General features: G+C 47.5%; 48 protein-coding genes (2 of these 48 cut by a window edge). 27 read left to right on the top strand and 21 right to left on the bottom strand.

What is annotated here, in order from left to right:
* The 3 genes from BLV50_RS12100 to BLV50_RS12110 all read left to right on the top strand — a co-directional run.
* Positions 1-330 carry the 3' portion of a mismatch-specific DNA-glycosylase gene (locus BLV50_RS12100; protein WP_090807917.1) on the top strand. Its footprint begins 186 nt before the window's first position, so the window shows 330 of its 516 coding nt (coding positions 187-516); its start codon lies off the left edge, out of view; the stop codon is at positions 328-330.
* Between the two features lie 199 nt (positions 331-529).
* Complete coding sequence (locus tag BLV50_RS12105) at positions 530-1,102, top strand: RNA polymerase sigma factor (protein WP_090807919.1); 573 nt, start codon at positions 530-532, stop codon at positions 1,100-1,102.
* Entirely contained in the window at positions 1,083-2,687 is a 1,605-nt protein-coding gene (locus BLV50_RS12110) for a DUF4179 domain-containing protein (RefSeq protein WP_090807921.1), read from the top strand. The genes BLV50_RS12105 and BLV50_RS12110 overlap by 20 nt, the downstream gene beginning before the upstream one ends.
* A 148-nt stretch (positions 2,688-2,835) precedes the next feature.
* Here BLV50_RS12110 and BLV50_RS12115 read toward each other — a convergent pair whose 3' ends face one another.
* Entirely contained in the window at positions 2,836-3,894 is a 1,059-nt protein-coding gene (locus tag BLV50_RS12115; RefSeq protein WP_090807923.1) for a LacI family DNA-binding transcriptional regulator, read from the bottom strand.
* Between the two features lie 247 nt (positions 3,895-4,141).
* On the opposite strand from BLV50_RS12115, the gene BLV50_RS12120 reads away from it, so the two are divergent.
* Positions 4,142-5,461: a glycoside hydrolase family 125 protein gene (locus tag BLV50_RS12120; protein WP_063567671.1), complete on the top strand. Its 1,320-nt coding sequence runs from the start codon at positions 4,142-4,144 to the stop codon at positions 5,459-5,461.
* A 299-nt stretch (positions 5,462-5,760) separates the two neighbouring features.
* Here BLV50_RS12120 and BLV50_RS12125 read toward each other — a convergent pair whose 3' ends face one another.
* Together BLV50_RS12125 and BLV50_RS12130 are read right to left on the bottom strand one after the other, a co-directional pair.
* Entirely contained in the window at positions 5,761-6,816 is a 1,056-nt protein-coding gene (locus tag BLV50_RS12125; protein ID WP_063567670.1) for a Gfo/Idh/MocA family protein, read from the bottom strand.
* Positions 6,817-6,891: 75 nt separating this feature from the next.
* A complete protein-coding gene (locus BLV50_RS12130; RefSeq protein WP_063567669.1) occupies positions 6,892-7,779 on the bottom strand; it encodes a sugar phosphate isomerase/epimerase family protein in 888 nt (295 codons plus the stop codon).
* 130 nt (positions 7,780-7,909) lie between these two features.
* Here BLV50_RS12130 and BLV50_RS12135 point away from each other — a divergent pair, with 130 nt between their 5' ends.
* Positions 7,910-8,797, top strand: coding sequence for a helix-turn-helix transcriptional regulator (locus BLV50_RS12135; RefSeq protein ID WP_063567668.1), 888 nt, complete (start codon positions 7,910-7,912; stop codon positions 8,795-8,797).
* Positions 8,798-8,923: 126 nt separating this feature from the next.
* Here the strand turns inward: BLV50_RS12135 and BLV50_RS12140 are convergent, their stop codons facing one another.
* Entirely contained in the window at positions 8,924-9,607 is a 684-nt protein-coding gene (locus BLV50_RS12140; protein WP_063567667.1) for a hypothetical protein, read from the bottom strand.
* Positions 9,608-9,871: 264 nt separating this feature from the next.
* On the opposite strand from BLV50_RS12140, the gene BLV50_RS12145 reads away from it, so the two are divergent.
* Positions 9,872-10,789 carry a PD-(D/E)XK nuclease family protein gene (locus BLV50_RS12145; RefSeq protein ID WP_063567666.1) on the top strand — a complete coding sequence of 306 codons (918 nt, stop codon included), beginning with the start codon at positions 9,872-9,874 and terminating at the stop codon, positions 10,787-10,789.
* Positions 10,790-10,940: 151 nt separating this feature from the next.
* Here the strand turns inward: BLV50_RS12145 and ald are convergent, their stop codons facing one another.
* Positions 10,941-12,074, bottom strand: coding sequence for an alanine dehydrogenase (gene ald, locus BLV50_RS12150; RefSeq protein WP_063567665.1), 1,134 nt, complete (start codon positions 12,072-12,074; stop codon positions 10,941-10,943).
* Positions 12,075-12,264: 190 nt separating this feature from the next.
* On the opposite strand from ald, the gene BLV50_RS12155 reads away from it, so the two are divergent.
* Positions 12,265-13,935 carry a PucR family transcriptional regulator gene (locus tag BLV50_RS12155; RefSeq protein WP_090807925.1) on the top strand — a complete coding sequence of 557 codons (1,671 nt, stop codon included), beginning with the start codon at positions 12,265-12,267 and terminating at the stop codon, positions 13,933-13,935.
* A gap of 54 nt (positions 13,936-13,989) precedes the next feature.
* Here BLV50_RS12155 and BLV50_RS32455 read toward each other — a convergent pair whose 3' ends face one another.
* Positions 13,990-14,274 carry a hypothetical protein gene (locus BLV50_RS32455; protein WP_139295722.1) on the bottom strand — a complete coding sequence of 95 codons (285 nt, stop codon included), beginning with the start codon at positions 14,272-14,274 and terminating at the stop codon, positions 13,990-13,992.
* Positions 14,275-14,618: 344 nt separating this feature from the next.
* Here BLV50_RS32455 and BLV50_RS12165 point away from each other — a divergent pair, with 344 nt between their 5' ends.
* Positions 14,619-16,688: an nSTAND1 domain-containing NTPase gene (locus tag BLV50_RS12165; RefSeq protein WP_090807927.1), complete on the top strand. Its 2,070-nt coding sequence runs from the start codon at positions 14,619-14,621 to the stop codon at positions 16,686-16,688.
* A 283-nt stretch (positions 16,689-16,971) separates the two neighbouring features.
* On the opposite strand, the gene BLV50_RS12170 is transcribed toward BLV50_RS12165, so the two are convergent.
* Positions 16,972-18,666, bottom strand: a complete 1,695-nt coding sequence (locus tag BLV50_RS12170; protein ID WP_090807929.1) for a sigma-54 interaction domain-containing protein — start codon at positions 18,664-18,666, stop codon at positions 16,972-16,974.
* Between the two features lie 455 nt (positions 18,667-19,121).
* Here BLV50_RS12170 and BLV50_RS32460 point away from each other — a divergent pair, with 455 nt between their 5' ends.
* A complete protein-coding gene (locus BLV50_RS32460) occupies positions 19,122-20,786 on the top strand; it encodes a collagen-like protein (RefSeq protein WP_143038115.1) in 1,665 nt (554 codons plus the stop codon).
* 58 nt (positions 20,787-20,844) lie between these two features.
* Positions 20,845-21,201: a hypothetical protein gene (locus BLV50_RS12185; RefSeq protein ID WP_090807934.1), complete on the top strand. Its 357-nt coding sequence runs from the start codon at positions 20,845-20,847 to the stop codon at positions 21,199-21,201.
* A 218-nt stretch (positions 21,202-21,419) separates the two neighbouring features.
* Here BLV50_RS12185 and BLV50_RS12190 read toward each other — a convergent pair whose 3' ends face one another.
* Positions 21,420-22,343, bottom strand: coding sequence for a proline dehydrogenase family protein (locus tag BLV50_RS12190; RefSeq protein WP_064640276.1), 924 nt, complete (start codon positions 22,341-22,343; stop codon positions 21,420-21,422).
* A 245-nt stretch (positions 22,344-22,588) separates the two neighbouring features.
* Between BLV50_RS12190 and pruA the strand changes: the two genes are divergently transcribed.
* Together pruA and rpoN are read left to right on the top strand one after the other, a co-directional pair.
* Positions 22,589-24,136 (top strand): L-glutamate gamma-semialdehyde dehydrogenase, encoded by a 1,548-nt coding sequence (pruA, locus tag BLV50_RS12195; RefSeq protein ID WP_090807935.1) that lies wholly within the window; start codon positions 22,589-22,591, stop codon positions 24,134-24,136.
* Positions 24,137-24,253: 117 nt separating this feature from the next.
* On the top strand, positions 24,254-25,558 hold the full coding sequence (gene rpoN, locus BLV50_RS12200) for an RNA polymerase factor sigma-54 (protein ID WP_090807937.1): 1,305 nt from the start codon (positions 24,254-24,256) through the stop codon (positions 25,556-25,558).
* 158 nt (positions 25,559-25,716) lie between these two features.
* On the opposite strand, the gene BLV50_RS12205 is transcribed toward rpoN, so the two are convergent.
* Positions 25,717-27,147 (bottom strand): aspartate ammonia-lyase, encoded by a 1,431-nt coding sequence (locus tag BLV50_RS12205; RefSeq protein ID WP_063564614.1) that lies wholly within the window; start codon positions 27,145-27,147, stop codon positions 25,717-25,719.
* A gap of 321 nt (positions 27,148-27,468) precedes the next feature.
* Between BLV50_RS12205 and BLV50_RS12210 the strand changes: the two genes are divergently transcribed.
* From BLV50_RS12210 to BLV50_RS12220, 3 genes are all read left to right on the top strand, one after another.
* A complete protein-coding gene (locus BLV50_RS12210) occupies positions 27,469-28,746 on the top strand; it encodes a methyl-accepting chemotaxis protein (RefSeq protein WP_090807939.1) in 1,278 nt (425 codons plus the stop codon).
* A 169-nt stretch (positions 28,747-28,915) separates the two neighbouring features.
* Entirely contained in the window at positions 28,916-29,761 is an 846-nt protein-coding gene (locus BLV50_RS12215) for a hypothetical protein (protein ID WP_090807941.1), read from the top strand.
* Positions 29,762-30,008: 247 nt separating this feature from the next.
* A complete protein-coding gene (locus BLV50_RS12220; RefSeq protein WP_090807943.1) occupies positions 30,009-30,725 on the top strand; it encodes a stalk domain-containing protein in 717 nt (238 codons plus the stop codon).
* Between the two features lie 103 nt (positions 30,726-30,828).
* Here BLV50_RS12220 and BLV50_RS12225 read toward each other — a convergent pair whose 3' ends face one another.
* Positions 30,829-31,803, bottom strand: a complete 975-nt coding sequence (locus tag BLV50_RS12225) for a ring-cleaving dioxygenase (protein ID WP_090807944.1) — start codon at positions 31,801-31,803, stop codon at positions 30,829-30,831.
* A 227-nt stretch (positions 31,804-32,030) separates the two neighbouring features.
* On the opposite strand from BLV50_RS12225, the gene BLV50_RS12230 reads away from it, so the two are divergent.
* Positions 32,031-32,792: a YwaF family protein gene (locus tag BLV50_RS12230; protein ID WP_090807946.1), complete on the top strand. Its 762-nt coding sequence runs from the start codon at positions 32,031-32,033 to the stop codon at positions 32,790-32,792.
* Positions 32,793-32,948: 156 nt separating this feature from the next.
* Here BLV50_RS12230 and BLV50_RS12235 read toward each other — a convergent pair whose 3' ends face one another.
* A complete protein-coding gene (locus tag BLV50_RS12235; protein WP_063564608.1) occupies positions 32,949-33,743 on the bottom strand; it encodes an SDR family oxidoreductase in 795 nt (264 codons plus the stop codon).
* Positions 33,744-33,900: 157 nt separating this feature from the next.
* A complete protein-coding gene (locus BLV50_RS12240) occupies positions 33,901-34,158 on the bottom strand; it encodes a YqkE family protein (protein ID WP_063564607.1) in 258 nt (85 codons plus the stop codon).
* Between the two features lie 128 nt (positions 34,159-34,286).
* On the opposite strand from BLV50_RS12240, the gene BLV50_RS12245 reads away from it, so the two are divergent.
* Positions 34,287-34,469 carry a hypothetical protein gene (locus tag BLV50_RS12245; protein ID WP_024632483.1) on the top strand — a complete coding sequence of 61 codons (183 nt, stop codon included), beginning with the start codon at positions 34,287-34,289 and terminating at the stop codon, positions 34,467-34,469.
* A gap of 187 nt (positions 34,470-34,656) precedes the next feature.
* Here BLV50_RS12245 and BLV50_RS12250 read toward each other — a convergent pair whose 3' ends face one another.
* Positions 34,657-35,304, bottom strand: a complete 648-nt coding sequence (locus BLV50_RS12250) for a peptidylprolyl isomerase (protein WP_090807948.1) — start codon at positions 35,302-35,304, stop codon at positions 34,657-34,659.
* Between the two features lie 257 nt (positions 35,305-35,561).
* Here BLV50_RS12250 and BLV50_RS12255 point away from each other — a divergent pair, with 257 nt between their 5' ends.
* On the top strand, positions 35,562-36,773 hold the full coding sequence (locus BLV50_RS12255; RefSeq protein ID WP_063564605.1) for an MFS transporter: 1,212 nt from the start codon (positions 35,562-35,564) through the stop codon (positions 36,771-36,773).
* 177 nt (positions 36,774-36,950) lie between these two features.
* Here BLV50_RS12255 and BLV50_RS12260 read toward each other — a convergent pair whose 3' ends face one another.
* From BLV50_RS12260 to BLV50_RS32745, 3 genes are all read right to left on the bottom strand, one after another.
* Positions 36,951-37,160, bottom strand: coding sequence for a hypothetical protein (locus tag BLV50_RS12260; RefSeq protein WP_079695149.1), 210 nt, complete (start codon positions 37,158-37,160; stop codon positions 36,951-36,953).
* A 38-nt stretch (positions 37,161-37,198) separates the two neighbouring features.
* A complete protein-coding gene (locus BLV50_RS12265; protein WP_064640255.1) occupies positions 37,199-37,567 on the bottom strand; it encodes a hypothetical protein in 369 nt (122 codons plus the stop codon).
* 205 nt (positions 37,568-37,772) lie between these two features.
* Positions 37,773-37,934 (bottom strand): hypothetical protein, encoded by a 162-nt coding sequence (locus BLV50_RS32745; protein ID WP_017690239.1) that lies wholly within the window; start codon positions 37,932-37,934, stop codon positions 37,773-37,775.
* A 144-nt stretch (positions 37,935-38,078) separates the two neighbouring features.
* Here BLV50_RS32745 and BLV50_RS12270 point away from each other — a divergent pair, with 144 nt between their 5' ends.
* The gene (locus BLV50_RS12270; protein WP_063564602.1) at positions 38,079-38,360 is read left to right on the top strand and encodes a hypothetical protein; all 282 of its coding nucleotides are present in this window, start codon (positions 38,079-38,081) and stop codon (positions 38,358-38,360) included.
* A gap of 163 nt (positions 38,361-38,523) precedes the next feature.
* A complete protein-coding gene (locus BLV50_RS12275; protein WP_079695150.1) occupies positions 38,524-40,425 on the top strand; it encodes a sensor histidine kinase in 1,902 nt (633 codons plus the stop codon).
* Between the two features lie 77 nt (positions 40,426-40,502).
* Here BLV50_RS12275 and BLV50_RS12280 read toward each other — a convergent pair whose 3' ends face one another.
* Positions 40,503-40,763, bottom strand: a complete 261-nt coding sequence (locus BLV50_RS12280; protein WP_256337944.1) for an NHLP leader peptide family RiPP precursor — start codon at positions 40,761-40,763, stop codon at positions 40,503-40,505.
* 36 nt (positions 40,764-40,799) lie between these two features.
* Positions 40,800-41,747, bottom strand: a complete 948-nt coding sequence (locus BLV50_RS12285) for a hypothetical protein (RefSeq protein ID WP_090807951.1) — start codon at positions 41,745-41,747, stop codon at positions 40,800-40,802.
* Positions 41,748-41,966: 219 nt separating this feature from the next.
* On the opposite strand from BLV50_RS12285, the gene BLV50_RS12290 reads away from it, so the two are divergent.
* A complete protein-coding gene (locus BLV50_RS12290; RefSeq protein WP_090807953.1) occupies positions 41,967-42,701 on the top strand; it encodes a hypothetical protein in 735 nt (244 codons plus the stop codon).
* 50 nt (positions 42,702-42,751) lie between these two features.
* On the opposite strand, the gene BLV50_RS12295 is transcribed toward BLV50_RS12290, so the two are convergent.
* Both BLV50_RS12295 and BLV50_RS12300 read right to left on the bottom strand, forming a co-directional pair.
* Entirely contained in the window at positions 42,752-44,002 is a 1,251-nt protein-coding gene (locus BLV50_RS12295) for an acyltransferase (RefSeq protein ID WP_090807955.1), read from the bottom strand.
* 162 nt (positions 44,003-44,164) lie between these two features.
* Positions 44,165-45,154 (bottom strand): LCP family protein, encoded by a 990-nt coding sequence (locus tag BLV50_RS12300; RefSeq protein ID WP_064640246.1) that lies wholly within the window; start codon positions 45,152-45,154, stop codon positions 44,165-44,167.
* A 184-nt stretch (positions 45,155-45,338) separates the two neighbouring features.
* On the opposite strand from BLV50_RS12300, the gene BLV50_RS12305 reads away from it, so the two are divergent.
* From BLV50_RS12305 to BLV50_RS12325, 5 genes are all read left to right on the top strand, one after another.
* Complete coding sequence (locus BLV50_RS12305) at positions 45,339-45,890, top strand: undecaprenyl-diphosphatase (protein ID WP_063564596.1); 552 nt, start codon at positions 45,339-45,341, stop codon at positions 45,888-45,890.
* A 200-nt stretch (positions 45,891-46,090) separates the two neighbouring features.
* A complete protein-coding gene (locus BLV50_RS12310) occupies positions 46,091-47,827 on the top strand; it encodes a methyl-accepting chemotaxis protein (RefSeq protein WP_256336519.1) in 1,737 nt (578 codons plus the stop codon).
* A gap of 329 nt (positions 47,828-48,156) precedes the next feature.
* On the top strand, positions 48,157-51,150 hold the full coding sequence (locus BLV50_RS12315; protein WP_090808778.1) for a glycoside hydrolase family 9 protein: 2,994 nt from the start codon (positions 48,157-48,159) through the stop codon (positions 51,148-51,150).
* A 77-nt stretch (positions 51,151-51,227) separates the two neighbouring features.
* Positions 51,228-54,503: a glycoside hydrolase family 48 protein gene (locus tag BLV50_RS12320; protein ID WP_090807957.1), complete on the top strand. Its 3,276-nt coding sequence runs from the start codon at positions 51,228-51,230 to the stop codon at positions 54,501-54,503.
* Positions 54,504-54,929: 426 nt separating this feature from the next.
* The gene (locus tag BLV50_RS12325; protein WP_063564594.1) at positions 54,930-55,730 is read left to right on the top strand and encodes a C40 family peptidase; all 801 of its coding nucleotides are present in this window, start codon (positions 54,930-54,932) and stop codon (positions 55,728-55,730) included.
* An 88-nt stretch (positions 55,731-55,818) separates the two neighbouring features.
* Here the strand turns inward: BLV50_RS12325 and BLV50_RS12330 are convergent, their stop codons facing one another.
* The gene (locus tag BLV50_RS12330; RefSeq protein WP_082935196.1) at positions 55,819-56,727 is read right to left on the bottom strand and encodes an ArsR/SmtB family transcription factor; all 909 of its coding nucleotides are present in this window, start codon (positions 56,725-56,727) and stop codon (positions 55,819-55,821) included.
* Between the two features lie 179 nt (positions 56,728-56,906).
* Between BLV50_RS12330 and BLV50_RS12335 the strand changes: the two genes are divergently transcribed.
* Positions 56,907-57,671, top strand: partial view of an arabinosylfuranosidase ArfA gene (locus BLV50_RS12335; RefSeq protein ID WP_090807959.1) — the 5' portion only. 741 nt of this gene lie beyond the right edge of the window; 765 of the gene's 1,506 nt are visible here — the first part of the coding sequence; it begins with the start codon at positions 56,907-56,909; the stop codon falls past the right edge of the window.

Raw genomic sequence — 57,671 nt, forward strand, 5'->3', positions numbered from 1 at the left:
GGGTACGGATTTACGAATATTGTGGCCCGACCGACAAGAGGTATGGACGACATTACAAAGGAAGAATATGCAGAGGGACGGCAGATTTTACGGCAAAAGTTGGAGGAATACCGACCAGACATCGCCTGTTTTGTTGGGAAAGGGGTATACACCCAGTACAGTCAGCGTGCCAAAGCGGAATGGGGATTTCAGGACGACCCGGTCGTCAAGGAAATTCATGAATTTGTAGCCCCGTCATCCAGTGGGTTAGTGCGTATGTCGATGGACGAGATCGTAGCGATCTATTCCCAGCTTAGTGATTTTGTCTCAGAGAAAAGCAGAGAGGACTGAAAAACGAAGCAAAAATGAAACTCTACATGGCAGCAAGTGAAGCAGTAACAATGAACCTTCAATGGTTGCAGAGTTCGGCTATCCGGTTTACACCGGGTGGCGCGAATTCTTTTTTTTGGATAAAGTGAGAGGTTTCAGGAAGTGCTTCCGTCTATATAGTACAGAACCATGCATGGAAGCTGTAGAGAAGGGGGATTACATGACTCAACAGATACCAGAGGAGGAGCTCATTCAGCGTATTATTGCGGGGGACAAACAGCTATTTGCTGTGCTCGTGGATCGATATAAAAATAAAGTCTTCGGCATTTTGCGCGGAATGGGTGCGAGTCATCAGGATGCACAGGATCTCGCTCAGGATACGTTTCTTCGGATTTACCGCTATCTTCCGACACGAAGGGAAGGAAGCAGTTTCTCGTCCTGGGTATACACCATCGCTGTGAATCGGATGCGGGATTTTATGCGGCAACAGAAACCTGTGATGACCGCTGTTCATAATGGCTTGGAACAAACCAGTGGTGAAACGCCGGAGAAACATGTACTGCATAAGGAAATGCAGCGTGAAATCTATCGCCAGATGGAGCAACTGCCGGAATCGTATCGGCTTGTGCTGCTGCTTAAATATACGAATGAGCTGAGCTATGAAGAGATTGCAGATATCACGGACATGAGTCCGGCTCAAGTGCGTAATGCACTTTATCGAGGGAAGAAAACGTTGAAGAAACAAATGGAGCGCAAAGGAGGTTTATCGACGTATGAAGCCTATTCCAAATGATGAGAATCGATTGTGGGAACAGCATTTATTCTGTGAGGAGCCGGATGCGGACTTTACGCTTGAGGTCATGCGGAAGCTGGAAGGGGTGTCCATGGAGAGTGCAGAAGACGGGGATCCATTTACGAAAAAGGCTTCCAAGTCCCATTGGATGCGCCGTACGGGAATCGCAGCGGCGGCAGTTTTGATCCTTGTGGGAGGGGCCTGGTTTGCTTTTGATCACACAGAAAAATTGACTCAACCCACGGTGAATGCCGTAAATAACCCGCCATTACCTAACATACCTGTTCCAGAGGAACTTAAGTATTCCTATTATGCCGATGATTACAAACGTTTGAAGCCACTCGGTCTAGTAGTTAATCCAAATATCAACATTGAGGATCAGGGCTACACGCTTAAGATTGAAAATGTACTTGTAGATCGTTCTCAGATTGTAATGACCTTACAGCAAAATGCACCAGATGGCAGTATGATTAATCCGGTATATCCCGATTTGGGAAGAGTTCATATTACAGATGAGAAAGGAAATTCGATTGCATCATTGTCTTCGCCTGGGGATCAGACTCTGTACAGTTCAAAATATCAAAGATTTGTATACCAATTGCAGGACGAAATTCCGGATAAAGTCGTTGTTCGAGGGGAACTTAGTCATTTAAAGATTCCCAGTTATTATAATTCCGAAAAGGAGGAATTTGTGGAATCTAGCGCAACAGTTGACTGGAGCTTTCAATTCAACATCGATATGACCAAAGCCAAATCACTGGCTGTTGAGGCTCCCATGAACAATACCTACACCACTCCTGAGGGTTTGAAATTAGATATGACACAGCTTGTACGTACGCCAAATGGGACCCGCCTTGATATGGACATCAGTCTGGATGATAAACTGCGTGCCAAAGTCGGAGAAGATTGGGCAGATGATATGGACTTGATGTACCACCTCGAAATTCCTGAAACGAGTGAGTATCGAATATTCAACGGGAGCAGACCAGATGCCCGTCAACCCAAGTTCCGGTTCCGAGATTTGAGTGGATTAATGGATGGTGGTCCATGGAAGTTATCGGAGACATGGGACCCTGCTTTTGTTACGGTGGATGCGAAGAAGATTCGCTTTGTCCTGGAAGGCTACACCATCCCAGTGTGGGGAGAGAAGTCGGTGGAAGTGGATCTGGAAAAGATGCGTAAGGATGCTGAAATTTACACCTACGTACTGCAATTTGAACAATATGGAGATGAAATTTTATTTTCTGATTTCAATTTCAAACCGGTGTGGGAATCCTATGACAAAAACTACTCACTAGTCCTGGAGGGAAGTGGTACGTTCCGAAATGCTTTTAATGGCGATCGCTGGGTGGCCGTAGATTCGGAAGGGAAAGAGTATCCTGTTCAAGTAATCGGTTTTCCAGACCAGCCTAATAATGACGGAGAATACGTTGCAGACAATCTGAAATTGGTCATCCGTGGTTTTTACAAAGAAGATGGAACCAAATTCACCTTAAAACGAACAGCAATAATTAACCGAGAGTACCATGATGTGGATTGGAAAGTAGATCTTCCGTCGTACACAAGCCTGCCTTGGCAGAAATAACAGTCATGAATTATTCTCTGCTAACAATGGACTAAACTTAGATGAATAATAAGATAGTGATAAAAGGCCCCGCATAATAAAATGCTGGGCCTTTTTGATATTCAATAAGTTAAGTTGTTCTGATGCTAAAGAAGTTGTGCACATTGAGCTACGCCGATTCCCGTGGAATAAGGGATGTGGATAACATGACTGTTTCCTTCGGTGTACCTGGACGTTCAATTCTGCGCTGCAAAGCTTCGATCGCACGCTGACCGAGTTCCTCTTTGCAGAGGTTGACTGTGGTCAGGGGAGGGGACGATGTAGCGGCGGCATGCACATTATCGATACCGATGACAAGACAATCCCCAGGTGTGGAGAAACCCATTTCCTGCAACTTATTCATCCACTGCAAGGCGATATCATCATTTACGCCAATCCAGGCATCAGGCCGTTCGTCGGCGGGCATGTTTTTGATTGTGGCAGCCAATTGGTCAATCCATTCGCCGTTCTCATAAGGAATATTCCATTCTCTGAACGTGGTCAACCGACTGCTGTCTGCGTGAAAATGGTTCAAAGCCAGTTCGATGCCGATCTTCCGCTGTGCAAAGCTGGCAGCTCGGCCATCATCCGTAATCAGACCGATGCGGCGGCACTGCATCGACATTAAATATCTAGCCACAGTTATGCCTGCTTCCAGGTTATCATGGCTGATGGTATCACAGTTCAACAGTGGCTCCTGATGATCCACGAGCACAATGGGGCGGCCTGTCTGGCTCAGTCGTTGCAGGACTGCATGGGGGAAAGCGCCCATGGCGATGACTCCTGCACAACGTTCCCAATCCAAGTGAGGAGCGATTGCCCGTTCTGGAGGCGTGTGTTCATCAGCGACTCCCAGAGAGGGAGATACAATGGCATGATGCCATCCTCTTTCATTACAGGCAGAGATCATGCCGGAGAGGACGCGCTGCCAATAGTGGGGCTCACCCCGGTTGAGCTGATTCATGCAGATGAGAGCAAATGGGGGCTCGGATTGTTCCGTATGGGTTGCAGTTGGAACAGTGCTGCTTCCGGGGGTGCTTTGGCGATATCCCAAGGCACGGGCTAATTCCAGCACACGGACGCGAGTCGCTTCGCTGACACCAGTCTTGCCACTGAGTGCACGGGAGACGGCATATTTGGATAATCCAAGCTGGTCGGCCAGCGACTGGATGGATACTTTACGTGACATTTCATTACTCCTTCATATGTAAACAATTTGCATAAATCCAACGAGCCATTTCAATCTACAAGATATGATCCAATTTATTTTTTAATATACCATCCGTTATGAATTGACGATCATCTTCCGGCACAGTACACTTACAAATAATAATGTTATTATAATTTATCATAACGAAAATAACAATGCGACACAAATCATTGAATGAAACGATGCAAACAAATATGGAAACTTTAATTCAAAGGAGACGACATCCATGGAACAGTTCAGATTACCGAAAATCCCCATGCCGCATCTGGAATTACCGCAAGCTGTGCAGAACATTCTTACCGAGGCCGAGGAACGACTGCAACATAGACCCAGATTGCTGGCACAGTTCCGTAACTGTTTTCCCAACACGTTGGAAACGACGACAAAGCTATTGGATGATGGGACAACCTTTGTTATTACAGGGGATATCCCGGCAATGTGGCTGCGTGATTCAGTGGAGCAGGTGATGCACTACGTTCCGCTGGCAAAGGAAGACGAACAGCTGCAGCGGATCATTGGCGGGCTGATCAAACGGCATACATTCTATGCGGACATCGATATCTATGCCAATGCGTTTAACGAAACGGCTAATGGATGGCATTGGGATGCAAATGATGAGACAGAGATGTCGCCTTGGGTGTGGGAACGCAAGTTTGAACTGGATTCACTTTGTTTCTCTATGCGGCTCGCCTATGCGTATTGGCGTGAGACGGAATTGACGGATATATTTGACGAGCGTTTCAAGAGGGTGATGGAGAGCATAGTAAGTCTATGGAAAACAGAGCAGCGCCATGGTGAGCAGTCCCCATATCGATTCATGCGGCGGAATTGTCCAGCCCATGATACGCTCCGTAACGAAGGATTGGGGATGCCGGTAAACTATACCGGGATGATCTGGTCCGGTTTCCGCCCCAGTGATGATGCATGTGATTTTCATTATAATATCCCGGCAAATATGTTTGCAGCGGTGACTTTGCGTCAAATGGGGGAGATTGCGAGGTGGGTTTTCAGAGATGAGAAGCTGGTCAGCGAGATGGCTCATTTAGAAGAAGAAATACGACACGGTATTTCCTTATACGGTACTTACCGTCACCCCGAGTATGGGCAGATTTATGCCTATGAGACGGATGGTTACGGCAACTTTTGCCTAATGGATGATGCAGGTACCCCGGGACTTATGTCTATTCCGTATTTGGAGTATGCTTCCACCGAGGACATCGTGTACCAGAATACACGGCGCTTTATTTTGAGCAAGGAAAATCCGTTTTATTATGAAGGACAAGCAGCCAAAGGCATCGGCAGCCCTCATACTCCTCCCGGCTACGTCTGGCATATGGCGCTGTCCATGCAAGGTCTGACCGCAGACAATGATAAGGAAATGCTGGAGATGATTAATCTGCTGGAGAACACAGATGCAGGTACCGGGTACATGCATGAAGGTTTTCATTCAGATGATCCAAACACGTTCACAAGGCCCTGGTTTGCTTGGTCGAACAGCCTGTTCTCGCAGCTTGTGTACAAGGCAATGAAAAAAGGAATTCTATAAAATGATGTAAGTTCAAAAAAATAACTGCCTGCAAAGCAGTCGTTCCGGTTACGAATCGTTCTTTCTATCGCTGTTATCCCCGGATTTTTTGATTCCCTTTTTGTAAGGGGAAATCCGGTGATAAAGGCGAGCACTTCGTTTCTCCAGAATCGATTTCGTTCCCTGCACTACTTCGCGTTTTATCAGAAACTTTTTTTGTACCTTGTATAGGAAAAGGAAGTAGATAAAAAACAATAAAGCCCAAACTGCTAAACTTTTGCAGATTGGGCTTTATTTAATTCAAGTACATAGGCGCTTCGCTATGTGGTTTTCAGCAGATCGGCGATGAGCACCTTTTGACCTGTACGTGCGCTTTCCAGGGATGCGAGAACCATGGCCATACTGAACTGGTTGTCACTGCAATCGGTCTCAGGCAGTTGTCCGGATTCCAGCGCTGCGAACATGTCTTCGAGGCAGCCGTGATGTCCGGTTTTCTCCATGACGGGCAGGTATCCCTCAATCCGCTCACACGGTTGGAAAAAGGACGGTTTGCCTTCCGCATCCAGATGTTGCGCCGAGACAACTTCAGCATAAATGTCATCATTGCCATCCCAGATGGCGGTTCCTTTTTCTCCGGTTACGCGCCAGGATGCTTCCCATGAAGTAGGTACACCTTCTGCGCACCAGGACCCGCGATAGTTAAACACGGAGCCATCGGACATTTCGAAGATACATAGTGCCATCGCATTGCCTTGATACCATGACCCCGGAGGATTGAATTCGTGGCAGTACACCGAGACCGGGTTGGCACCGAGAATATAACGTGCCTGGTCGAAGGTGTGAATCGCCATATCCAGCAGCAATGGACTATCCATCAGGTCACGGAATCCTCCAAAATGTGGACCCAGGAAGAAATCTGCCCCTGCAAAACCGACCTGACCAATCGTTCCGTCGGAAATCAACTGCCGATAGGCGCGAATACGTGGATCAAAACGGCGATTTTGCATCACAGCTTGAATATTGCCCGTACGGCGTGCAGTCTGAACAATATCTTCACAGTCAGAGAAGGATTCCGCCAGAGGTTTTTCGCCAAATACATGGCATCCTTGTTGTAACGCTGTCATTGCAATGCCGTGATGGCTCGCTGGAATGGTGACATCAAATACGATATTGGCATCAGTTGCTCGAATGGCCTCACTGATATCCGTAAACGTGGGACAGGAGAGACCGTGTCGTGCAGCGAGTGCAACGGCAGTCTGTTCATACAGATCGACAAGCCCCACAATTTCCGTGTCCGGTCTTTGCATGGCGTAATCAACCCAGGTGTTGGACATGGCCCCACAGCCTGCCACAACTACCCGATAAGGATGACTCATCCTATCATCTCCTTATGCTTTTCATTTTTTATGCTCTTGCAATGGATATCATGCAACTCAATGTTAATCCCGTTTCTATACCGGATTGGGAACAAAATCTCCACCACGACATTGTTTCAAATATTTTAAAGCGTGCACCTGTCCGGTCATTTCGAGTTCATCTTTGTAGACAGGATCATGCCAACCTTCAATATCAATCGTTCCCTGATACCCATTTTGGCGCAGAATCGTAATGATGTCGGACCAGTTGGTATCCCCGAATCCAGGCGTACGGTGCCAGACGAATTCTCGTGGGCCGTGCACGCCATATTCTTTGACGATGTCCCAGGCAATGGTGGCATCTTTGCCGTGCACATGGAACACTTTAGGCGCCCACTTGCGCAGCTGCGGAATCGGGTCGATCAGGCTGGACATTTGATGGCATGGCTCCCATTCCAATCCGATGTTTTCGTCAGGAACTGCATCGAACATCATCTCCCAGGCCGTTGGATTATGCGCAATGTTCCAATCACCCGTCTGCCATGTACCGCCCATATCACAGTTTTCAAAAGCAATGCGTACACCCCGGTCTGCAGCCCGGCGTGCCAGTTCTCCAAACACTTCCTTGAACCGTGGGATTGATTGGTCAATCGGTTGATCGGTCAGTCGTCCGGTAAACCCGGAGACGATATCCGCTCCGAAGAGGTGGGCATGGTCAATCACCCGTTCCCAACTGGCCAGTGTATCGGCATTATCCCCGACTCCGGTGAGCGGATTGCCGAACACACTTACTGCAGAGATGACAATTCCCTGTTCGTCCACGATTTCACGGACACGTTTGGCTGTCTCAGTGAGGTCCAGATCACCAGTCGTTTGCCAGAAGGTCAGATTGAATGATTCGAAGCCATGTTTCATAATCTGTGGAATGACGCGGACTGCGTCATGTCCACCTACAAGTGTGCCTATACGTAACGGATTATTCATGGTTGTATTTCACTCCAATATTGGCTTATAGTACTTCGTGACACACTCATTATAGCCGGGCATCTGCCGGATGGCTCTATACAATCTTGTGCAATATTAGTCTGATCTTGTGGGGAGAGGAGGAGACAGCGTGCTGGACCTGAAAGCGCTTCACGAAAATACCCGCATTGACCATAAATCGCATCCATTTCAGCTGTTCCAGAATCGTTGCTGGGGGATGAAAACGGAAGAATGCATTCTGTACTTGCACTGGCATGAACACTTTGAACTGATTTTTATGCGGAAGGGAAGTGCACTGTTTCATATCGACAGCAGGCCTTACGTAGCTCAAGCAGGTGAGGTTATTATCATTCCTGGAGGGGCGCTGCATGTTGGGTATGCTCTGGAGGAAGGGGATATCCATTTTGATTCGGTTGTGCTCAACAGTGCATTATTTCATGATTTTACCCATGATCCCGTTCACTTGAAATATGTTGCTCCCTATCTGGAGGGGAAGGTAAGATTCCCGGTAAAACCGGCGGAGCACGACATAGCTTGCCAAGGCTATTACTCCCTGTTGGATGAAGCCATCGAGGAGATGGCCTCACAGCCGCTTGCCTACCAACTGGTTGTGAAATCCAAGCTGCATGCCTTGTTCACACTGCTTGCCCGTACATTTATGCCACACCAGCTTCCTGATAAAACAAAGGGATCGTATTTTCCCAATCGGGAACGTTTCAAACATTTGATTGAGCAGATTGAAGCGGAGCCAACAGGGAAAATATCCGTTACCGAGGCAGCCGGTCAGGTGGGTCTGAACACGTATCATTTTTGCAAAATGTTCAAAAAACTGACTGGACGCACCTTTGTAGAATATGTGAATGGGTGCCGAATGACGAAAGCCGAACAGTTGCTGCAGGAGAGCAGCCTTACCATTACCGAGATCGCTGCTCAGGTTGGCTGTGATAATGCTAACTATTTTACGAAGCTGTATAAACAATACAAAGGGATGACACCCTCGCAGGGGCGTTTAAAATAGGAAGGCCTTGCGTCAACAGGGTACAAACAAAAATCCGGATCACCGCCAGAGATGTGCGAGTAATCCGGATTATTTTATGAATATCAGATATCAGAACAAACATTTGATCTGTTTTATAAACATTGCTTATTTCATGAATTTCGAGAATAATCGGTTGGCCTTCTTGGAGAGGTCGTCCAATTTGATATTGGCCTGATCCAGTTGATTGTATCCCCATTTGATCGTTTGCAGCATGCGTGGGGAGATGGGCGTACCTTTGATCCGTGGATAAATATTGTGATAGGCCCAGACGAGATGCTCCCAGCGATTATCGTTGCCGTCCTGAATATACTCCGAGACGTCGATGACTTTTCCGCGTCCATTCTGGAGAATTACATTTTTTAGGTGAATGTCCCGTGGATTCAGGCCACGGCTGCGTACTGCCTCACGAGCTTCGTCCACATCGAGCATGACCTGCTCGGGGACCGGGATTCCTTTTTCCAGACATTCGAGCAAGGTATCTCCCGCTTCAAAACTAATCACAAGAACATTCCGGCCGCTGCCGTAATAGGTAGGGAAGTAGGGCAGGCCTTTGAGCTGCTCATATACCTGTTTTTCATTTTCAAGTTTGTCCAGGGCATGATCTGAGTACATCTTGAAGGCATACTGTGGCAAGCCGTCATACGTAAATACCGCCGCATCCGTTCCTGTACCAATACAATTCAGTCCTTCTACATGGCCAATGATGTTCACGAGCTCATTCCGGTCGCTTCCGATGACTTGGATTTGTTGTAATGCCTCTTCCGCCTGGAACCAATCCGGTCGATTCATGGGTGGTGCCTCCTTTTAGGATATGCCTGTACAATTCATCTGTCTAACTGCAAAATCCTGTACTCTTTTAGTATAGTATGTGTTCTGCGTTGTAATTTCATCTTTTGGTGATGTTACTATATAAACGTTACGCATTGAATCGGAAACGGTTGCGGATAGAAGAAAATTACGGAAGGGTGCTTGCGGCGTTTTTGCCCTTTCCTATATACTGTGAGCATTAAGGGATCTCATGCAGATCCGGCATACAGAAAGGCAGAATATCTTATGGCACAATACCCGCAGTGGTCTTATTCGCAGTCGCGGGCGAGTATGTTCGATGAGTGCCTGCGCAAATATTATTATCATTATTATGGAGCCCATAACGGCTGGAAGGCAGAGTCGGCTGATGAGATGCAGGTACGTCTGTATCGATTGAAGCAGCTCAGTAATCTATACCTCGTATTCGGTGACCTCGCACATCGGATGTGTGAATCGGCGGTACGTAGCAGGGAAGAAGGCAAGGATAAACCTCGTGAGCACTTCCTGGAACTGACGATGCGCAAGCTGCTGAATCAGGCGTATGTGGAATCCATGGATCAGGATCAGTGGCGGCTCGACCCCAAGAACCGGGTGATGTTGTCCGAGATGTATTACGGGGATGACACGTTGAATGACCGGATTGCCACGATCAAAGAACGAGCCTCGGCCTGTGTCGGCAATCTGTATCAGACGCTCACGTGGGAGGACTTGTCCCGTGCGAGTACGGATATTTTGGAGATTGAGAAATGGGATACGATGATGCTGCACGATACGCGTGTGTATGTGAAGATGGACTTGTTATATCGTCGCAGCAACGGCAACATCGTCATTGTGGACTGGAAAACGGGCAAGGAGGATGACTTCTCGGATCAGTTGATGCTGTACGCATCCTATGTGAGGGAGCATTACCGGGTTCCACTGGAGCAGATTGAGCTGCGGGTGGAGTACCTGTTAACCGGGACACACCGAGAGTTTACGGCAACGGAAGAGGATATCCTGAAGGTGGAGGAGAACGTGGGGCGGTATATAGCGGAGATGCGCTCCTGTGTGGATGATGAGTATTACAACCGTCCCAAGGACGTCTCGTATTTCACGCCAATGCCTTCACGCCGCGCTTGCCGGGACTGTAATTTCCGTGAGGTGTGCAGCGAACGTGTAGTATAGAGCGCCACCCGAAGCATCTTCAGATCTCATTCCTATTTCATGTAAAAATAAAACAAGAAGCGCCAGCCTGGACAGGATCTGCCCGGACTGGCGCTTCTATTACGTTCCACAGGCCGGCGACAAGGCGCCAGGTGGAACGGTCATATCAAGATTACTGGACCGCGGCGGTATTCTCCAGCGCCTGTCCTGCGGGAACATAGGCATGCCCGAGATCCCGGGCAACCGCCTCATACGTGATATGTCCATTCAGCACGTTTATCGCGCTGCGAATGGACGAACTGCCGCGAATCGCGGCGGCTGCACCGTGGTTCGCCAGCTGCAGCGCATAAGGCATGGTGGCGTTGGTCAGCGCCACCGTAGACGTGCGCGGCACCGCGCCCGGCATGTTCGCTACCGCGTAATGCACCACACCATGCTTCACATAGGTCGGTTCATCGTGGGTCGTGATATGATCAATGGTCTCCACAATTCCGCCCTGATCAATCGCCACATCGACAATGACCGAACCGGGTGCCATGGTGGTGACCATTTGCTCGCTGACTAGGGTTGGCGCTTTGGCGCCTGGAATCAGCACCGCACAGATCAGCAGGTCGGCAGCCGCAACAGCCGACGCAATATTGGATGGACTCGATACCAGCGTATGAATCTGATTGCCAAAAATATCATCCAGCTGGCGCAGACGATTCAGATTCAAATCGAGGATGGTCACATCCGCACCCAGACCAATCGCGATTTTGGCGGCATTCGTGCCCACCGTCCCGCCACCAATAACGACGACCTTGCCACGGCTTACGCCGGGTACGCCGGATAACAGAATGCCTTTGCCACCTTCCGTTTTCTCCAGCAGCTGCGCTCCAATCTGAGCCGACATCCGTCCGGCAACTTCACTCATCGGTGTGAGCAGAGGCAGCGTACCGTTAACTTCCAGTGTCTCGTACGCAATGGCGGTTACCCGGCTTTCAATCAGTGCCTTTGCCAGTGCAGGTTCCGCTGCGAGGTGCAGGTAGGTGAAGAGAATCAAGCCAGGACGGAAATAGGCGTATTCGCTGGCAAGGGGTTCTTTGACCTTGATGATCATATCTGCCTCAGCCCACACAGTTGAAGCTGTATCCCGAAGCTCCGCTCCAGCCGATTGATATTCGTTGTCTGTGAATCCACTGCCCAATCCTGCGCCACGTTCGATCATGACCTGATGTCCGGCTCTGACAAAATCAGCAGCTCCAGCTGGGGTCATTGCTACACGGTTTTCATTGTTTTTGATTTCTTTCGGAATTCCGATTCTCATCGCCATGCACCTCGTCCATTTAATGGTTGTTAGCTTATACTACAAGTTTATGACCTGGATCATCGTTTTGCACCTTACCTCATGTCTATGTTTTGAAGAATTGATTCAACATAATGTCGAGAAAAGACTATTCAGGACATTTACCCATCGCTTATAATGTAAGAAAAAATGACACTATGAGGGATCGATATTGAGAAATGACCGCGTGTTTACGATAAAGGATATTCTGGCTCGCCCCGTCTTTGCCAAAGCCCGGCTTGCTGCGGGGGAAGAAGGAACATTACGTCAGGTTGGATGGGTTCATGTGTTGGAGATTACCAATGTTTCTCCATTTGTAAGTCCCCATGATCTTATTTTATCCACTGGACTATGGCTTCAATCGGAAGAAGGGCGCGAAGAATATCTGCTCCAGTTAATCCGGAGCGAAGCGGCGGGGCTCTGCGTGGAATTTGGTACGAGCATTCATGGCATTCCCGAAGAATTGATTGAACTGGCTGACAGGCATCAATTCCCGCTTATCGTGTTTGAGCAACCGGTCCGTTTTGTTGAGATCACGCAAGATATTCACGCTTTGCTTATTAATCATCAACACCAACTGCTGAAGAGTCTGGAAACCTATTCCCGTCAGCTTCAGCAGCGAACATTACAGAGTACAGACATGTCGGCTGTACTTCATCTTCTGCATGAATACGCGGCCAAACCGGTTGTGTATATCTCGTCCATGGAACCGGGCAGTTTTGTGCCGGAGCTACCTTCGGAGACACAGCAAGCGATCTACACATGGTACGAACAGGAGGTTGAGCATCTGGATCTCAATGATTCAGACACCGAATTATGGTTCCATCTGGATGAGGAACAGGTGTTACTGTGTCACCCGGTCGTATGTTTTGGTCAGGTTTTTTCCGCGGTAGGCATGGTTGTACATCCTTCAGCACCCGTCGAGTATCTTAAGCTATTGCTCGATTATACAGCGAAGGCTGCGGCGGCACTGACTCTGCGGTCGCAGTTTCTGGAGGAGAAGATGGTACGCAACCAGAATGAACTGATCCAGGATCTGATGAACGGTAACATTCTTCATGAAGAGCAGGCGCAGACCCGAATGGGGCTCCGTCTGCTGGTAAAGGGACAGTACTGGTTTGCCGGCGGGGTTATTGAGATGGAGCACCGTCTGAAAGGCATCGGCCGTGAGCGAATGGAAACCAACCATCAGGATATTCTGGTTCTGCTGCGTTCATTACTCAAAAAGAACAATCTGGCCAGCCTCATCATGCTGAAAAATAATCAGGTATATGTATGCTGTGCCAAGGAAGAGAGCAAGACATCCACACGAAATCAACTGGTAAAGTCACTTGAAGGCATTATTGTTGATGTGAAGAGATTTGCGAGTCGCAACCTGAAGCAGGTTACGATCCATGCCGGATTTGGCAAGGTGCGTAACCGTTTAACAGGATTGCCAGACAGTCTGCGGGAAGCGTATCAGGTCATCGAAGTTTCACGATCCGTAGATCGGCTAGAACATATTCATTTTTACGAACGTATGGGTATATATCAAATGTTAAAAGCATTGCCCCAATCGTTTCTGCAGCCTTTTGTGAATGACCATCTGGGTGTTCTGATTGAATATGATCGGACACATCATCTAAGGCTGGTGGAGACCTTGGATGCCTTTCTGCAAAACTTCGGTTCCAAGCGGGATGCAGCTGCTCAATTGTTCATACATCGGCAAACTCTGTACAATAGATTGGAGAAGTTAGAAGAATTAATGGGACCTGATTTTATGGATCAGGAAAGAAGAATCTGCCTGGAGATGGCGCTGCTTGCTCATGCCATGATCGAGGAGGAACAGGATTTTTCGTCTTGATGGATCAGGCTGGAAGACAGTCTAGACTGTGCACTATTGAAAAACATGCACAGTCTAGCAATTTTTACTGATGCGACGAGTTTGTCGTAATGCTCTCGGTAATACAGGGTTGCCAGAATCCGGACGGCGGCCGCGAAACAGTCTCGGTTGGCCAGAGGAAGGTGCAAGGGATAGTGAGGTGGGAGCAGCCAAGCGGTATGGTGAAGAGCTGCGCTCTGGAAGAGTTCCCGTCTCCATTTTTTTGGATGAAACATCGGTTTGACGCAACCATTCATCAAGTCGTTCACGGTTGATTCCTAGTTGTCCGCTCAGATTACAGATATCGAGGTTTTTTTTCACACAAATCCGCCTTTCCTGGAATATCGGGCTGTATAGGTTCTGAAAGGGAAGCATGAAGTTTGAAAATAGTAGCTGCTTATGGACTTCAGCGTTCTGAATCACATCAAATGCCCACTTGATTGGTGTGCTCGATTAGCGGAATGGCGAATATGTTGAACATCCTCATGAAAGATGTATGTACCCAGTGTTAAACGTTTGCATACAGCTGTTTTGTGTATTTTACTATAATTTGGCTTTTATCTAGATTTTATCACTTCACATGTAACTGTGCGTCTCAATATAGTCTCAACTTGTGAGAAAATACGGTTAAGGGAAAGTACCAGTATCTAGTACGGAGGACACAGATGGAAAACAGTAGTGAGATTCAATACGACAGCCATTATGGTCATGGAAAACGTTTTGTGGGTCGAGCCAAGGAACTGATGCTGTTGGACCGATGGCTCAGCAATCCGGAAGCACCTTTAACCATTTTTTCAGTTACGGGCATGGGGGGGATCGGTAAATCATCCTTGCTGTCCGAGATGTTGTCCATTGCTCGAAACCAGGGAGCAACTGCCATATGGATGGATGGCAGATCCTGCGGCTCTACACCGTCTGTTTTTTTGGAGTATCTCTCCTCTACATTGGGACTTGAGACAATGGGGAGTGATGGTAACAAGCGGCCATTAAGCCTGCTGAGTGAAACTTCAGTTCAGAGGCGGCTGGTCCTTGCTGTGGATAATTATGAGGAGCTGGCTCTTCTGGAGAGTTGGTTTATGGAAGTCTTCGTATCCAAGCTCCCGTTATATGGAGTACTTATTATTCTGGCCTCACGACCGGAGCCGGCTTCAGCATGGCGGACACATCCAAGGTTGCGGCAGCGCCTCGTGCAGATGCCTCTTCAACATTTTACGGGTGAAGAAGTGTCCGAATACATTGCGGTGGCAGGATCATTGAACAGGAGCATAGCGGGGACGATTGCGCGTATGACGGATGGACATCCGCTCGGGCTAGCGCTTGCTGTGGAGGCAGCGGATCAGCGCAGGAATATTCCTATCTCCGATTGGACTGAATTGTCTCAGATGATTAGTGCCAGACTGCTGCTTGAATTGACGCTTCCCCGGCTGCACCCGATGGTAGAGGTATTAACGCTGCTGGAAACGGCGAATCAGGAATTGTTGGCATCTGTGCTGCAAACAGAGGTGACGCTTGAAGAATACAACGTCCTGAGGCGTATGTCATTTATCCGTTCCGGTCCTAATGGTTTGGCGCTGCATGATATGGCCAGACTGCATTTGCTTCGGGATTTCCGCCAACGTGAACCACAGCGTCTGCAAGCCATGCGTGTGCGAATAGCGGGGCTGTTGAAGCCGCTCCATGAACAAGCGGGTCCACATGAGAGACGCCAGATTACCAGGAAAATGCTCCTTTTGTGTCAGGAATCCATGCTACAGCATCGGAAGTATGCTGATGTATCGGCAGATTCACTATTTTCTCCGATGGAAGTGATGCGAGCGGAAGATTTGCCGGCGTTGCACAAATTGCTCCAACAGTGGTGTGAATATAGTGTGGAGCCCTGGCAGGCGCCGTCTTATCCTGCTTTTTTAGACGAACTTGCACAGCGTTATCCTGAGGGAATTGTACTGATGCGTGACAAGGAGGGCGATCCGATCGCGATGTTCATTACGGTGCTCGTGCACCGGGAGAGCAGCGGGATGTTGTGCAACTATTTTCCGGCCGAAATGCAGGAATGTTTCACACCAGAAGAGCTGGATTGTGATCCGGACCAGACGGATACTCACTTTGCGGTTCTCGCTGCAGCAAGGGATGATGTGCCAGGTTACAAACGTGAAGAACTTGTGGGTTATATGTCGCTGGATCGTCTGTCACTACTGGGAGAAGGGGCCAGGGTCATATTGGTCGCAACCAATCCGTATCTGAAGCTGTTTTTGCAGAACATTGGTTTTCGGAGTAAAAGAGCACGTACTCGTTTATGTGACCTGTATGAAGATCAGGCATCTGTGCTGGATCTGGATTTACGTAGCGGGCAATTCGGTGACTGGGTGATGTCCCTTTTGGGTCCGGATACAAAGAGCAGCGGGTTACAACAGGGGACATCTGGCGTGAGTCAGGTTCCCTGGTCCGAACAGGATGTACGCAAAATGCTGACTCATCTGCACTCTCCCGGAGAATTGCATGGGTACGCAGCGCGAGTGAATGGCTTGACGGATGGAATTCAATTACAGACTCATATCCTGGATTTGCTGGAGGGCCGGGTTCATGGTATCTCCCAGCAGGATCAGATGCTGTTATACATGGCCTATTGGACACATGCTGGCAATCCAACTGCCGCAGCACAAGCATGCTCCATGAGTCGGGCGACATTCTATCGGCATCTGCGAGCGGCTTTGGTCCGACTGGCAAGAGTGCTATAGGTGATAGAAAGCATAATATAATTTCATTGGAAATTAGCATTATCGGAAATTAATATCATTGGAATAAACCAAAAAACACACAGTAACCGGCCTTTAGAGCTGGTCCTGCGTGTTTTTTTGATGGAATCATATAAAATCCAGGGTTACATAAGTAAGGTCGATAGGTTAGTGAAATTGAAGCATTAACGATTCGTTTCCACTAACCAGTCGGCCGGTTCTTCTATCTGGATGATGGTGGCAATGGGGTTCCGTCAGTACCGTTATAACGACAAGAAGAGGCTGGTCATAGACCGAGCCTCTTCATGCGGTTATAGAGCGTTGCTCTGGAGATGCCGAGCTGCCGGGCGAGCGTTCTTTTGTTGCCTCCGGCGGCTTTCAGATATTGCAGCAGCAGTTCCGACTCATAGGTGTCCAACTGCTCCTGATAAGATAGGGTGGAAGTATCTTGCGACTCTTCTTGTTCTCCTTCATGTATTGAAACAGCTGGGTCCGAGCTGCCAGGTAAACGAGACGAGCCTGATTCCAGGCCAGGCTGTGGATGAAGCTGCACTGTCTCGTTCAATATGGATTGTGCCTGATCAATGGATGAAATGAAGGTGTCAGGGAGATATTCAGGCTTGACCTCGCCATCCGTGGTGAGAATGGTGATCCGTTCAATCACATTTCTTAATTCCCGTACGTTACCCGGCCAGTCATACTGGAATAACAGCTTGAACACCTCTGGAGGAACCAGTTCAATATGACGATTATAGAGCAAGGAAAACTCTTGCAGGAAGGTCTGTGTCAACTCGTAAATATCTTCCTTGCGCTTACGCAGGGGAGGAATAACGAGATTAATGACATTCAGTCGATAATAGAGATCCTCCCGGAATTGGTTGCGGGCAATCATGCCCAGCAGATTCTGATTGGTTGCGGCGATAATCCGGCAGCTTGCCTGTTTCATGCGTGTTCCACCGACAGGGAAGTAACTTTTCTCCTGCAATACACGCAACAGCTTCACCTGAAGCTCCAGCGGCATTTCACCTATTTCATCCAAAAAGAGCGTACCGCCTTCGGCCAGTTCAATTTTCCCTTTTTTTCCTTTGGGATCAGCCCCTGAAAATGCACCCTTCTCGTAGCCAAATAACTCACTCTCAAATAATGAACCAGGAATAGCTCCGCAGTTAATGGCAATAAATGGCGCTGTCTGCGGTTCACGCAGGTCGTGAATGGCTTTGGCGAATAGCTCCTTACCCGTTCCGCTTTCTCCAAGAATAAGCACGGTAGCTGAGGTAGTACTGATCTTGCGTATAGTCTCCAGACAATGGTTGATTACCGGACTGCTACCCTTGATTCTGGCAAACGGATCAGAATCCGGGCGCAGACGGGCAACGGCTTTCTCCAGATGCTGGACTTTGGATGTCATATGTAATAACTCTTGATGCAGACGAATTTCGGTTGTTATATCCACTTCGGCGGCAACCGCGCCTACAATACGTCCATCGAGTTGCACTGGACGTGCATTAATCAGGGCGAACAGATCGGGTCTTGGCTGGTGCTGCTTTCGATACACGGTTTCCCCTGTATATAACGTTTTTAGCGATTGAAGGCGATCCGGGGGAAAGAAATCCGCTGCCGGTTTCCCAATGATATCTTTTTTGTTAATGGAAAAAACATGCTCCGCACCCGATGTCCAGTAGGTCACCTTTGCTTCTTCATTAATCAACGTCAGAGCTGAGCCTGCTGTCTCCAGTGTTGTCTCGAAATAAGCCTCCATAAGCCGATGGGCATGCATCATTTCTTGCAGAACATCGGATACAGCGATATAGCCCAATAGAGGTCCATCATCCTGAATTAACAGATAAGGACTGGTATTGAAAAGGGGGATGGCATCTGCCAGTCCAGTGGTTGAAGGGATGGTGGGCATGGGGAGGCCCGAATCCAGGATACTCGTATCTGTACGTAATAAGGTCATTAATTCTGGAAGTAAATGTTTCATCGATATCACCTCAGTTAGGGCATAACTTTCGGAAAGTACACCTGTTGCACGAGCTACTTACAAGTGGCCCCCAAATGAAATGATTGGGGGGATGATGGTTACCCATATTATAGCTTTCCAAATGTAGTGTGTATATATTTTTTGACATGAAGCATACATGTTATCGGCGCAGAAGAGAGGGATATTGATTTTTTATTTTTGTTATGCGCTTACAATTTTATTGTTTGAGAATAATTGTTAATTGATATGAACGAATCAGAATTTTAAGTGAGGTACGAGTTATTAAAACTGACATTTAAATGGTGAGCTGCACTGTTATCTCTCAACCTGATACCGGGCTGTTTAAGTGATTATTCATATAGAACATGAATTGTCCACACCATTAAGAAACTTCTGAATAATGCTATACGAAGGCTCAATCCGCATGAAGAAGAATAAAAAAGGAGGATGATGAAATGGCCATTCTATCAACCGGACCCATTGAAAACAATATTTCAGGTGTAACCGGTACCCGCCCCACTCAATTCGTCACCGTCAAAATCGATAATCGGGATTCAATAGATGTATATAATGTTCTCCTTTTGGGGTACTATCTCGATGGAGTCAGAACGTTATATGTAGAAGAACTGTTTAATGTGTTGCCCAATCAGGTCATAACCAAAGATTATAGCGCAAATTTTGATGGGTTCGAGTTTATATTTTCCACAGCAGACCTCGCTGCCCCGGAAGCGCAAATTTCCGTATGGGGCAAAGACGCCGAAGGAGAGTTAGTCACGGCTCACCGATTGGTATCACAGGAGTTGCTGGGTGAAACCCTGAGCATAACAGGTGTAACCGGAGCGACAGGAGCCACAGGTGCAACAGGTGCCACAGGTGTAGGGGCAGGCTCAACCGGAGCAACGGGAGCCACCGGAGTGACGGGAGCAACAGGCAACACTGGAGTGACGGGAGCAACAGGCGCCACCGGAGTACCAGGAGTGACAGGGGCAACAGGCGCCACTGGAGTGACAGGAGCAACAGGCGGCACTGGAGTAACAGGAGCGACAGGCGGCACTGGAGTGACGGGATCAACGGGCGACACTGGAGTGACAGGAGCAACAGGCGGCACTGGAGTAACAGGAGTAACGGGTGCAACAGGAAGCACTGGAGTGACAGGAGCAACAGGCAGCACCGGAGTGACAGGATCAACAGGCAGTACTGGAGTGACGGGAGCAACAGGTGACACTGGAGTGACAGGAGCAACAGGAAGCACTGGAGTGACAGGAGAAACAGGCAGCACCGGAGTGACAGGATCAACAGGCAGTACTGGAGTGACGGGAGCAACAGGTGATACTGGAGTGACAGGAGTAACGGGTGCAACTGGAGTGACAGGATCAACAGGCAGCACTGGAGTGACGGGACCAACAGGAGCCACCGGAGTGGCAGGATCAACAGGCAGCACCGGAGTGACGGGATCAACGGGGGGCACTGGAGTAACAGGAGTAACGGGTGCAACTGGAGATACTGGAGTGACAGGATCAACAGGCAGCACTGGAGTTACAGGAGCAACAGGTAGCACCGGAGTGACGGGATCAACGGGCGGCACTGGAGTCACAGGAGTAACGGGTGCAACTGGAGATACTGGAGTAACAGGAGCAACAGGCGCTACCGGGGCAACGGGAGCCACTGGAGTGACAGGAGCAACAGGAGCCACGGGTTCTACAGGGCAAGGTTTGTCGTCCTATGGCTACATTTTTAATACTTCAACTCAGTCTGTAGCTACCGAGACGGATATAACCTTCGATAGCAATGAAAACCTTACTAACATTACTCATACACCGGGTACGGCTGGAATTATTATTGGTAATGCTGGGGACTATGCGATATTCTTCATCGTTGCAGGCGTTCAGGCAAACCAATTCACCCTTTATCAAAACGGAGCCCCTGTAGGCGGTAGTGTCTATGGTTCAGGAGCTGGCACTCAACCGAATCCAGGAATGATTATTATCACCGCCGCTCCCGGTGATGTGTTGACATTAAGAAATCATTCAAGTGCATCGGCTGTTGATCTGCAAACTCTGGCAGGTGGATCACAGATCAATGCCAATGCGTCTATTCTTATTCAACAATTGAGCAGCTAACTCAAGCTGTGAGCTCTGAAGCAGAATGGGGAATAGGCTGCCTGAAGGAGGGGATTGTATGACTGTTCTATCAACCGGCCCCATTGACAATAGTCCAGTTCTTGGTGTGAATCCTTCGAGTTTTGTAACGGTGAGGATTGTGAACAGGGATTTGGTCAATAGTTCAGCTCTTCAGATTTACGGTTACATCTTGAACGGTGAGAGAACGATGTATGTCAGTGAGTTGATCGAAGTGTTTCCTAACCAGGTACTCACAAGGAATTATAGTACAAACTTCGTTGCTTACGAGTTCGTATTCACCATCACAGGTTCGGCTGCCAATGAGACCGAGGTTTCCGTGTGGGGGAAAACATCTTCAGGTGAGCTGGTGGACGCCCATCGCCTGGTAGGTTCCGAACAATTAGGCTCGGTATGAGCGGAGTCCACGCAAGAACACAAAAAGGTAGTGTCCAGAAAAATAGACATTTTAAATTGGGGATGCTCATTTTTTAGACATTAAGAGATGAACCAGAGAGAAGAAAAGTTGGATGCTCTGGAATACTGTGTATACAAAAAAAACCATGTGCCCTGAAAGTGGCAGCATGGTTTTTGTTTTTATCATTGCATTTTATATAAGGGAGTCCAGCCGGGAAATTATCTGAACATATTTTTGACCACCATCCAGAGATTTGCTGGTTTCTCGGCCAGACGGCGGGTGTAGTATGGATACCACATGGTTCCATAGGGCACGTAACAACGAATGCGGTAGCCTTCCCTGGCCAGGCGTTCCTGCTCGCCCATGCGTAAGCCGTACAACATTTGAAATTCAAATGCATCCGGGGAAATTCCCCGATCCTTCGCGTATTGCTTGGTCCAGGCAATTATATGGTCATCATGTGATGCAACTGCTGTGTATACCCCCTGATCGAGATGATTGCGAATCATCGTTTTGAATTGATCAATCACTTCTGAAGTGTTCTGATAAGCTACGGATGCAGGCTCCTTGTAAGCACCTTTGACCAGACGTAGCCGGATTCCTTCCCGAATCATATCACGTGTATCTTCTACGGTACGATGCAAGTAGGCTTGCAGTACCGTACCTGTATTATCCAGTCCCTCCGAGTGTAAACGGCGCACAATATCCAAAGTCGCTTGGGTAAATGGGCTGTCCTCCATATCGATCCGGACGAACAGATTATGCAGCTTCGCTTGGGTGGCAACCGCACGTATATTTCGATAACCTTCCTCAGGGTCCAGCGCGAGTCCCATTTGGGTTGGTTTTAGCGAGACATTGGAGTCTGCACCCTGACGGGCAATGCCTTCCACCAGACGTATATACTCATCCCGATACAACGCGGCTTCTCTTAAATGGGTAATGCCCTCGCCCAGATGATCCAGTGTAGCCATGATGCCTTTGTTGTTGAGTACCCGAATCTCTTCGAGAGCTTCTTCCAGTGTGTTGCCTGCGATAAACTTGCCAGCCAGCTTTTTGCCGTATTTGATGGAGAGATTCTCCACAGCTTTATTACCTGCGACGGTCAGCAGCGTTTTACGGTACATTTCGGTTCCGATACTCATCGGGGTTCCTCCTTATGGATCATGTTTCTTTATAACAAAGATATCAAGCAATAATCATGCCAAGGTTGTTCTGCATAGAAGAAAATGGGCGGTAATTTTGAAGGATAATATTTATTTTTAAAAAATATTCCTTCATCAACCGGAGTTGGCACGGATCTTGCTACATATATTGGGTGATGAGTAAAATGCATGGCAACTCAGGCAAACAGCCAGCGAACCCCCACATCTGAAGGAGGAAATCATTCATGAATATCCCTTTTGTTAACGAACCATTCACATCCTTTGCAGTCCCGGCCAACCGGGAAGCTTTTGAGAACGCACTTCGCAAGGTGGAGGCTGAACTTGGCCAGGAATACTCCATTATTATTGGTGGACAAAAAATAACAAGCGCCCGCACGGTATCCTCCGTGAATCCTGCGTACAAAAATCAGATCGTCGGAAAGATCTATCAGGCCGATCAAGAGCTTGCTGAGCAGGCCATCCAAACGGCTGCGGAAACATTCCGCACATGGAAGCATACGGACCCGAATGAACGGGCCCGTTATTTGTACAAAGCGGCGGCGCTCATGCGGCGTCGTAAGCATGAATTCTCGGCATGGATGGTGTACGAAGCAGGCAAAACATGGCCAGAAGCGGATGCGGATACAGCGGAAGCTATTGATTTTATGGAGTTTTATGCCCGTGAGATGCAGCGTCTGACTGAACCACAGCCGCTCACACGAATTGCAGGCGAAGATAATGAATTGAGTTATATACCGCTTGGTGTGGGGGTTGTAATTCCACCATGGAACTTCCCACTCGCGATTATGGCAGGCATGACTTCTGCTGCATTGGTATCGGGCAACACGGTTGTATTGAAGCCAGCTAGCACAACACCGGTTATTGCCGCCAAATTCATGGAGCTGCTTGCAGAAGTGGGTGTGCCGGATGGCGTAGTGAACTATTTGCCAGGACCGGGCAGTGAGGTTGGCGATTATCTGGTGGACCATGCGCTCACCCGCTTTATCAGCTTTACAGGTTCCAGAGATGTCGGTCTGCGGATCAATGAACGTGCAGCACGCACCGCACCGGGTCAGAAGTGGATTAAACGGGTGATTGCTGAAATGGGTGGCAAGGATTCAATTGTTGTAGATAGCGACAGTGATCTGGAATTGGCTGCCGAATCCATCACGGCTTCCGCGTTTGGTTTCTCGGGACAGAAGTGCTCTGCGTGTTCCCGTGCCATTATTCATAAAGATGTATATGACGAGGTACTGCAAAAAGTGATTGAACGAACCAAGCAACTGAGCATGGGCAGTCCGCTTGAAGTCGGAAATCAGGTAGGTCCGGTTATCGATGACAAGGCGTATGCCAAGATCACAGAATATATTGAAATAGGCAAGGGTGAAGGACGCCTTGTACTCGGTGGTAGTACAGGGAACGAGGCAGGTTATTTCATTGAACCGACCATTATTGCTGATGTGGACCCACAAGCACGGATTTCACAGGAAGAGATTTTTGGACCGGTTCTGGCCTTTATCAAGGCAGAATCCTTCGGGGATGCACTGGATATTGCCAATAATACCGATTATGGACTGACAGGTGCGGTGATCTCGCGCAATCGCGAACATCTGGAACAAGCCAGACGGGAATTTTTTGCGGGGAATCTTTACTTTAACCGTAAATGCACAGGTGCACTCGTGGGTACACATCCATTTGGCGGATTTAACATGTCGGGAACAGATTCCAAGGCAGGGGGAAGAGACTACTTGCTGCTGTTCACCCAAGCGAAGTTGGTATCCGAGAAATATTAGTTGAAAATTGGGTCTGGGCCCGCTGTAATCGCTTGGTTTTTATGCTATCATTTCCTGAAATAGTCTTTGTTCGTCAGTATACTGGAGTAGCTTGAGTAGCGCTTAAGGGGGAGACGGATGTTAGGATTTCAGTTGGTGCAGGAGGGGCGTATTCGATTATCCATTACGCCGGAGATGAAGCAATCCATTCATCTGCTGACCTTGTCGGGTCAGGAGCTGACTCGTTATTTGCAGGAGGCGGCGGATGAAAATCCGGTGCTTGAGCTAGAAGAGCCCTCTACCCTGCGCACCCGTCTTCCCCGACGGTTGAATCAGGAGAGGTTCTCCTCTTATGATCCGCTGTTACAGATGAAAGGCGCCGAACCTACACTTGAACATTTGTTGATATCTCAGCTTCGGTTGCAGAATCTTACACCTGCAATGGAGACAACAGCTGTATATTTGGCTGGTTGTGTCAACGATGATGGCTATCTACCGATGGAATTGACTGAGGTTGCATCGGCAAGGGGAATATCGATGCCTGAGGCTGAAGCAGCCCTGGACATTCTCCAGTCGCTGGACCCGGCAGGTGTGGGAGCGCGCAACTTGCGTGAATGCTTGTTGCTTCAGATTAGGCGTGATCCATTAGCTAACCAGCATGCGGAGTACATGGTGGCGAAAGGTCTGGAGGAGTTGGTTCGTTTCCACCCAGGCAGAGCAGGAACAAGACTAGGGATTTCTTCACAGCAGGCTCAGGCAGCCTATGACTATATTGCTTGTCTAGACCCGAAACCTTGCAGATCCATCGGTTGTACGGAACGTCCACATTATATTATTCCGGATGCCGTTGTGCAGATAAGGAATGATGAACTTTCTCTACGTTTAAATTCAGCGGGTGTGCCGCGGGTATCCCTGAACGAAGCTTGTTATCGCTGGATCAAGGAGATTGATGCAGATGAGGTATGGTCAGGCCGGGCAGCAGAGGCGAGAGCGATCATTCGCAGTGTACGCATGCGTCGCCGAACTCTGATGCGTGTCCTAGCTGCAATCATGAGCGAACAGGAATCTTTTCTGCGTGAAGGACCTGCCGGTTTGAAGCCGCTCAATCTGGCGATTATTGCAGAGGCCATCGGCATGCATGAGTCGACGGTGAGCCGTGCGGTCAATGGCAAATATGTTCAGACACCGCATGGTGTCTTTGAACTCAAGGCTTTTTTTGCATCAGGTCTTGAAACAACGAATGGAGAAATGGCCTCTGCGCCGGCGGTGAAGCTCAGACTGAAAGAGCTGATTCGTTCTGAACGGGCGGAACGCCCATACTCGGATAGCCAACTCACCGCATTACTCGCGAATGAAGGCATCGTTATCTCCCGCAGAACGGTTGCGAAATACAGGGAAGAGCTTCAGATTTTGCCTTCACTTGAACGGAAGCGCTGGGCATGAATGACGTTTGCCTTCATTATATATCCTAAACAAGTAACCCCCGCGAGCCGTGGTAACGGTCTGCGGGGGTTATTCGTTCCGATTTAACAGCAATCGGAAGGTTGTTCTATCATCGGAGTGTCAATGTAAATATTCATTAGTGGAACTTAAACAGCTTACTACCGTTCCATATTGTGCAGGAAGTGCTCACCTGCAATACCAGGAGTAGTCATCTGCTCCGGATGCAAAATTTCTTCCAGTTCTTCCGGTGTCAGTAGACCCCGTTCCAGAATGATCTCCTGCAAGGTGTTTCCGGTCTTCAACGCTTCCTTCACAATGGAGGCTGCCACATCATAGCCCAGATGTGGATTAAGCGCTGTAATTACACTAAAGCTCTGCTTCATAATCAATGCACAACGCTCACGGTTCGCTTCCATCTCTTCAACGGCATAACGAGTAAAGACGTCGATACCATTATTCATGATTTTCAGCGATTGCAGCAAGTTGAACGCAATAACAGGGCCCATGACGTTCAATTCGAATTGACCAGCTTCACAGGCCATGCAGATCGTATGGTCATTCCCCATAACCTGGAAGGATACCTGATTGATCACTTCCGCCATAACCGGATTCACTTTGCCCGGCATAATGGACGAACCTGGCTGACGCGGTGGAAGACGCAGCTCATTGAATCCTGCGCGTGGGCCAGAAGCCATCATACGAATATCGTTACAGATTTTGGACAGACTGACAGCACATACTTTCAGTGCAGCCGACAATTCCAGATAGGCATCCGTATTCTGTGTGGCATCCACAAGATCCTCGGCCGTTTGCAAATTCAATCCTGTCACATCGGACAGATGCTCCGTGACTTTAACGATGTATTCGGGTTTCGCGTTGAGACCTGTACCTACAGCCGTCGCACCCAAGTTAATGGTGAGCAGGCGGCGATTTGCGAACTCCAGACGCTCAATATCACGTCCGATAACACGCGCATAGGCACCGAACTCTTGTCCAAGTCGAATAGGCACAGCATCTTGAAGATGTGTCCGGCCTACTTTGACTACATCGTTAAATTCCTGTTCTTTTTTGCGGAACGCATCCTGCAAACGCTTCATCGTATCAAGCAACGTTTCCGACAACCGATACGCAGCAATGCGCAGTGCAGTTGGGATCACGTCATTGGTGGATTGGGACATGTTCACATGGTTATTCGGGTTACAGTGGAAATAGTCACCCTTGTTCTGCAATAACAGTTCCAGTCCACGATTGGCCAGAATTTCGTTCATATTCATATTCATGGAGGTGCCTGCACCGCCCTGAATGGAGTCAACAATAAAATGATCCAAATGATGGCCTTTCATCATTTCTTCAGCAGCCATGACGATGACATCGCCAATTTTGCGTGGCAGCATCTTCAGCTCCATATTCGTGATTGCCGCAGCCTTTTTCACCGCAGCCAGAGCTGTAATCAGTTCCCGGTGCACAGGAACGCCGGTAATCGGGAAGTTCTCTACAGCCCGAACCGTCTGTATTCCGTAATAAGCATAAGCAGGAATTTCTTTTTCTCCAATAAAATCTTTCTCCGTCCTTGTGGACATTGTAGACATTTCGTTCGCCTCCAGTGGCATCCAAAAATAGGTCAGCTCCGGCAATGCCGAAGCGCACTCAGTATATCATTTAAGCAAAATGGATGCCAAGCTAAATCATTTCACCCTACTTGCCGATAAATAATTTAAATTAAGGATATCACCTTGGCAGATTAAAGGTTCAGTCAGTCAAAACTCGTCTTATCAATTATGCTCCACTTAGAGGAGAAGTCATGCATGAAGAATAAGATGGGGGTTAATTTGTCGTTTTCAGTGATCTAAATCACATGTAATTTGGTTATCTATTGGTAAAATAGGAAAAAAGGACTATGAGGTGTGAATATGAAATGGACTTTAGGCGCAAAAACCGTCGCAGGTTTGGTACTGATTTCACTGATTACGTACGGAACTAGCGGCTTTTTTATATTTTTCCTTCAGGATTGGCTCTCGTTCTCCATGCCAAGCTGGTTGTATATCTCTATCGTACTCATCATGGGCGTATGCTGGAACGCGATTCTGGGCTGGTTTGCCTCTCGTTGGTTGACTCGTCCAATTGTGCATTTGTCCCGTGCGGCACAACAAGTCTCATCGGGGGATTTGACGGCCGAGATTCCAGAGCGGCGAACACAGGATGAAATTACTGTATTATATGATGCTTTTCGCGTAATGGTTTTTAATTTGAGAAGTATTGTAAACGATATTACAGATAGTACACGTACAACCTCACAGAACGCCCAGTCACTTAGTGAAGCAATCGCCCAGGCAGCGGAGCAGATCGAGATGATGTCTGATGCGGTGGATCATATTGCTGTGGGTGTGGAAGACCAGAAGACGACATCACATCAGTCTTTGATTACAGCGGATGAGATGTTGAACGATTTTCAGCGTATGCACAGTCAGTCGATTGGGATGACAGAGATGTCCGGCCAGATGGAACGTTCTGTAGATCATACGAAGCAGACCTTCTCTTCTTTGATGAAAGGAATGGACGAGCTGACGGAGTCACACAACCGTTCCCGGGACATCATGGTCCTGCTTGAGAAGGAAGCCTCGGATATTGAAGCCATTACTCAGTCTGTCAAAAACATTGCAGAGGAAACAGGGCTGCTTGCCCTGAATGCTTCCATTGAGGCTGCACGTGCGGGAGAAGAGGGATCGGGCTTTGCTGTCGTTGCTCAGCAGATTCGTAAGCTGGCAGATGAGAGCAAACAATCGGTGCATCGGATTAATGAGCTGATCAGCCGTGTTCAGCAGCGTATCAAGGATACAGCCCAACTGATTCATGAACAGCATGGCCTCGTTGTGAATGAGTCCGAGCGCACGATCTCTGTTGATCAGACATTGCAGGAGCTTACAGGTACGGTAGAAGTGTTTATGAAGGGCGCTCATGAAATCGGATCCAAAATTGGGGAACAGACCAGCCGCGTAGAACAAACGCACGGCCATGTGAAAAAGATTCAAGGGAAAGCCGGATCTTTCTCGGATGAGGCAAGACGGATTATGGATGCGGCACATGAAGAGACGGCAATTATGCAGGAGATTTCATCCTCGGCTGAAGAACTGAGACAGTTAACAGATCGATTAATGGACAAAACGAAAGCATTTCGGATGCAGCCTTAAGCTGTTTCCGGGGTGTTTTTTTGCTTATTATGGTTAAAGCCGAACGTTCTTTCGTAGAAACTGAAATATGTAAAGATTTTTTTATGAAACATTAACAAAATCGCAACGCTTGGGCGATAAATGAAGATATAATGGTAGTATTCCACTACAGATTAAGGAGCCCAGCATATTGAAAACTTGGACAGGTATCCTGCTGATGATTATTTTGGCGGTAGCGACGATTAGTACAACTTCGTCTGCCAGAACCATGAATGAATCGCAAAAACAGCTTAACATAGATGATCAATCCAGCCAGACCTCAGCGGTCGTGGCTTCCAATATAGAAACAATGAATGAAGCAGCGTTTACAACGAAGGAAACGATTCCTGTAAAGGGAGAGTACGTTTCGGTTGCTCCAGAAAATGAGAATGTAAGACTATACCCCATGAAAGTCGAAGGTTCAGGATATATATATAACGGAATGGTGTTGGAAGTGAACGGCAAGAAACGTGAATTCAGCAAATGGCAAGGAGAAGGCGGATCCTACAAACCCGAAGTGCACGAACTGGATCTGAATGGAGATGGCAAGAAGGAGATTGTTGTTTTGTTTACAGCTGGTCATGGTACAGGCATCTATCTGGGTGAAGCACATATTATCGATCCAGAAACGCTGGAAGAGATGAAGATGCAATCACTGGATGAGATTGTGAAGCAGCATGTAAATTCGAAAGTCATTGTTACACCAGGTCAGGTGACGATCAACGTTACCGTTGATGGTGTTCATTCAGAACCTTCCCTAATGGAGGAAGACACGAGCGAGGGAGTGTATAACGAGCAGCTCAAGTTCGGCGGTGTTGTTTATTACAGTGTGGAGAATGGCAAGTTGGTTGTGTCGGCATCCGGTGCATACGGTATGGGTTTATATGACGGTGACTTGAACTTTGCCTATGACTATAAAGATGGCGAGTGGCAGGCTGTGGACTTGGAATACAGCACGGAAGAGTATGAAGATGAGTACTATGAATCTTTTGATTGAACGGAAGTAATCAGAGAAGCGCAGAATAGCTGAGAACAATGATAAAAAAATATGTCCCCACGGTCTGAAATGACAGAGGGAAACGGGTGAGGCTGAAAAAATGATGTACCTTTAGCCTCGCTTTGTGCTATCCAAAATCGAATTTTTTTTCAGAGATTTACCATGAAATGGTTGACACAAACACTTTAGTCGTTTAAATGTATAAAGGATGGAACTCATCTATTTCATACTTTAGGAGGGATCATTCATGAAGAAGAAGGTTGTATTGGGCTTAATGGTGGGTACACTAACTCTCGGCATCGGCACTGGCGCACTCGCAGCAACGGGTCTGGAACCGATCAAAGCATATTTGAACAGCAAGATATCTCTGAAATTAAATGGGACAACGGTAACAGCCAAAGATGCTAATGGGAAAACGGTATTGCCGATTACTTACAACGGAACGACCTATTTGCCAGTGCGTGCAGTCGGCACACTGCTCGGTACAGAAATTACGTATGACAGCGCAACATCATCCGTTAACATTGGCAGCAGTAATGGATCTGCACCACCATCCGAAACCGGCGGCAAGCTGACATTAAGTTCGCTGGGAACTGCAGCCTTGGGCACCTCGGACTGGCATACCAAAGATCCGGCCGAAACGGCGTACAAAGGCAAAGATTACAAAGATGTTTACCTGCATACCGACACAGCCAAGCAAGGCAAGAGCTTCCAAGTTATGACCCAGAAAAAGTATGCCAAGCTTCATCTCGATTTGGCTGTTCTTGGCGGTTCACAGAAGCTTGAGATTATGGACGAAAACAATACAACGCTCAAGACGGTATCGCTTGCTCCTGAAGACGGATTGGTTGGGGTAGACGTGGATGTTGCAGACACGGATGCCATCTTTGTTGAAATCGTTGATGAGGACCCGGGTGCCTCCCTGTTTGTTCCGTTGACGACCTCATATTTAACCAAAAAATAAACGAGATATTAAAAACGATTATCGCCTATGCATCAGCCGGATGGTTGTTCCGGATTGGCATAGTGATAATCGTTTTTTTGTTCTTTTGGGACGTATGATCAGGTTAGCGAATTGCTGTATCGAGCGGTTTGAGATTCGCTTCAATCTCTGCACGGCGACCTTCAAGGAATGGAGGCAATGCCAGGGACTCTCCAAGATGAGCCAATTCTTCATCCGTGTCGAAGCCGGGACCATCGGTTGCCAGCTCGAACAGAATGCCATTGGCTTCACGGAAGTACAGGGAGCGGAAGTAGAAACGGTCTACGAAACCGGAATTCGGAAATCGGAAATTATGAACCCGTTCTACCCATTGTTTCAGTTCTTCTTCATTATCTACCCGGAAGGCAACATGGTGCACACTACCTCGTCCAGGGCGTTCTTGGGCAAGGTCATTTCGTTCTTCGACATGCACCTCGGAGCCACTACCACCTTCACCGGATTCGAAGACGAGTACATCGGGTTGGCCTGCGACAAAAGCAGGATAGGTTCCTTTTTGACGGAAGCCGAGCAGCTCGGTAAGAACTGGAGCGGTAAGGGAGGCGTCTTTAACGGTAAGATGGACTGGGCCTAAGCCGACAATGCCATATTCGACAGGTACAGGACTTTGATCCCAAGGTTTACCCCCGGCAACACCTGTATTGTGCTCATCAGAAACCAGAATCAGACGTTGTCCTTCAAAGTCCGTAAACGAGAGAGTGGCGCGCCCCCCACGCTCGGTGACTTCTCCATGAGGAACATCGAATTCATCAAAACGCTGTTGCCAGTACGTCAGGGCTGCATCGCTAGGAACACGAAGTGATGTTGCTGAGATACTGTTCACGCCTTCGCGTGTCTGTCCGGCCATCGGAATCTCAAAGAAGGTAAGTTCGGTACCCGGATTCCCTTTTTCATCTCCATAGAAGAGGTGGTAGACCGAAACATCATCCTGATTGACTGTTTTTTTGATCAGTCGCAAACCCATGACGTTGGTGTAGAACCGATAATTCTCAGCGGCGTGTGCGGTCAGTGCAGATACATGGTGAAGTCCTTTAATTTGCATTATAAATTCCTCCTGGTGGCTAATTTATTTTTTATAATATTCCCGTTAAGAAAGTTACTAACTTTTTGTGTGTTTTGTTGTTGGATTTATCTTAACATAAAGATATTTAAAATACAATCCTAATTTAGAATTCCATCTGGACAGTGCATTCATTCAATGACAAAATGAAAAAGTTAACATTAAAGAGATAAACTGTGTTTGTGTAATGAGAAGGAGAGAAGAGGAACATGGCTTATCCTCAGTGGCTAGACCCTTATGATGCAAAACCGTTTATGCTGTTTTCCAGTTCGCACCTATGGGCGATCGGTGTGATTGCTGCACTGGTTCTATTGATGTTCCTGTTTCGGAATTGGCTGCGCTCATTTTCATCCAACACACGCCGTACCTTTCGGATCACTCTGGCATGTGTCATGTTGGGCTGTGAAATTGTGCTTCAGCTCTGGTATGTATATGGGGATGTGTGGAGTTTACAGACTTCATTGCCGCTGGAGTTATGCAGTCTGTCCCTATTGTTATCTGCGCTGCTATTATTGACACGCAGCAGACTGCTGCATTCTGCATTGCTGTTCGCAGGTATAGCAGGAGCCTTGATGGCAATCGTAACGCCTAATCTCGGTTATGGTTTTGCACATTTTCGTTTCATTCAATTTTTTACTGCTCACGCTTGTATTATTCTGGCGTTGCTCTATATGACTTGGGTGGAACAGCTTCGTCCAAGCTGGAGATCTGTGTTGGGTTCGATGATATTCGTGAACGTGGCTGCGTTGGTCGTATATGGTGTGGATGTCCTGCTTGAAGCCAATTATATGTTCCTGAGACACAAACCGAATACGCCTTCAGTGCTCGACATGTTGGGCCCCTATCCCTTGTACATTCTTGGGGAAGAGGTATTGGCGTTAGTCATGTTCTCCCTAATGTACGTCCTGCTCTTTGCCATTCCTGAGCGGCTGAATAATCGAGTGAAGAGAGGAAAGAGTTCAGCGCTCTAGTTAAAGGTCATCCGATACCAATGGTAGGCAGAGGGAGCTGTTCTTCGTTCTTCTATAAAGATATATTTCAAACTAAACATCCCGCAGCGGTCTGGATATCCAGATCGTTAGCGGGATGTTTGGCTGTTAACTCCACAGGGAACATGTTACTAAATATCATCCACGGAGCAAAGATTCCGCTCCATCCACGTAGATCCGGGTACCGGTCACATGGGAAGATTCATCAGAAGCGAGGAAGAGCACCAGATTGGCGACTTGCTTCGACGTTCCAGGTTCACCTTTGAGTGGATGTTCATGACCTTCGGGAAATTCAACCGGGATCTGTACTTCTTTCAGATCGTCCGAAGGATAGGTGTTGTCATCGATGTTCGTGTCTATGGCTCCTGGGCAGACGGCGTTGACACGAATCTTGTAACGAGCCAGTTCCAATGCTGCCATCTTTGTAAAAGCCGTCTGACCTGCTTTACTGGAAGCGTATGCAGAGAACCCTATGCCAGAGAATACACGGTTACCGTTGATGGAACTCGTAATAATAATGCTTCCTCCGCGGTCTTTCAAATGGGGTATGGCGTACTTCACAGTTGCGAACGTGCCGCGCATATTGATGCCCATCGTCTGATCCCAGTCCTCAGGTTCCATCGTTTCAATGGGAGCCATCGTGCCGTTGATGCCCGCATTGGCAAATACAATATCAAGCTGTCCAGCTTGCTCTGCCACCTGATTGATTGCTTTCTGCACGTTGTCCGGTTTGGATATATCACATTCAATGACGTGGCCTTCTCCGCCTGCATTCTCAATCGTCTGTTTGGTTTTCTCAGCATTCTCCGGGGTACGGTCCAGCATGAACACTTTGGCCCCATGCTCAGCGAAACGAATGGCGGTTGCCTGACCAATTCCTGAGCCACCTCCGGTTACAATCGCAACTTTCCCTTGCAAACGTTGTTCAGTCATCCTGATCCCTCCGTATCGTATGGATTATCAGTAACTCTCTATCTCTACATACCCGACTAAAGAGTGATGAATCATATGCACGATACAAAAAAACAGGACCGTTCAACGGCCCTGTTTCTATCATTTAGATATCATGATGATCTGATTGCTGCAAAAATTACTTGTGTTTCTTCCAGTCCAGCGAACTGTTATTCAACAGGTACTCAAAATCATTATCTTTTCGCTTCTGTTCCGCTTTACGAGCTTCTTCCGCCTGCAGGCGTTCCTGCTCTTTGCGGTCTGCCTCGGCAGCCTTGGCTTCATCCGCCTGAGCTTTCAGTTTCTCTAACACATCACTGCTCAGCAGATCCTTTAGTGTGGTCGGTTTATCCTGTGCTGCTTTGGGAGCAGGGGTGTGTTTTTTGGATTTTGCCATAGAATAATCTCCTCTCAAAAACATGAATCAGCTTCCATTATCGTTCAGTAAATATATTATATCAGGTTCACCAAACCCATTCCATGAAACTGAGGGACAAAAGCAGGAAATAGGGGGTTACGTGACGAATGAAAACGGGTATAAATTCATATATTATTACCGATACTGCGACTATTCCCTGGAGAAAGGAGTCGTTGTTCGTGGAAGTAAACCGTAGTTTACTGAAAGGGCTTGCATGGGGTGTTGCTTTCAGCTGTCCGCTATGGATTGCGATCATCGGTTGGTTGCGTTTGATGGGATGGATGTATTGAGATCAGCGGGTTGCAGAGCTGCTGCATATAGAGTTGTGCCGGAAGAGGGCATTTTTTATAAAGTCATTTATGTAAACGCTAACATTGAATAAAGCTCTGCCTTGCGTGAATACGCAGGACAGAGCTTTTGTTTGTCTTACAGGTTGTGAATTAAGATGGATAACTAAAATCCGTTCCAAAGGTAAGGTTAAGGCATTTTTACCGGTTCAGGATATTCTACTCCTTGAGTGTCGACAGTGACTTTTTTCATCACCTGATCCGTAACCGGTTTGTCTTTTTCGCCTATTTGTTGAGCAGCTATTCCATCAACGACGTCCATACCTTCTGTCACTTTGCCAAAGGTAGCATAAGCGTTATCCAGATAATCAGCATCAGCTAACATGATAAAAAACTGGGAGCCTGCGGAGTCCAAATCATTTGTCCGCGCCATGGAGATAACCCCACGCGTGTGATTAAGGTGGTTTTTATGACCATTGGATGTAAATTCTCCTGTGATTGCATAACCTGGGCCGCCCGAACCATCGCCGTTTGGATCACCACCTTGAATCATAAAGCCTGGGATAACACGGTGAAAGTTCAAACCGTCATAGAAACCTTTATTCGCCAATGAGATAAAATTGTTCACCGTATTTGGTGCAATCTCCGGATAGAGCTCGATGACGATTTTCTGACCATCTGACATTTCAATTGTGGCTACAGGATTGGGACCAGTAGGCTCCACTGGAGCCGGTGTTTCCGTCGCGCTGCTTGCAGGGCGCCCACAACCACTAATGACGATAAGCAACATCGCTAGAACCAGCGACACAGCTGTTGTTTTTTTCCACCGAAAAGACATGAGAACGTTCCCCCTTGCATCTCTGCATAATATATTTAGTCAGAATTATTTTCGGATAATCCCTCAACTATCATACCGTTTTTGCGGACAAGATGGCAATGCAAGGTAGGATATTATGGGTGATAAGGGATGGTGTAAATGCTTACAGAAGTGTAAAATAAGGAAAATGCTTCCGCAGTCAGGGACGTACGGGTCTGTTCCTTCCGCTCCAATACACGGCAGTCCCGGCGTCAGTAACGGAAAGGGCGTGCGGGTATATGGACTTCTCGTGGAAGCGTAATCTGGTGATTTTGTGGATTGGTGTGTTTTTTTGCAGCACCGCTTATTCGATCTCCATCCCATTTCTGCCTTTGTTTCTGAGTGGCGATCTGGGCGTTCGTGATCACCTGGAGTTCTGGTCAGGGCTTGCCTTTGGCATCACGTTTCTGGCAAGTGCGCTGGTGTCTCCCTTCTGGGGATCACTGGCTGACAAATACGGGCGCAAGCCAATGCTGATCCGGTCGGGATACAGCCTTGCGGTTTTGTATTTGATCAATTATTTTGTGCAGGACCCCTATTCATTAATCGTGGTTCGTTTGTTTCAGGGATTGCTCGCGGGGTTTGTTCCGGCGGCGATTGCACTTGTCGGTACCAATACACCGGAAGAGAAGACAGGGTATGCACTTGGTATCATGTCAACAGCCGGGGCAACAGGAGGTATAATCGGCCCATTAATTGGTGGGGTGGTAAGCCACTATTATGGCAACCGGAATGCATTTTTATTTTCCAGCATCGTAGTATTGGTCTCGGCGTTGATCGCAACCTTCTGGGTCAAAGAAGAGAACTTCAACCGGAACAAGGCACGTTCTCATGTGATGGATGACATTCGTGAAGCCAGGGCCAATAAATTGTTTATTACGGTGCTTGGCATGATGGGCATATGTACCTTCTCCGTGATGATTCTGGAGCCGTTATTGACGGTATACGTGATGGAAATGGGCATTCAGCCTGATCGTGCTTCTCTCAGCTCGGGCATTATTTTCTCTGCGGTTGGTGTGGCTACGGTTATTATGGCACCGCGCTGGGGTAAGATCGGTTCGCGAATCGGATATGGGAAAGTACTGATCATTGGCCTCGTTGGAGGGGCGATTGGTAACCTGCTGCAGTTTTTCACTACAGGTTATATTGGATTCGGCATCTTGCGTTTTGTGTATGGATTGTTCTTTGCTGCGGTGTTCCCGGCGATTAATGCAATGATTGTGCAAGTGACAGAACCTGGCTTCCGGGGAAGAGCATTCAGCCTGAATCAGTCGGCTTCCCAGATCGGTACGATGGCGGGGCCGATAATCGGTGGTGTTCTGGGTGGCTGGTTGCCGATTCGTTGGATTTTTATCATCAATGGAGTGGCGCTGCTGATTACCGCCATTGTGGCGAAATGGTCCCGACTGGAGGAGAAGTTGCCGGGAGCGGGCAAACCTTTGGCGAAGTAATCAAAAAATGTTAAAACGTGAAATGGCTAATTGGATAGCAGAGAGAGGGATGGCACCGTACGAAGACGGTAGCCATCTCTTTTTCAGGATAAAGTCATTGTTATTACGAAATTAAAGCAAAAAGAAACCTCTTGGGCAAGAGGCTTCCTATATTCTTAATGAATCTGTAATGCGTTCCTATTCATCCAAGGATGAATCTTTTCGTGGACCTTCAACGCCTTCAACGTTCTCCTTCGGAATGGCATGTTCAACAGCATCAAGCTGATCCTCATCTGCTAAGGCTTCGGGAAAGGAATCTTCCGTGAACAATCCAAAATTCGGATCAATATCCCGCTCGGTTACCAGATTATCGGGCTCATATACTTGTCGCTTGTGATTATCCTTCATCGTGTCTGCACCTCCTAATTCAGGCTGTGACAAGAGGATTAGCGCCGTGGTGGAATATCGTTCTCCGGTTTCGCATCTGCCCCAGCGCCGTTTAGCAGGTCCGTCCCGTGAAGAGCGTTGGGGTCGGGTGCCGCAGGATCAACCGGACTATTCGGTTGAATAAGATCAGCATCAGGTACGGATTCGAGTGCAGGCTCCGCTGTCCGTGACTCCAATTCCGGTTCTTCCGTAGCCGCTACAAGGGGCGGATTCACTGTATTATCAGTATCGATACGTTTTCCCGTAACTTCATCAAAAGTGTCTATGTCACCTTCAGGAACTTCGGTTTCCAGTGGAATATCACGGGACCTCTGATAACGGTCGTAGTAACGTTCACTCTCTTCATTGCTAATCGGTCTGTCTGACATAAGTAGCACTCCCTCTCAGTGGATTATATTTATTGGTTGTTTTTTTTGATTGTGCAGTTATCTTGAAAAGAAAGGTTCTTATTTCGTAGTTACCCAAAGGGCTAACGTTGTAATCTCGCACCCATTATGATTCCCTTGTGTTCCCAAAATATAAATATAAGCTGAAAGTGAATAATGTACGGATTACAGATTCAACGTATATGCTTTAAAATTTAGGAAATACATATTTGACCAGAAAGTACAGAAATCCAAAGAAAATAATGATATAAGCCGCATACTTGATAAACGTGGAAGCGACCATACTTGAATCCGATTTGTGTTGGACATCCTTATGTTCTACCTCTACCGTTCTGTGTGGCTCATTCATTTGAATCACTCCTCATTGGTAAGTGTTTGCTTTGAGGAACATTACACCCGGAAGGGACGATTGAATCGCAGAGATCAGTTTTACAGCTTTTCATCTTTGGCCTATGATATGATGAAACATGGATATATGAGGGAGGGATTCCAATTGGATTGGTTTACGCTGGGGAATATGATCACTCAAATCCGAATCGGGCAAAAAGCGTCTACGCCCGGGTTTTCCCGTACCGTTATTCGTCGTCCGGACGGGCTGTTCTGGGTAGGCGGGATATGGTCAGGACAGATTGTCCAGTTGCGGGACTATCTTTTCTCGGATATATGGACGATCTATGACGATGAGGAAACAGAGCAGTGGTTGGAATATCGTACGAAGATTGAACAGAAAGAGCGCGAAATGATTGAGAACCAGTTCGAAGATCTGCGCGGATAATGGAGAAAACACTCGGAATCTATCAAATAAATGGAAATAAAACTATAAATCTACTAAAATGTGAATTTTCATTTTCCTACAAGAAGGTGACACGTCAAACTGTGGCGAATGATAAATGAGAGAACTTGGGGATAGAGAAAATAAGAACTTTGAGGTGCTGTGAATGAAAAATGTGCCCAAAGCTATCATCATCTTATGGATAAGTATGTTGAATATTCTCTGCTTGCCGCATGATTTCGTCTCAGCGACTGCAGGAGAAGTTGACAAACCTGTATCCATTACGGGATGGGAAGTAAAATGGGGGAACGTACACGATCAGGGATTCATCAGTGAGGTTCAAGGTACGGAGGAGATCTGGGAGAAGCAAGGTGCTGAAAAGCTGGAATACAGCAGCGTAGAAGCTCCTTCGGGTTCCATGTGGACTCGTGTGACCATTCCTAAAATAAACGAAGATAGCTCAGCAATCCGTTTTGAGAATATTAAAGGGAACCACATTGTAATCTACTTGGACGATCGTAGGGTATATGAGAATTATCATTACAATTATGATAACAACGCTGTGTTGTTACCCTTATCAAGTGAGAATTCAGGTGGAAAACTTTACGTATGGTCAGAGAATGAAAAAGGCAGACTTGGCATCTACGGAACGGTTCAGGTTGGGCCTTATGCTACATTACAGGAAAAGTACATTCACAATGGACTGCTTGATGTGATATTGGGAGCGACCTTTGTGTTCACGGCTCTAACGATGCTGAGTTGCACTTTTTTCCTGGGCAAATTCCATAAAGGGTTGTGGATTTCGCTATGTATCGTGATGGGTTCAATCGGAACGATGATTATCACCTATTCACAGTTTTTATATACGTTCTACCAGGTTTACGGTAATCTGTATTCCGTATTGTTTGACCTGGCTATGCTGATGGGCATGCCTGCACTCTGTTATTTTTTTGAACAAATTATCGGACCAGGTCGTTATGGCATCTTTACCAAACTAAGAAAATTCCAATTCATCTATTCTGTAGTTGCTGTGGCTGCTCTGATGATTGATTTTATTTCAGGCGGTCAATGGGACATGCTCTATAGTTTGTTGGTTCAGAACGTGATTGGATTCGTTCTCGTAATCCTGTTGAGCATCTTAATGATCGGCACCATCTCCAAAGCGCTTCAACGGAGCCGGGAAGCTCTTTTGCTTGCTACGGGATTCGGCACATTTGCCTTAATCAGTGTTGCTGAACTACTGTGGTATTACCAGCGTAATGGAACATATCATCTGATATGGTGGAAATGGTCCATGGTTGCTTTTATTATCTCACTTATTGCCATACTGGGAAGCCGATTTGCTGAAAAACATACCAAAGTGCTTGAATACTCGAAAGAGTTGGAATTGTTCAATAATGAATTGCAGCGATCCGAGAAAATGGAAATCATTAGTGAACTGGCGGCGTCGGTTGCTCATGAGGTTCGTAATCCGTTGCAGGTGACACGAGGATTCCTTCAGCTCATGACAGAGCAGGAAGACAACAAAAACAAGGGATATGTGCGGATTGCTCTGGAGGAGCTTGATCGGGCTTCCGGCATTATTACCGACTTCCTAACGTTTGCCAAACCGGAGTTCGATCATATTGTCTCTCTGAATATCGCGGATGAATTTAATCATATTGAAGGCATTCTTGTACCGATGGCTAATCTGGAAGGCGGCAAAATAACAACTGACATTCCGCCAGATCTATGGATTAGAGGGAACTCTTCCAAGTTCAAACAGGCTTTTATTAATATTATTAAAAATAGTATAGAAGCGCTGCAAGGACAGGGTCAGATTGATATTTGGGCCTATGCCCAGGATGGGATCATTAAGGTACATGTAAGAGATAACGGTGAGGGCATGGATGAGGAAGCGCTGGTCCGCCTTGGGGAACCTTATTTCTCGAATAAAATTAAGGGAACAGGCCTTGGCATGATGGTGACCTTCCGAATCGTTGAAGCCATGCATGGGCAGATTAGCTTTACAAGCACAAAAGGGGTAGGAACAGAGGCCGTTGTATCTTTTGCCGCGTTCGTCGAATGACGAGCGGTAGAAGTATACAATGGCTTTTTTGTTCGCTACCCCTTGTGCCGTTCAATTACATATTCAATCTAATCCGTTTAGCTTCTCCATGGTCCGCAATTTACGTCATAATCCACTTTGGCTGGATTGGGAGGAATTACGAGAACGTAGTCGTTCTGTTGTTCTTCAACGGTACGGATTTGAATGTGTTCAGGAATATCAATGCCAAATGCTTCACGAAGCGCTTGCTTCGGGTTGGAGTGCAGTTGTTGTCTGAAGTGCTCATCGGTCCAGGCCTTTTCAATAATATCCTCGTGCAACGTTTTCTCTGATACCATCATCGTCAACATTCCCTTCATATTTAAAATTCAACTGTACCAGCTCTTCTTTTGTGATTAGGACAAATGTTGTTTCTCGCTGATCCAGTAATGAAACCCGCCTTGAAAAAGCACTTTTTTGTGTTGTTCAATGTCCTGAACAGTTTGTCCCAGAATGCCGCATAAGTAAGAATTAAACGCTTCGAGATGCGAAATTACCGAGTTAGAAGATGTTAGTCTGATGTTATATTGCTTAGCAATGTCTACATAGGAGTTCATCAATTGAGTATTGTATACATTATCATGTACACGTTCGCTTACAGGATGAGCCGGGTAATTGTGTTCCAGTGCTGCGGATATGTGGGAGAGGAAGCTGTTGTAATTTCCATGCACAGCATCTTGTTTGGTGTCTGTGAAGTCATCTGTCATCTGGAGAGTCATCAGTGCAATGTTGACGGCAGAACATACCGGAGTGATACGATGCTCCTGTTCCAAAAGAAGCAGTGAGCCAGCAGCTCCAAGCAGAAGTGGGGCTGCTTTTTGGGCGATTAATAGCGGGCTTCTCTTGAAATAATCGATGGAGTTCTCACCGGTGACGCTCATGGCCCAATCCTCCACATACTGTCTGAAATACGTCCAGAACGGGGAAGAAAGGCTGAATAGCTCTGAATAGGCACAGATCGCATCCACGTAGTAAAGATTACCCAGTGATAATTTCAGTGTCACATCTTCTGGCTGTTCGTCCATAACTTCATCCTGATTCAAAAAATATAGCATATGCAGGAGACAAGCAGTACTCAGTTTGTGTGCCTTCTCTGGAGGTAGACCATCCGAGAGTTGCATCCACAATGGAATAATGTAGCCAATGTAACTGTGACCCGAATCTCGTAACAAAGGATTGACCAAATGAAGTTGTTCTAGTGCATGTTCTGACATTGGTTCAGGATATTTCTGTACCAGCTGCTCTGCTGCAGCGAACACCACCTCCACATCGGATCTAAACGGATCAAACCATTCTCTCCGCATCGTTTGGTTACGCCCTTCCCAAAGTAAAGTAATAAGGACTATTCGACTAGATCATGAAGTTACTTCCAGTATACCGGAAATGAATTGAAAAAAATAGGAGGTTTTGTGATGAATTGTGAAAAAAACAATGACATTTTGTATTTTTATGGCATAAAAAAGCGGAAGTTAGGCTCAAACTAAGAGAGCACAGGATTTTGACATATGAAAGGAAGAAGAGAAATGAAATACAGATGGAAAAAATGGATGGCAGCCGGACTGGCAGCCGTATTTATAACAGCATCAACCGGCTATACGGCATCCGCTGATCCAAATGGATCTGTTGAGGATCATGTGGCGACACCATCTTCCTCCTCAAACCAGACCAAGCCATGCATGCAAGCAGGTCATGGCCTGTTTATGATTGGAGAAACCGCGGACCTGCTCGGTATTGGGCTCCGTGATTTAAAGGAACAGATGGAGCTTGGCAAAACGTTGACTCAGATTGCCAAGGAGCGCAAGGGACTTAGTGAAAATCAATTGTTGGAGAAGCTGAAGCCCTCGCTCTCTCAGCGATTGGATAAAGCAGCCGAAGAAGGCTGTCTCACGAAAGAGCAGGCAGCAGCAGCCAAAGCAGGAATGGATACCAAGCTGAAGAAGGTAATTAACACACCACTGCGGGAATTAAGACGTGAGTTCGCTCACCACGGCAACAGACGTCCGATGATGGACAAGGGGGCTATTGCACGCTTTATCGGCATCACCCCGGAGCAGCTCCATCAGCAGCTTCAAAGCGGGAAATCACTGGCTGAGATTGCTCAGGCAAAAGGCATCAGTGAAACGCAACTGGTAGACAAGCTGAAGGAGCAGTTGACGGGTGACCTGAAAAGGTTCGTTAATCAGAAGGGCAATGCACATCAAGCTCCTGGTCCTCACGAACCTGTACCCGGTCGATCCGCTTCAACAGAAGTGAAGTGACAAAGAGCGTCTTCCACGAAGGGAGACGCTTTTTCAATATTCAACTAGAATTAGCTGGTTTCCGGACTGCGGTTTGCGCTAGCTGACGGATTGCGCTCCGGTGAACTTGTTCTGCTCGCAGAAATAGTATCATGCAAACGGGGACTTAGGCGTTTCTTCCGTTGTAATCCTATGGTGAAGCGTGAACCAGGAAGTTGGGAAAGTCCCCAACTGATTGCAAGGGACGTTGCTACGGTAACAAGAAACGAAAGCAATGTTATCGGTAGATGCCATCCGGTTAGTGTAAGTGGCCGGGTAATATACGCAATGCAATAGATAACCAGTGCATGAACCAGATAGCCACCAAAGGAATATCGGCCAATCCACGTCAGGAGACGCTGAAATGGTGAATCTTTGCCTCGCAGCAGTACAAGGAACCCATAGAACATGAACATCTGAGCCATGATGATGATGAATGTCGTGGGCTTCAGATAGGTTGAGATATTCAGATTAACGACATCGTCTGATCCCCGCAGCACATCATATCCAAGCCAGATGTACATGCCGATAAACAGACAGACCATCCAGGGCAATACCTTTGCAGTCCAACTTCTCCAACTATCCACTGACCAGGCACAGACTGCCCCCAGCAAAAAGTAAAACCAGTACATAACCCATGAATAAGAGCGATATTGCAGCAAACCCGACCAGGGTTGGGGTAAGGAAGCTGTCCACCCGCCCATATCGTAGTAGGACCATTTCATAAGTAAAGTGTATAATGCCATCCCAATGAGAATCAGCGTGATGACGGATTGCATCGGGGTGAAGCGTGTAACTTTTTCAATACGTTTCTGAATGAACTTGGCTCCCGCAAGAAACAGGGGAAACAGAATATAGAACTGAAACACCATAATCACAAACCACAGATGATATCCCGTCTGGGGGAGGAATAGTTCACGAACAAAACTCCGGAAGTCCGGCATACCCGAAAGCCAGAACTCAGGGGTGAATATCCGGACAAACAACCAATAGATGAATGTCCATACCACAAAGGGCACATAGATATCTCCAAACCGCTTACGGATAAAACGGGGGTAATCCGGTTTGGTGTGACTATGATGATAGAACAGCATTACACCGGACAGAAAGACAAATGTCGGCGTACCGAAACGAGTCAGATGATAAATCATGGTCAGCATGATGGAATCGGGTTGTTCAATATCGGCGCGATATATATATTCCGCGATGTTATGCTGCATCACAATAGCGAGAAATGCAAGGCCGCGCAGCTGAGTCCATTCCACGATTCGCGGTTTATTCACGTGTATTCCTCCTTCGTGTAACCGGAATTCATCATTTAAGGGTACCTGTTGAACATTAAGGCTGCATTAAATGGGGAAAATAGGTACAAAAAAAGATGGCGGCAGCCATCTTTTTAATTGGAGTATCATTGCTATACCTGCCTCATTTTATTTTGATTCCATTTAGTTTAAATCTGGTACTTTTGTTGATTCATCCTCTGAGGATTTCGCATCTTCTTCAAACAAATTCTGAATGTATGCTTGAAGTTTCGGTTTATTCACACCGAGTACTTGGGCAGAACCTGCAAGTTCATTGGTTAGCAACTTGTTAGGAGGGATCTGCTGTTTATCGATTTCATTTACGTTAATATCGAATCCGAGCGAAGCCAATTTTAACATCTGTGTTGGACTGAGGTCTGTCTCGATATATGGAGCGACAGCTTCCAATATTTCAGGAATCTTGAAGAGTGACGTAGTGCTTTGCATTTTCTTAGCCAGCTCAGTCATAAAAATCCGCTGCCGCTCGGTACGCGTAAAGTCTGATGTGGCATCATGCCGGAATCGCACATATTGGAGGGCGGTCTTACCGTCCATATGCTGAAGTCCTTTTTTGAGATCAATATCGTACATATGTTTATCTGCTTTGCTGGTATAATACATGTCTTTCTCCACATCAATATCGATCCCGTCTACAGCATCAACCAGCGCCATGAATCCGATAAAATCGGTATACACGTAGTGCTGGATAGGGATGCCGAGCAAGTCACCGACCGTTTGTTTGGTTAATTCCGCTCCGCCGTAAGAGAAGGCCGCGTTGAGTCTGCTCTTTCCGTGTCCCGGAATATCAACATATGTATCACGCAGAACAGAGAAGAGATGGGCTTTCTTGGATACCGGATCAATGGAAGCGACCATGACCGAATCTGAACGGCCAGCATCATCCCCCCTGGTGTCACCTCCAAGCAGCAAAATGTTAACTCGTTCCTTCCCTTCCCATTTAGGAACAGGGGTGGTTGGAGTGTCCGTATTTTGGTTTGTGTCAGAAGTGGAAGTCTCGGAAGCGGTTGAGATGCTATTGGCAAAATGAACGATCGAGTATCCGTAATATACAATGACACCGGTTATGGCAAGTGCCAGGGTTAGGGATGTCCCCCATAACCATTTCTTAAGCATAATCTTCACCTTTCTATGAATGAACTATTATGTAACCCAAACTAGTTTAACAAAAAGTAAGAGAAATGTCCTCTTTGATTTCGAAAGTTCGGTTACTAGGCGACATATTTGACAAATAGTTAGTGTATATTTATTATGTAAAAAATAATCGTGTTTTGTGTAATGGAGGTATTAAACGACTGTTATGAATCAATCTGTATTTAATTGGATTAACCAGTTTGCAGACCGAATTCCGTTTCTGGACTGGTTTATGATTACATCAGCTGAATATGCGGTTTGGGTTATGATAGGGCTTCTTGTGATTGTGTGGTTTCTTGGCAATCCGTCGAAGCAACGAATTGTGTTTTATGCGTGTGTAGCTTCGATCGTAGCACTTGTTTTGGCAAAATGGGGAATTTCACCTGTGGTAGGTCATCCAAGGCCGTTCATGGAAGGCACGGTGCATCAACTGGTTCCTCATGTACCAGATCCATCATTTCCAAGTAAACATGCTTCCTTTGTATTCGCGCTCGCTGCAGCTTCGTTTTTTATCGGGCGTCGCTTCGGTATGTGGATGCTGTTGCTTGCTGTGCTGACAGGAGTGTCGCGTGTCTATGTAGGTGTACATTATCCTGGAGATATTCTGGGCGGATTCATTCTAGGTAGCCTGGTCAGTGTGATCTTGATCGCTACGCGTAATTATACCAAGTCGATTCCCGATTTCTTCATTAACATTCATCGGCGGATTTTCCGTTAGAAACAGTTGAATATAATAGGGATCAGAAGAGAAGTATCGGATACGAGAGCCTTAAGTTTTTGGTGAGCCAAAGACTTAAGGCTTTTTTGTGTTTATTTCGAAGTTAACTGAAATTTACAAAAATTGAATTCCGATATCTACAATTCATGACGATACGTGTCGATATACTATAAATATGTACTAGTTGAGGAGTGGGGAACATGAAAGATACGCGGGGAAACGTGAAGGGGAAATTGAGATTAACAATTCGAATGAAATTACTGACTGGATTTCTAATGGTAGTGGCTTTACTGGCTTTTGTAAGCATTTATGCGTTAACCCAAATTCATGATATGTCCAAAAAGGCCGATGAAATCGATAAGATGTGGATGCCCAGTGTGAGCCTGCTTGGTATGATGAATGGTGATATTTCGGACGTCGAGCGGCTTGCTCTTGCCGTAATTGTCGAAACAAATCCAACTGAAATCACCAAGATGAATGAAGTGTTGGAACAGCTCCAAGCCAAGATTGCGATTGAGCGCAAGGAACTGGTTTCACTCATCTCAGACAATACCGAAGCAGTGGCAATGTACAATACATTTAGCACGAACTATGAGGCGTATTTGGCGAAAATGCCGGAATTTATGAAATTGGGCATGGCTAACAATTACGAAGAAGCCAGCAGATTGCATTCAGAGGCCTATCCGTTATGGTATACAGCGAATGATACCATTGCCCAATTAATCACGATGGGGAACTCACTGTCGGATGCAGCAACGAATACATCGGTTGAGTCTGCTGAACAAGCATTTAATATTATATTGGGAGTCACTATTGTTGCTTTCCTGGTGGCCATGTTTATTGCCTTCTTCATTGCAAGCATCATCTCGCGTCCAATTCAGAAGATGAATGCAGCAGCGATGTTGATTGCAGGTGGGGATCTGACGAGTGAGAAGATCGTGCTCAAGAACAAGGATGAGCTGGGAACGCTGGCCGATTCCTTCAATGTGATGACAGGCAACCTGCGGGAGATGATTCAATCCGTGTCGATGACATCCGAACAGGTAGCCGCTTCCTCCGAAGAACTTCTCGCGAGTGCTGAGCAGAATACAAGGGCATCGGAACAGATTTCCGAAACGGTTGAGGAATTGGCCGTCGGTACATCGGATCAAGTAGATATGGTGAAACGTTCTTCGCAGGCGATGAGTGAAATGGCTCTTGGTTCGGAACAGATTGCTGAGCTTGCTCAAAGTGTATCCGTATCTGCCGTTGATGCAGCGAATCAGTCTGCCGAAGGAAATATGATTATTCAGCAGGCTGTTGAACAGATGGGATCTGTTCGCAATTCCATTGCATCACTGACAGAACTGGTTACAGGGCTGGGAGAACGTTCCGCAGAGATTGGTACCATTACCGAGGTTATTAATAATATTGCCCGTCAAACCAACCTTCTTGCATTAAATGCAGCGATTGAAGCGGCACGCGCAGGTGAGCACGGACGTGGTTTCGCAGTCGTAGCTGGAGAAGTGCGGAAGCTCGCAGAGGAATCTTCTACATCCGCACAACGGATTACGGATCTTGTCCAATTGATTCAGAAGGATACAGATCATGCCGTGCAGGCTGTGAAAGTGAACAGCAATGAAACGGAAGCCGGAATTGAGATTGTAACAGCCGCGGGACAAGCATTTGAACAAATTTCGAATGTAGTGAACAAGGTTGCTGGTGAAATCCAGGAAGTATCGGCAGGTTCCGAGGAAATGTCAGCAAGTACGAATGAAGTTGTAGGGTATGTGGATCAGATCTCTAACATTGCGGGAGAAGCAGCAGGCGGGGTACATAATGTATCTGCCGCAACCCAGCAGCAGCTGGCTTCGATGGAAGAGATTGCTTCGTCAGCAGGCTCTTTGTCCAAAATGGCTGAAGAGTTGCAGGAGCAAATCAACAAATTCAGAGTGTAAACGATCCAAAAGTAGGGTGTTCAGACTGGATAATGGCATGGTCATAGTTCAGTCTGTAACACGGCTTATCCGAGACATCTGGACTGTTTCTCATATTGCGTTCAAGCGATATGAGGGGCAGTCTTTTTTGTCATATCACTACCCAAACATGTCACAACAATGTTATTTCAGAAGTCACCAGCGCTGATATTGCAACTGGAGCAAAAGGATATAATGGTAATTAATGGTGGAAATACATGGAGTCACACCATAGAAAGGAGCGGGTCATTACATCAGTGTAATTGGAAAATTACGAGACGACTATTGCAAAAGGAGATGAATGGTTGAAGATGAAGGGAAGCTGGTGGAGACGAATCGCTATCCTCGCGTTATCGGTAGGGCTACTGGCAGGAAGTACATCCATACAGGCATGGAGTGGTAAGGCAGATGCGGCTGCCGGAAATCATAACTATGCGGAGGCATTACAAAAGGCGGTTTATTTCTATGAAACACAGCGTTCAGGGAATTTGCCCGAAGACAATCGGGTGGAATGGCGTGGTGATTCCGGATTAAATGACGGAGCGGATGTTGGGGTTGATTTGACCGGAGGGTGGTACGATGCTGGAGATCATGTGAAATTTGGTCTGCCCATGGCTTATTCGGCTACGATGTTAGCTTGGTCTGTTGTGGAATACCGCGAGGGATACGAGCAGGCAGGGCAACTGGAGGAGATTAAGGATAACTTGAGATGGGCCACAGACTATTTTGTGAAAGCGCATACGAAACCAAATGAATTATGGGGACAGGTCGGAGCGGGCAATACAGACCATGCCTGGTGGGGGCCTGCTGAAGTGATGCAGATGAACCGTCCTGCTTATAAGATCGATGCATCCTGTCCGGGAAGTGAACTTGCGGGAGAAACTGCAGCGGCACTCGCTTCTTCATCCATTGTGTTTCGGGACAGTGACCCGGCTTATGCCAACAAACTACTTCAACATGCCAAGGAACTGTACAGCTTCGCGGATACGTATCGAGGCAAATATTCGGATTGCATTACAAATGCCCAATCGTTCTACAATTCATGGACAGGTTACTATGATGAACTCGCCTGGGCTGCAACATGGTTATATATGGCGACAAATGATAGCGCTTACTTGTCCAAGGCGATTGCTACAGCGAATCTGTGGCAGGCAGATGGACAGAACGGGAACTGGGCCTATACTTGGACCCAAGGCTGGGATGACAAACACTACGGAGCCCAGATTCTGCTGGCTCGCATTACGTCGAGTCTGAACATGCCAGAAGCGACGCGGTTCATTCAATCCACAGAGCGCAATCTGGATTATTGGTCTGTAGGCACGAATGGACAAAGAATCAAGTATACACCGGGCGGGCTTGCCTGGCTTGATACATGGGGATCGCTCCGATATGCAGCAAATGCATCTTTTATTGCTTTTGTATACTCCGACTGGGTCAGTGATCCGGTGAAGAAAGCAAGATATCAGGACTTTGCCGTCTCTCAAATGAACTACATTCTGGGGGATAATCCTCGCCAGAGCAGTTATGTGGTCGGTTATGGTCAGAATCCGCCTAAGCATCCTCATCACCGGACCTCTCACAGTTCATGGACGAACAATGAAAATACACCTTCAGAGCACCGTCACACGTTGTACGGAGCGATGGTTGGTGGACCGGATGCAACGGATGCCTATACCGATTCCATTGGCGACTATGTCAGCAATGAGGTGGCAACCGATTACAATGCAGGCTTTACAGGCGCGTTAGCCAAGATGAATCTGTTATTCGGCCAGAATGATCAGCCCATCGCGAATTTTCCGGCTCCGGAAGTGAAGACAGATGAGTTCTTTGTCGAAGCTGCCGTGAAGGCATCCGGTCCCAATTACACGGAAATCAAGGCTCAACTAAATAATCGTTCCGGCTGGCCTGCGCGGATGGGGGATAAGTTATCTTTTCGCTATTTTCTGGATCTAAGTGAAGTTTACGCTGCAGGATATACCGTATCTGATGTCAAGGTTACAACCGCATACGCCGAGGGTGCTACCGTATCCCAACCGGTTGTGGTTGATGCAGCGAAACGAATCTATGCTGTTACGGCGGACTTTACTGGAACCAAGATATATCCTGGCGGGGAAGGACATTATCGCAAAGAGGTCCAGTTCCGCATTACCGGCCCGCAAGGCGCCTGGAATGCGAATAATGATCATTCATTCCAGGGCTTGGGCACAGGTAATGTGGCGAAGAGCGTATATCTCCCAGTCTACGATGCGGGAATACGGATATACGGTCAGGAACCTGGTGTTACACCGGTTGTCACTCCTGTTGCACCTTCTGGCGTGCAGGCTATATCAGGGAATGCTCAAGTCATCCTGAGCTGGGTAGCATCACCTGGGGCAGAATCGTACACCGTGAAGCGTGCCGAGGTGAATGGGGGTCCATATACTTCTGTAGCGACAGATGTACATGGATTGACATACACGAATACGGGGCTTACGAACGGAAAGACCTATTATTATGTGGTGACGGCTGTTAATTCAGCCGGAGAATCGCCCGGGTCTGCACAAGCCTCTGCCACGCCGCAAGCTGGAACATCGTTGCCTGGCGAACTGACGTTAAGCGGTACGGCTGGCAACGCCCAGTCGATTCTGACCTGGACGGCAGCAACGGGAGCAGTGACTTATAAGGTACAGCGCTCCGTTGTGGGCGGCGCATATGCCGATGTGGCAACTGGATTGGCAGTTTTGAATTACATCGATGCAACAGCGGTAAATGGAACGGCGTACAGTTATCGAATCGCCGCCGTGAATGCGAGCGGACAGACGTTGTCCAATATCGTGACGGTGACACCGAGTGCGCCTCCGGTAACGACGGGCACGCTTGAGGTGCAGTATCGTAATGGAGGGTCAGGTGCTTCCGGCAATGCGGTGACTCCGCAGTTTAATCTAAAAAACACTGGCACTCAGGCGATTGATCTGAGTACCGTGAAGCTCCGATATTATTTTACCAAGGACGGTGCAGGGGATCTGACCTTCTGGTGTGATTATGCTCAGATCGGCACGGCTAATATTGAAGGCAAATTTGTCACGCTGACTCCGACAACGGGCACAGCGGATACGTATCTGGAGATCAGCTTCAAATCCGGGACTGGCAGCCTGGCTGCTGGAGCGGAGACGGGTGTGATTCAGGGGCGCTTTTCCAAGAACAATTGGAGCAATTTCGATCAGAGCAACGACTATTCCTATGATGCAACCAAGACTGCTTTTACCGCATGGAATCAAGTAACTGGGTTTCAGGGAGGTACGAAAGTCTGGGGCATTGAGCCGTAACCTAACAGGGAGTTCAACAGCATGGGCAGACCCACGGTAATTCTAATTGAATTTCACCATTCCAGGGAGGTATATACATGTTGAAATCAGCTGCGAAAAAAAGTTTGTCTGCCATGCTAGCAGGGACCGTTATGCTGACCGGGTACACCGGTTTGTGGGCAGGCCCCCAAACGGTTTATGCCGAAGAGCAGAACATTGATGCTCAGGCGGACGGAATAAATGAAGCTCGATTTTTGCAATTGTATGATCAGCTGAAAGATCCGGCGAACGGTTATTTTTCTCCAGAGGGCATTCCCTATCATTCCATTGAAACGCTGATGAGCGAGGCACCGGATTATGGGCACATGACGACATCCGAGGCATACAGTTACTGGCTCTGGCTGGAAACGATGTATGGTCACTATACGGGAGATTGGTCCAAACTGGAAGCGGCTTGGGACAGCATGGAGAAATACATCATCCCTGTCAATGAAGGTGACGGCAAGGAAGAGCAGCCTACGATGAGTTATTACAATCCGAACAGCCCGGCCACCTATGCAGCGGAAAAACCTTTTCCGGATCAATATCCTTCTGCCATTAACGGTCAATATGCGGCCGGAAAAGACCCACTTGATGCCGAGCTGAAATCTTCCTACGGCAACAATCAGACGTACCTGATGCACTGGCTGCTGGATGTGGATAACTGGTACGGGTATGGTAACCTGCTGAATCCGAATCATACAGCGGCTTACGTGAATACATTCCAGCGTGGAGAGCAGGAGTCTGTATGGGAAGCCATTCCACACCCATCCCAGGACAATAAAACGTTTGGCAAAACGGGCGAAGGTTTCATGAGCCTGTTTACCAAGGAGACTCAGACACCGGCTGCCCAGTGGCGTTATACCAACGCAACGGATGCTGACGCACGTGCGGTGCAGGTACTGTATTGGGCGAAGGAGATGGGCTACACCAATACAACGTATCTGGACAAAGCGAAGAAGATGGGCGACTATCTGCGCTATGGGATGCACGACAAGTACTTCCAGAAGATCGGAAGTGCCAAGAACGGCACACCAACTGCCGGTACAGGCAAAGACTCTAATATGTATCTGATGGCATGGTATACCTCATGGGGCGGCGGCCTTGGCGAGGGTGGGAACTGGGCTTGGCGGATTGGAGCCAGTCATACGCACCAGGCTTACCAGAATCCGGTGGCAGCGTATGCCTTGTCTGATCCGGCAGGTGGCCTGATTCCAAAATCGACAACTGCCAAGGCAGATTGGAATGCATCGCTGAAACGCCAATTGGAGTTCTACACCTGGTTACAGTCTCACGAAGGGGCAATTGGCGGTGGAGCGACGAACAGTTTTGATGGCTCTTACAAAGCTTATCCTGCTGGAACCAGTACGTTCTATGACATGGCTTATCAGGAAGCTCCTGTATATCGGGACCCCGACTCCAACACGTGGTTTGGTTTCCAGGCTTGGTCGCTGGAGCGTGTAGCTGAGATGTATTACATTCTTGCTGAGAGCGGGGACCTCAGTTCTGAGAACTTCCAGATGGCCAAAAAAGTCATTACCAAGTGGGTCGACTGGGCCAAGGATTATGTATTCGTCGATGAGCGTCCGGTGACGGATGCACAAGGATATTATCTGAATGCGGCAGGTCAACGGATACTTGGAGGTACCAATGCACAGGTTGCTACTACACCTGCACCGGGCGAATTCTGGATTCCAGGCAGCCAGGAATGGCAGGGGCAACCGGATAAATGGAATGGGTTCAGTGCCTTTACGCAAAATCCGAATTTCCATGTGGTAACCAAAGATCCTGCTCAGGATACAGGCGTACTGGGGAGCTATATCAAAGCCCTGACGTTCTTTGCTGCGGGGACTCAAGCCGAAGGCGGCGTACTCAGTGCCAAAGGCCAGGAAGCCAAAGATATGGCCGAGAAACTATTGAATACGGCGTGGGATTACAATGATGGTGTGGGGATCGTGACTGAAGAAGTCCGTAAAGACTACTTCCGTTTCTTTGCCAAAGAGATCTATATTCCGGCAAACTGGACGGGAACCTTCGGGCAGGGGAACACGATACCGGGTACAGCCGGCGTACCTTCTGACCCGGCCAAAGGTGGTAATGGCGTATACATTGGTTACCCTGACCTGCGTCCAGCCATCAAGCAAGATCCGGCATGGGCTTATCTGGATAATCTGTACAAAACGTCTTATAATCCAACAACGAAAAAATGGGAAAATGGCGCACCAACCTTTACGTATCACCGTTTCTGGTCACAGGTGGATATGGCTACCGCGTATGGCGAATATGATCGTCTCCTTGGTAACACAGGAGGCCCAGTGGTCCGAGTGCCAGCAGCTCCGGCGGGTCTGACAGCTGCAGCAGGCAGTGAGCAGGTTGCTCTGAACTGGACCGCATCCACTGGTGCCGCTTCTTACACGGTAAAACGTGCAGAGGTGAGCGGTGGCCCGTATACTTCCGTAGCAACGGGTGTTACCGGTTCGACCTTCACAGATACAGCACTGACCAATGGAAAAACGTACTATTATGTGGTGACCGCAGTGAATACGGCGGGTGAATCTGCACCTTCTGCTCAGGCCTCTGCAACACCGCAAGCGGGAACCTCTATACCGGGAGTGTTAACCCTTACGGGAACGGCAGGCAATAATCAGGCTGTGCTGACATGGACCGCATCGACCGGAGCTGCAAGTTACAAGGTACAACGCTCGGTTGCAGGTGGAACCTACGCCGATCTGGCTACAGGTCTGACGGCGCTGACTTACACGGATGCCACGGCAGTGAACGGTACCGCATACAATTACCGAGTGGTGGCAGTAAATGCAAGCGGGCAGACCTTGTCCAACGTAGTGACGGTGACACCAACAGCGCCTCCTGTAACAACAGGTGCACTTGAAGTACAATACCGCAATGGTGGTTCAGGGACGTCAGGCAATGCGGTGACCCCGCAGTTCAATATCAAGAACACAGGCACGACAGCAGTGGATCTGAGCCAGGTGAAGGTGCGGTATTACTTTACGAAGGATAGTGCATCCGATCTGAGTTTCTGGTGTGATTACGCTCAGATTGGCAGCGCCAACGTTGAAGCTCACTTTGTGACGGTAGATCCGGCTAAAGGGACAGCGGATACGTATCTGGAGATTGGTTTTAAGTCCGGGGCAGGCAGTCTGGCTGCCGGAGCAGAGACGGGAATTATCCAGGGGCGCTTCTCGAAGAACAACTGGACGAATTTTGATCAGACCAATGACTATTCTTTTGATGCTTCCAAAACGGCCTTTAGCGCCTGGAACAAAGTGACCGCTTATATTAGCGGAGTCAACGCTTGGGGGATTGAGCCATAGTCGATTCATATTGAGACAGAGTACAGCCGGGGAGAGATCTCCGGCTTTTTGTATGATGATTTTAGGATTACAGGTACTCATAATAGGGAAATGAACCATAGTAATGTTTACCAAATATAGAATTTAAATATTAAAATATAGGTCATATGACGCATGCCCTAAGTGATGCGCGGTTTAGGTCTCTTTTCTGCGCAAAACGAAGCGTAGCAAATAGTTACAATAATTTAACCTTTGAAAAAGAAGAGATTTGCGGCAGTTTTAGCCAACTGGTGTGAGAGGTTTCCCTGATTCTTAGTGCTCAAGCCTGCCTGATCGAATACAGGACTTTGGACTGATGATCGTTATGGACAGCCCGTTTTACAATGGGGCAAGCCCGGCGAATGAGGCCAGGTTAAAATTCTGTAACATCAGGGGGAACACGACATCATGAACTGGAAAAGCAAGATCATTACTGCAAGTGTAACAGCAACGATGCTGATGGGAAGTCTGACAACAGGAGCATTAACGACACCTGCATCAGCAGCGGCAGTTGATAATTCAAAAGTTAAAGTCATCTGGGGAGTTAATTTGCGTACATCGCCATCTTCTTCCGCAAGCATTGTTCGTTTGGTGCCAAAAGGAGAGACTGTCACGGTAGTGCAAAAATCCGGATCAGGCTGGTATAAAGTTACGGACTCCGGTAACCGGACAGGATACATATCTTCTTCTTCAAAATATACACAAGCTGTGAAAGGCAACACGACAACAGGAAGTGGCAGTACTAGTGGGTCTGGTTCAGTTACAGGCAGTGCTTCGGTGGAGAAAGTGATTGCTGCCGGTATGAAATATTGGGGGACGCCTTATGAGTTTGGCGCAAGTCGTAACAGTACGGCTACGTTCGATTGTTCAAGCTTTGTCCGCCAGGCATTTATTGATGCGCTCGGAATCAAGCTTCCATCCGATTCGCGTAAACAAGGTGCTTATGTGAAAGCCAATGGTACCGTTCAGACGAATTGGAAAAATCTGAAGCGTGGTGATTTGATGTACTTTATGTCCTACAAAGGCAGCTCGGCTTCATCGTATTCTAGTGTGAACAAATCTACTGCTACGATTACCCACACGGGAATTTATCTGGGTGACGGCAAAATACTGCACACCTATTCCAACGCTGGCGGCGGTGTAACGATTAGTGATATCTCCGGAAAACATTGGGAGTACCGTTTCTTGTTTGGTGGAAGTGCACTTTAAGTTCCAGCATACTTATTAAATAATGACCATATATAGAACCTTCCATCTCTGCTCTATACGGGGGATGGAAGGTTCTTTTTGTTGTTTATTAGTCCTGGTAGTACAGACGAAACAGAATATCCTGATCGTAGTTGCCGAATCCTTGACCATACAACGTTAGCCCACCCACATGCTGCGCATCTTCCTCCACGGAGAGGCGCAATGTCCACTGATTGCGTTCCACAGGGATATCCGCAAGCGTAATTTCGGACATATGCTGTCCATCAATAAATGTGCCCTCATGGGTGATCCGCAGCACCTTGAGCATGCCGTATTGATTGACACTGTCGCTCCACCATTCCGGGGTGAACATGCCTCGTCCATTTCCGGAATCTCCAGGACTTGTCCATTCACCGAGTCGAATTCCGTTGAGCATGAAGGTAATATCCGAAGGCCAGTTTGGGTTGACCGAAGGAGCTTCTGAACCTATCTCAAGTGACAATTCAATGGCACTGATCTGTTGACCTGACAAGATATAGTTTGGAATTTTGTATTCCACGAATCCGCGTCCAAACCAGAGAATATGGGCATGCATGCGTTCGGGATCTAGAAAATAGCGTGGATCATCATACTGTCCAATGACCTGATTGGATGTAGCCAGACCACAAGTTGGATACACATCAAAATGGGTGTAATGCCCGACAGGGATTGCCACTTCATGAAGCTTGCGGATGGTGCCCGTTTCCTGTGGCATAGAGATGCCAATCCAGTCGACTGCCAGGCTGTTCATTTTGTGCGTGCCGCCATCCTTGCGAATCATTTTGGACTGAATAATGCCCACATCCTGAAGCTTGCGAACATGCATGGTTACAATTGCGCTGCTCAGGCCGAGGGATGCGGCAATGTCCTTCACGTTCATTGGGGTCTCCGCGACAAGCCTGATAATCTGCAGACGGACTTCACTCGCGAGTGCCTCGTATAGGGGCAGCCATTCTGCATCGGTATTTGCTCTAATCACATTTGTTCCTCCATTTTTGATTTATAGAATTAAGTTAAACATAAATCCAATGAAAAGAATAACATTTTGCAAAATTCAGGTTGAAATTGGTGCCATAATCGATTTTAATATAAATATGAACGTTGATCCATAGATTATCAATTAATTTTTATATTAATCTTAGGGAGCTGAACTTCACGATGGAAAAAGCAAAAATGACGGTAGACAAGGATTTCACAATTGGCGTAGTTGATAAACGTTTATACGGTTCATTTATTGAACATCTGGGACGTGCCGTATACGGTGGAATATATGAGCCGGGTCATTCTACAGCGAATGAAGCGGGATTCCGTGGAGATGTGCTCGAGATGGTTAAGGAGCTACAGGTTCCGATTGTGCGGTATCCTGGAGGGAATTTTGTATCCGGTTACAATTGGGAGGATTCGGTTGGGCCTGTGTCTGAACGCAAACGCAGACTTGAACTAGCCTGGAGAACTATCGAGACCAATGAATTCGGGTTCAACGAATTTGTGGATTGGTCCAAACAGGCGAATTCGGAAGTGATGATGGCCGTCAACTTGGGAACACGGGGTGTAGACGCAGCCCGCAACATCGTGGAGTACAGCAATCATCCTGAAGGTTCCTACTATAGTGATTTGCGTATTAAACATGGATACAAAGAGCCTCATGCCATCAAAACCTGGTGTCTTGGCAATGAAATGGACGGTCCGTGGCAGATTGGTCACAAAACAGCAGAAGAGTATGGACGGATTGCACTTGAAGCGGCAAAAGTGATGAAGTGGACAGATCCAACGATTGAGCTGGTCGCTTGCGGAAGTTCATCCCTGGGTATGCCATCCTTTCCGGAATGGGAAGCAACGGTGCTGGATCATACGTATGATCATGTTGAATATCTGTCGCTCCACCAGTATTACGGTAATGCTGAACAGGATACGCCAACATTC

The sequence above is a fragment of the Paenibacillus sp. 276b genome, from assembly GCF_900107875.1.
Classification (GTDB): Bacteria; Bacillota; Bacilli; order Paenibacillales; family Paenibacillaceae; genus Paenibacillus; species Paenibacillus marchantiae.

Excerpts from the sequence above, each read along its gene's own strand:
- BLV50_RS32745 (WP_017690239.1), bottom strand. The coding sequence starts at position 37,934 with ATGAATGAGCCACACAGAACGGTAGAGGTAGAACATAAGGATGTCCAA.
- BLV50_RS12320 (WP_090807957.1), top strand. The coding sequence starts at position 51,228 with ATGTTGAAATCAGCTGCGAAAAAAAGTTTGTCTGCCATGCTAGCAGGG.
- BLV50_RS12185 (WP_090807934.1), top strand. The coding sequence starts at position 20,845 with ATGACTGTTCTATCAACCGGCCCCATTGACAATAGTCCAGTTCTTGGT.
- BLV50_RS12110 (WP_090807921.1), top strand. The coding sequence starts at position 1,083 with ATGAAGCCTATTCCAAATGATGAGAATCGATTGTGGGAACAGCATTTA.
- BLV50_RS12165 (WP_090807927.1), top strand. The coding sequence starts at position 14,619 with ATGGAAAACAGTAGTGAGATTCAATACGACAGCCATTATGGTCATGGA.
- BLV50_RS12105 (WP_090807919.1), top strand. The coding sequence starts at position 530 with ATGACTCAACAGATACCAGAGGAGGAGCTCATTCAGCGTATTATTGCG.
- BLV50_RS12300 (WP_064640246.1), bottom strand. The coding sequence starts at position 45,154 with ATGCTTAAGAAATGGTTATGGGGGACATCCCTAACCCTGGCACTTGCC.
- BLV50_RS12205 (WP_063564614.1), bottom strand. The coding sequence starts at position 27,147 with ATGTCTACAATGTCCACAAGGACGGAGAAAGATTTTATTGGAGAAAAA.
- BLV50_RS12140 (WP_063567667.1), bottom strand. The coding sequence starts at position 9,607 with ATGAATCGACCGGATTGGTTCCAGGCGGAAGAGGCATTACAACAAATC.
- BLV50_RS12325 (WP_063564594.1), top strand. The coding sequence starts at position 54,930 with ATGAACTGGAAAAGCAAGATCATTACTGCAAGTGTAACAGCAACGATG.
- BLV50_RS12245 (WP_024632483.1), top strand. The coding sequence starts at position 34,287 with ATGAAAACGGGTATAAATTCATATATTATTACCGATACTGCGACTATT.
- BLV50_RS12235 (WP_063564608.1), bottom strand. The coding sequence starts at position 33,743 with ATGACTGAACAACGTTTGCAAGGGAAAGTTGCGATTGTAACCGGAGGT.
- BLV50_RS12315 (WP_090808778.1), top strand. The coding sequence starts at position 48,157 with ATGAAGGGAAGCTGGTGGAGACGAATCGCTATCCTCGCGTTATCGGTA.
- BLV50_RS12230 (WP_090807946.1), top strand. The coding sequence starts at position 32,031 with ATGGCTTATCCTCAGTGGCTAGACCCTTATGATGCAAAACCGTTTATG.
- BLV50_RS12260 (WP_079695149.1), bottom strand. The coding sequence starts at position 37,160 with ATGAAGGATAATCACAAGCGACAAGTATATGAGCCCGATAATCTGGTA.
- BLV50_RS12115 (WP_090807923.1), bottom strand. The coding sequence starts at position 3,894 with ATGTCACGTAAAGTATCCATCCAGTCGCTGGCCGACCAGCTTGGATTA.
- BLV50_RS12275 (WP_079695150.1), top strand. The coding sequence starts at position 38,524 with ATGAAAAATGTGCCCAAAGCTATCATCATCTTATGGATAAGTATGTTG.
- BLV50_RS12190 (WP_064640276.1), bottom strand. The coding sequence starts at position 22,343 with ATGAGTATCGGAACCGAAATGTACCGTAAAACGCTGCTGACCGTCGCA.
- BLV50_RS12290 (WP_090807953.1), top strand. The coding sequence starts at position 41,967 with ATGAAATACAGATGGAAAAAATGGATGGCAGCCGGACTGGCAGCCGTA.
- BLV50_RS12210 (WP_090807939.1), top strand. The coding sequence starts at position 27,469 with ATGAAATGGACTTTAGGCGCAAAAACCGTCGCAGGTTTGGTACTGATT.
- pruA (WP_090807935.1), top strand. The coding sequence starts at position 22,589 with ATGAATATCCCTTTTGTTAACGAACCATTCACATCCTTTGCAGTCCCG.
- BLV50_RS12130 (WP_063567669.1), bottom strand. The coding sequence starts at position 7,779 with ATGAATAATCCGTTACGTATAGGCACACTTGTAGGTGGACATGACGCA.
- BLV50_RS12285 (WP_090807951.1), bottom strand. The coding sequence starts at position 41,747 with ATGCGGAGAGAATGGTTTGATCCGTTTAGATCCGATGTGGAGGTGGTG.
- BLV50_RS12170 (WP_090807929.1), bottom strand. The coding sequence starts at position 18,666 with ATGAAACATTTACTTCCAGAATTAATGACCTTATTACGTACAGATACG.
- ald (WP_063567665.1), bottom strand. The coding sequence starts at position 12,074 with ATGAGAATCGGAATTCCGAAAGAAATCAAAAACAATGAAAACCGTGTA.
- BLV50_RS12145 (WP_063567666.1), top strand. The coding sequence starts at position 9,872 with ATGGCACAATACCCGCAGTGGTCTTATTCGCAGTCGCGGGCGAGTATG.
- BLV50_RS12265 (WP_064640255.1), bottom strand. The coding sequence starts at position 37,567 with ATGTCAGACAGACCGATTAGCAATGAAGAGAGTGAACGTTACTACGAC.
- BLV50_RS12220 (WP_090807943.1), top strand. The coding sequence starts at position 30,009 with ATGAAGAAGAAGGTTGTATTGGGCTTAATGGTGGGTACACTAACTCTC.
- BLV50_RS12250 (WP_090807948.1), bottom strand. The coding sequence starts at position 35,304 with ATGTCTTTTCGGTGGAAAAAAACAACAGCTGTGTCGCTGGTTCTAGCG.
- rpoN (WP_090807937.1), top strand. The coding sequence starts at position 24,254 with ATGTTAGGATTTCAGTTGGTGCAGGAGGGGCGTATTCGATTATCCATT.
- BLV50_RS12225 (WP_090807944.1), bottom strand. The coding sequence starts at position 31,803 with ATGCAAATTAAAGGACTTCACCATGTATCTGCACTGACCGCACACGCC.
- BLV50_RS32460 (WP_143038115.1), top strand. The coding sequence starts at position 19,122 with ATGGCCATTCTATCAACCGGACCCATTGAAAACAATATTTCAGGTGTA.
- BLV50_RS12310 (WP_256336519.1), top strand. The coding sequence starts at position 46,091 with ATGAAAGATACGCGGGGAAACGTGAAGGGGAAATTGAGATTAACAATT.
- BLV50_RS12125 (WP_063567670.1), bottom strand. The coding sequence starts at position 6,816 with ATGAGTCATCCTTATCGGGTAGTTGTGGCAGGCTGTGGGGCCATGTCC.
- BLV50_RS12255 (WP_063564605.1), top strand. The coding sequence starts at position 35,562 with ATGGACTTCTCGTGGAAGCGTAATCTGGTGATTTTGTGGATTGGTGTG.
- BLV50_RS12305 (WP_063564596.1), top strand. The coding sequence starts at position 45,339 with ATGAATCAATCTGTATTTAATTGGATTAACCAGTTTGCAGACCGAATT.
- BLV50_RS12280 (WP_256337944.1), bottom strand. The coding sequence starts at position 40,763 with ATGAAGGGAATGTTGACGATGATGGTATCAGAGAAAACGTTGCACGAG.
- BLV50_RS12120 (WP_063567671.1), top strand. The coding sequence starts at position 4,142 with ATGGAACAGTTCAGATTACCGAAAATCCCCATGCCGCATCTGGAATTA.
- BLV50_RS12240 (WP_063564607.1), bottom strand. The coding sequence starts at position 34,158 with ATGGCAAAATCCAAAAAACACACCCCTGCTCCCAAAGCAGCACAGGAT.